This is a genomic window from Methyloversatilis sp. (assembly GCF_030698125.1).
GTDB lineage: Bacteria > Pseudomonadota > Gammaproteobacteria > Burkholderiales > Rhodocyclaceae > Methyloversatilis.
Window position 1 is genome coordinate 54819 of record NZ_JAUYNV010000016.1, and the last position, 56145, is coordinate 110963.

Below are 56145 nucleotides of genomic sequence, written 5' to 3' on the forward strand. Positions count from 1 at the left end.
CGTGGCGCGCGACGTCGCGGCCCAGCTTGCCTGCGGCGAAGAGCGCATTTTCGGCGTCATGGTCGAATCGCACCTGAAGGAAGGCCGTCAGGACCTGGTCGCCGGCAAGGAGCCGGAGTACGGCATGAGCATCACCGACGCCTGCCTCGGCTGGGAGAAAAGCGTGGAACTGCTGGACACGCTGGCCGAAGCCGTGCGCGCACGCCGCCGTGCCATCGCCGACCGCGACTGATCGGTGAGCCTGTTTTCCGCAACGGCGCCAGCCCACAACTGGCGCCGTTTCTACTTGGCAGCACTGCTGCTCACGCTGGTGTTCCGTGGCTGGCTGGGCGTAGCGCTGCCATTCACCGGCGACGAAGCGTACTTCTACTGGTGGGGCAGGATTCCCGCCGGCGGCTTCTATGACCACCCGCCCATGGTCGGCTGGTGGCTGGCCGGCCTGATTGCCGTGTCCGAAGCCGGGTGGTGGCTGCGTCTGCCGGCCATCCTGCAGCCGGCGCTGCTGTCCTTCATGTTGCTCGCCTTTCTGCGCGACGACCCGCATGCGACGCGCTGGGGTGTCGCCACACTGGTGCTGCTTGCGCCGGCCAGTGTGCTCGACGTGCTCATCACGACCGACATTCCGCTGGTGTATTTCAGCGTGGCGTCGGCTCTGGTTTTCCTGAGCGCCGTGCGTGGCCGCACCGGCTGGCTGTTCGCGTTGAGCGGCCTGCTGCTGGGCGGCGCTTTCCTGTCGAAGTACTTCGCCGTGCTGCTCGGCTTTGCCTACATCGCCTGGGCGCTGTGGCGACCGGCAGTCTGGAAATGGAAGGCGCTGGCGCTGGTCGTGTTGTGCGCGCTGCCGGCCGGGCTGTACAACGCCTGGTGGAACAGTCAGCACTGCTGGGCGAACGTGATGTTCAACGTGTTCAACCGCCATGGCAACGCCCACCTGTCGTGGGAAACGCCGCTGCTGTACGGCGCGATGATGGTGTGGCTGCTGACGCCGATGGTCGTGTGGGGTCTGCTGCGCACGCCCGGGGCCTGGCTGCGCCAGGCGGCGCTGCCCTGGCTGGTCGTCGTGCCGCTGTCCATCTTCGGCCTGCTGTCGCTGGTCAAGACGATCGGCCTGCACTGGGTATTTTCCTTCGTGCCGCTGGTGTTCCTGCTGTACGGCCGCAGCGTGTCCGACCTGACGCTGCAACGGACGGTCCGGTTCGCTGCCGTGATTGCTGCCGTGCATGTGGCCGCCGTGCTGGCCGTGGCCAGCCAGCCGGTCGAGCGCTGGGCTTCGTTGCTCAGCGAACGCAAGTATGCCGGTGTGGTGCAGACCGTGAAGGCGGACGAAGTGATCGCGGCACTCGGCGACGACGTGAACCGCTACGAACTGATGACCGACGGCTACTCGCCTTCGGTCACCGTCGGCTACAACCATCGCCGTTACTGGCCGGTGTTCGGCCCGGCGTCGAGCCATGCGCGCCACGACGACATGCTGACCGACTTCCGCCGCCTCGACGGCCGCGACGTGCTGGTGCTCAGCAAGGAAGCGCCGGTGCTGACCGGCTACACGCCGTACTTCCGCGATGTGCAGGTCGACCCGCTCACGGTGCGCGGCGCGAAGTTCTGGCGCATTCGCGGCCACGGCTTCGATTTCGCGGCCTATCATGCCGGCGTGCTCGAACCGGCGCGCCGCTACTGGTACGCGATTCCGGGCTGGTTGCCGCAGCAGGGCTGTTTTTTCGAAGAACGTTACTTCCGCTGAATGCCTGAAGGTTTGCCACCCGGCCGCCGACCATGATTGCCGCTGCGTTCAAGTTGCTGCGACCGCACCAGTGGGTGAAGAACGGTTTCGTGTTCTTCGGCCTGCTGTTCGGCCACGCCTGGCACAACAGCGCCACGGTGCAGGCGGCCATTCTTGCCTTCCTCGCCTTCTGCCTGATGTCGAGCGCGGTGTACGCGCTGAACGATCTGCGCGACATCGAGCAGGACAGGCTGCATCCGGCCAAGCGTATGCGCCCGCTGGCATCCGGTGCGCTGTCGCCGTCGGTTGCCATCGTGCTGATGTCCGCCTGCTCGATCGGGTCGCTGCTGCTGGCCTGGCAGGTCGGCGATACGCTGGTCTATCTGCTGTGCATTTACGGCCTGATCAACTTCGGCTACAGCTATGGCCTCAAGCGCGTGGTGGTGCTCGACGTATTCCTGATCAGCGCCGGCTTCATGCTGCGTCTGCTGGCCGGGACGACCGGTCTGGGCATTCCCCCGTCGAACTGGCTGCTGATGTGCGGCCTGCTGCTGACGCTGTTCCTCGGCTTTTCGAAGCGGCGCGCCGAACTGATGCTGATGGACGAGGCGGGTGGGGCGCACCGCAAGGTGCTCGACCTGTATTCGCCCGCGCTGCTCGACCAGTTCATCACCGTCACTGGCGCCTGTGCCGTGGTGGCGTACTCGCTGTACACGGTCGATGCGGACACGGTGCGCATCCATGGCACGGCAGATCTCATCTACACGCTGCCCTTCGTGCTGTACGGGCTGTTCCGCTACCTGTACATGCTGCACCGGCGCGGTGGCGGTGGTGATCCGTCACATGACCTGTTCCGCGACCCGCACCTGATCGTCGCAATGGGCGGCTGGCTGGCGGTTACGGTTTCCCTGCTGCGCTGATCGCACGGCGTCGGACGGCTGTTGCGACGCACGATCGCCGGCCTGTTCCCGGAATGTGGGACAACGTCCCGCATTCCGTCGGTCGAATCCCCCGACTTCTGAATGGCATATCCCCCTGACGTGCGATGACATCGCGCGGATAACGGTTTCTGGGCGGCTCACGCCCAACCTTGGCGCGCCGGATGCGGGGTGGAGACATCCTCCCCGCATCCGGCGCCACCCGGGGATACCTCTAAGAAAATCAAGGAGCCGATGTCATGAAGTCAAGCAAGTGGATGCCGCGCAGGGGCAAGATGTTCGCAATGTCGATGGCCTTTTCCATGGTGCTGCCCGTCGCCCCGAGTCTGGCGGCGGGCGCCGTGGATGATGCTGCGCTGAAGGACATGAAGCAGTCCGGAAACTGGTTGTCGTACGGACGCAACTACAGCATGCAACGCTACAGCCCGCTGGAGCAGATCAACGCCGGCAATGCCGGCAAGCTCGGGCTCGAATGGTCGATGGCATTGCCGGATGACCGCTCGCTGCTGGCCACGCCGCTGGTCGTCGATGGCGTCATGTATTTCACCGGCAGCTGGAGCAAGACGCGCGCGGTCGACGCGAAGACCGGAAAGCTGCTGTGGGAGTACGACCCGGAATCGATCAAGCATGCCGGCGATCGTCTGCGCATCATGTGGGACACGAGCCGCGGTCTCGCCTACTGGAAGGGCAAGCTGGTCATTTCGACCATAGACGGGCGCCTGATCGGACTCGACGCAAAGACAGGCAAGAAGCTGTGGAGCACGCAAACCTTCGATCCGAAGCAGGCGCTCTACATCTCGGGCTATCCGACCGCTTTCCGCGATCTGGTCATCATCGGCAACGGCGGTTCGGAATTCGGCGGTGGGCGCGGCTTCGTCAGTGCCTATCACATCGATACCGGCAAGCTGGCATGGAAGTTCTACGTCGTGCCCGGCAACCCGGCCGATGGCTTCGAGGACGAGACGCAGGCCATGGCGGCGAAGACCTGGAAGGGCGAGTGGTGGAAGAAGGGTGGCGGCGGCCAGACGTGGAACGGCTTCACCTACGACCCGGAATACGACCAGATCCTGATCGGTACCGGCAACGGTGGCCCGTGGAACCAGAAGGCGCGCAGCCCGGGCGGCGGCGACAACCTGTTCCTCTGTTCCATCGTTGCGCTGGACGCGAAGACCGGCAAGTACAAATGGCATTACCAGACCGTGCCGGGCGAGACCTGGGACTACAACTCCAGCATGGACATCGTACTGAGCGACCTGCAGCTCAAGGACAGCAAGGACACGCGCAAGGTGCTGCTGCATGCGCCGAAGAACGGCTTCTTCTACGTGATCGATCGCAAGGACGGCAAGCTGCTGTCGGCCGAGAAGTTCGCCGAGAAAGTGACCTGGGCCACCGGCATCGACATGAATACCGGTCGCCCGATCGAACGTGAAGGCGCCCGCTACGAAGATGGCGAGGAGTTGATCTGGCCGAGCGTGTTCGGTGCGCACAACTATCACGCCATGTCGTTCAACCCGAAGACCGGCCTGGTCTACATTCCGAAAACCGAACTGCCTTCACTGTTCAAGGATGGCAAGGTCAACGTGATCGACTGGACCAGGCCGGACTGGAAGCTTGATATGGCCGTCGACATGAGCCTGCACGGCGACATTCCGAAGGAGGCCGGCGTGGCGTCCCTGCTTGCCTGGGACCCGGTGAACCAGAAGAAAGTGTGGGAAATACCGCAGCCCAGCTACTGGAACCCGGGCACCGTAACCACGGCCGGCAATCTGGTGTTCCAGGGCCGGATCGACGGCAAGTTCGCGGCCTATGACGCGCTGTCCGGCAAGGAAGTTTGGTCGGTCAATGTGGGCTCCGGCATCAGCGCGCCGCCCATCACCTACTCGGTCGGCGGCAAGCAGTATGTATCGCTGCTGGTCGGCTGGGGCGGCGCCGGCGTATCGCTCGGCGGCGGCAGTTCGATGGCGCAGTACGGGTGGGGCTATCGAGGCCAGACGCGTCAGTTGCTCACCTTCGCGCTCGACGGCAAGGCCGCACTGCCCGATGTCGGCAAACCCTCCTTCGCGACACCGATCGTGCCGGCCGACTTCAAGCCGGATCCTGCAAAAGTCGAACGGGGCAGCGCGCTCTACACCAGCACCTGCGTGTGGTGCCACAGCGCGGGCGCGGTGTCGGGCGGCTATGCCCCCGATCTTCGCGCCTCGCAGCTCTTCCTGAAGAAAGACACGCTGCGCAAGGTGCTGGACGGCGCCCTGGTCAAGAACGGCATGCCGAAGTACGCGGAGCTGACCGATGCGGACCTCGACGCGCTGCAGCACTACGTGCGCAACCAGGCCATCGTGACCACCCAGCAGGCGAAGCCGTAGCGTCTCGATCGGAGAGGCCTCCTCCAGCGGTCGCGCGGTTGCTGTCCGACCGGCCGGTGGCGCAGGCCTCGCACACGACCTCCTCCTTCAAACCCGCTTCGGCGGGTCTTTTTTTGCCCGCTACCCGACGGGATCGGACCGGTTGCGGCCATCCGGAATCGGGACGGTCAGATTCCCATGCCCTTGGTGCCCAGATAGGCCGGTATCCAGGCCTGCAGCAATTCGAGAAAGGCTTCGGCCGCCCGCGACAGGCGACGTTGCTGCAGTCGGACCACTTGCCAGCGTGACATCAGCGGAAACCCCTCGACCTGAAGGATGACCACTTCATTTTCGAGCAGCGGGTCGCGATGCAGCGTGTGGCGCGAAAGTATGGACAAACCCATTCCGCCCGCCACCGCCTGCTTGATGGCTTCGTTGCTGCCCAGTTCCATCCGCACATTCAGCGTGGCGCCCTGCTGCGACAGGTAGTTCTCGATGGCGATGCGCGTGCCCGAGCCCTGCTCGCGCATGATGAAGCGCGCTTCCGCCAGATCCTGCAGCTTCAGCATCCCGGCATTGGCCAGCGGGTGCGACGCCGGCGCAATCGCGACCAGCGGATTGTCGAGGAATGAATCGCAGGTGAGATCCATGTCTTCGGGCGGCTTGGTCATGACGTACATATCGTCGAGATTGGCCTGCATGCGTTCGATCAGACGGTCCCGGTTTGCCACTTCAAGCTTCACGTCGATGCCCGGGTACTGTGCGCAGTAAGGGCCGAGCACGCGCGGCACGAAGTACTTCGCGGTACTGACCGCAGCCAGCCTGAGCGTGCCGCGGTGCAGGCTGCGCGTGGCCTGAAGGTTTTCCTCGAACTGCTGCCACTGCAGCTGTATGCCTTTCCATGCCGACAGCAGTTCTTCCCCGGCCGGGGTCAGGAAGGTGCGCCGGCCTATGGTGTCGAACAGGGGCTCGCCCACCGTTTCGGTCAGTTGCCGCACCTGCTGCGACACCGCCGGCTGGGTCAGGAAGAGCTGCTCCGACGCGCGTGTGAAGCTGCCGGTTTCAGCCACTTTGGCAAATACCTGCAACTGCCGAAGCGTTATGTTCATAACCTTTTGATTATCGAATCAAGAAAAAAATACTATTTGTTCTAATGGATCAAAGTTTTTAGCATCTCGCGTTGATCACTGCAACCCGAATCGTTCGTGCCAATCACCCTCGTGCCCAGCCCGTTTTCCTGCCCACCTGAGTCCGGATGGCGTAAGTCACGTCTGACGGCCCTGGAACACGCACGGATGATTGCGATTCTGTGCATGGACGATGCGGTGCGGCGCCGGCTTGTTCTGGCGGGCTTCGTGCCGGGCGCTGCGGGCAACGATGGCGCCCGCCGGGCATGGAGTCGGCATGACCCGTCACCGCTGCCGCACCCGTCAACCCTGCAACCCGAACTCCCGCTGCGGCTTACCGGTTGATGCCGTCCGCAGGGCTCCTCCGGGGCGGCTCACCGCCCCGACCACCGCTTCCCTTGGCCAACCCTTCGGTCTTACCCGCGCACCGGTCTGATTCCTCAACGGATCTGACAAGTGTGCGGGATTTTTTTATGCCGGCAACGGCGCAAGTTGCGCATCCGCCTGCCACAGTCTCTGCAGCACCCGCTCAGCGGTGTCCGAGGCAGCAGAGGACCAGAATCTTTCGCTTCCCGCCGCCTTTGCGCTGCGCAAAAGTCGGGCATCGTTCAGCCGTTGCGCCAGCTGGCGGGCCACCGAATCGCCGGTGTCGATCACCTGCACCGACGGTCCGGCCTGGTGCTCGATCCACCGGCGCAGGAAGGGGTAGTGCGTGCAGCCGAGCACGATCACGTCGGCACCGTCGGCCAGCAGCGGTTCGACATGCGACGCGATCAGCGCCTGCGTGGCAGGGGTGTCCAGTTCGCCGCGTTCGACCGCCTCGACCAGGCCGGTACCGGGCCGGGTGATGACGCGGACGTCGCGGCCAAAGGTGTCGAGCAGCGCAGCGAAGCGCGCGCTGGCCAGCGTACCCGTGGTGGCGAGTACGCCGACCACGCCGGACCGCGTGGCAGCAGCGGCGGGTTTGACCGCCGGTTCCATGCCGATTACCGGCACGCCCGGCCAGCGTTCGCGCAAGGCGTGGGCCGCGGCCGCTGTTGCCGTATTGCAGGCGATCAGCAGTGCCTTTGCGCCGTGGCCGATCAGGAATTCACCCAGCGTCAGGCTGCGCGCACGGATCCACTCGGCGCTGCGCTCGCCATACGGTGCATGCCCCGAATCGGCGACGTACAGGAAGTCTTCGGCAGGCAGGCGCGCCCGTGCGTGGCACAGCACCGACAGGCCGCCGAGGCCGGAATCGAAGACGCCTATCGGGGCGTCGCTCGTCGGGGTCACGACGGCGGTAGGGTCGCGGTTAGGCGCCGGAAAGCCGGAAGAACGCAGATTCATCGCGAGAAGGTGACTGTTCCGGGTCTATCCGCCTTGATCGGCATTTTCAGCGTTCATCCGCCGCACTGGATCTGTTCAGCCCGTCCCGCCGTCCTGTGCCCGGCCCCGTTGCCACAGCAGGTCGCCGCGGCCATCGAGCCGGTTGAAGGTGCGGCCGATGACGAACAGCAGGTCGGACAGTCGGTTGAGATACTGGCGGCTGGCGTCCGGCACCTGACCTTCGGCAGCGGCGGCGATCACGGCGCGTTCGGCGCGCCGGCAGATCGTGCGTGCAAGATGCGACAGTGCAGCCGCGCGCGTGCCGCCCGGCAGGATGAATTCCTTCAGTGGCTTGAGTTCGTCGTTCAGCCGTTCCAGTTCGGTTTCCAGCCGCGCCACCTGTTCGGGCTTGATCAGGTTGTAACCCGGGACGGCCAGTTCGCCACCGAGGTCGAACAGATCGTGCTGGATGTCGGTCAGCAGCGCGGCAAGATCGGGCGGCAGCGATTCGCACAGCAGCACGCCGAGCGCACTGTTGAGTTCGTCGACGTCGCCCAGCGCGTGCACGCGGGCGCTGTATTTCGACACCCGCGTACCATCGCCGAGGCCGGTTTCGCCACCGTCGCCGGTGCGTGTCGTGATCTTTGAAAGTCGGTTGGCCATGGCTGCTCGTGATGAGATGGATAAGAGCTATTGATTATAAGTCGGCTTATATATAAGGCCGTACCAGTTAGAATTCTCCATATATTCCCATGGTCACGCGCGCTGCGTGCTGACCGGATGCAACAAATGGAGCTCCCGCAAGCATGACCCAGACAATCGACCCGAAAGATTTCCTCCGCAAGCTGTTCCAGGCCGCGTTCGACGCCGCCAACCCGGATCTGTGCGTGCCGGCCAACCTGCCGCCGCCGCCCCGCGGACGTACGCTTGTGGTCGGTGCAGGCAAGGCCGCTGCGTCGATGGCGCTGGCGGTCGAGAAGAACTGGCCGGGTGACCTGTCCGGGCTGGTGGTGACGCGTTACGGTCATGGCGCCCCGTGCCGGCGCATCGAAGTGGTCGAGGCGTCGCACCCGGTACCGGATGCGGCCGGCCAGCAGGCGGCGAGGCGCATCCTGCAGTCGGTGCAGGGATTGACCGAAGACGATCTGGTGATCGCGCTGATTTCCGGCGGCGGTTCGGCGCTGCTGTCCGCGCCGGCCGAGGGACTTACGCTGGAGGACAAGCAGGCGGTCAACCGCGCGCTGCTGGCCAGCGGCGCCGCGATCCAGGAAATGAATTGCGTGCGCAAGCACCTGTCGTCGATGAAGGGCGGCCGGCTGGCGCAGGCCTGCTATCCGGCGCGCGTGTTCACGCTGGTCATTTCCGACGTGCCGGGCGACGACCCGGCGGTGGTCGCATCCGGCCCTACGGTGCCCGACACCACGACGCGTGAAGATGCGCTGGACATCATCCGTCGCTACAACATCGAAGTGCCGACCGCGGTGATGAACTGGCTGTCGAGTCCCGAATCCGAAACCCCGAAGTCGGACGACCCGCGTCTGGCGCGCTGCGAAACGCGCACCATTTCGACCGCCCAGGCCTCGCTGCTGGCCGCCGCCGAGGTGGCCCGCGCCCACGGTGTGACGCCGCTGGTGCTGGGCGACATGATCGAGGGCGAATCGGCCGACGCCGGCAAGGTGCTGGCCGGCATCGCCAAGGCGTGCGCCATCAACGGCACGCCGCTGGCGCCGCCCTGCGTGCTGCTGTCCGGCGGTGAGACCACGGTGACGCTGGGCCGGATCAAGCCGGGGCAGAAGCCGCGCGGCGGCCGCAATTCGGAGTTTCTTCTGTCGCTGGCCATCGCGCTCGACGGCATGCCCGGCATCCATGCGGTGTCGGGTGATACCGACGGCATCGACGGCAGCGAGGACAACGCGGGCGCCCTGGTCACCGACGACACGCTGGCCCGCGCGCGCGCTGCCGGCATCGACGCCCGCCACATGCTCGACGTGCACGACGCGTACGGCTTTTTCCATGGCATCGATGACCTCATCGTGACCGGGCCGACGCTGACCAATGTGAACGACTTCCGCGCCATCTACGTCGGGAAGAAGGTCTGAAGGGTATTCACAGGCGGCCGTAAGCGGCCGAAGGCGCGGCTGCTGTAGTGCGCCGACACGGCTGGCCCCGCATGGCCAGCCGGCATCGCGGGCGTCGAACAGTGCTCGCCGAAACGCCGCTCCACAGCACCGGCTCCCACAGCACCCGCGCTCCCACATTGGCGAGGCATGCGGTGCCAGCCGTCGTTCAAGTCGGCAAGTTTCGATGTGGCCGGGTCGCTTCGTTGCAACCGACCGCGATCGCGGATGTCTGCGGGTATCATCGATCGCCTGATTGCACCCGAAAACGAGCCATGAGCGCATCGCCGCAGGCGCACGCCAATACCGCCAATTCCCACTCGACTGCCGCTGCACCCACGGTGGTTTCCAGGGCCGCCCTGATCGCGGAACTGGCGCGCGTGCTGCCGGCTGACTGCCTCATCACCGACACCGGCCGCCTGCGTGCCTACGAGTGCGACGGCCTGATGCTGATGCGCGAAATGCCGCTTGCCGTCGCGCTGCCGACGACCGAGGCGCAGGTGGTCGCGGTGCTGCGCACCTGTCACCGGCTGGGTGTACCGGTCGTGCCACGAGGCGCCGGCACCGGCCTGTCCGGCGGCGCCACGCCGCACAAGAACGGCCTGGTGCTGTCGACGGCGCGCATGAACCGCATCGTGTCGGTCGACCGGCTGGCGCAGCAGGCGGTGGTGCAGCCGGGCGTGCGCAATCTTGCGGTGTCCGAAGCAGCCGCCCCGCATGGCCTGTACTACGCGCCGGATCCGTCGTCGCAGATCGCCTGCAGCATCGGCGGCAATGTGGCGGAAAACTCCGGCGGCGTGCATTGCCTGAAATACGGGCTGACCGTGCACAACGTGCTGCGCGTGCGCATGGTGAGCATGGCCGGCGACGTGATGGAGGTGGGCAGTGCCGCGCCGGACAGTCCGGGCTATGACCTGCTGGCTGTCACCATCGGCTCGGAAGGCCTGCTGGGCGTGGTTACCGAAGTGACCGTGAAGCTGATGCCCCGGCCGCGCGTGGCGCGCTGCGTGCTGGCTGCCTTCGACGACGTGCGCCGCGCGGGTCAGGCGGTGGCCGACATCATCGCAGCCGGCATCATCCCGGCAGGTCTGGAAATGATGGACCAGGCGACCACGGTGGCGGTCGAAGCGTTCGTACACGCGGGTTACCCGCTGGACGCCGCCGCCATCCTGCTGTGTGAGGCCGACGGCACGGCGGAAGAAGTGGAAGACGAGATTGCCCGCGTGCGTACGCTGCTCGACGCAGCCGGGGCCACCGAAATCCGCGTGTCAGACGGCGAAGCCGAACGGCTGCGTTTCTGGGCCGGCCGCAAGGCCGCTTTCCCGGCAGCCGGCCGCATCTCGCCCGATTACTACTGCATGGACGGCACCATTCCGCGCCGCAAGCTGGCCGACATGCTGGAGGCGATGAATGCGATGTCGGACAAGTACGGCCTGCGCTGTCTGAACGTGTTCCACGCCGGTGACGGCAATCTGCACCCGCTGATCCTGTTCGATTCGAACGATGCGGATTCGCTGCACCGCGCCGAGGCCTTCGGCGTCGAAATCCTCGAATTGTCGGTCGCGCTGGGTGGCACCATCACCGGCGAGCACGGCGTCGGGCTGGAAAAGATCAACCAGATGTGCGTGCAGTTCGCGCCCGACGAACTCGACCTGTTCCACCGCGTGAAGGCGGCTTTCGATCCTGCAGGCCTGATGAATCCGGGCAAGGCGGTGCCGACGCTGCATCGCTGCGCCGAAATGGGCCGCATGCACGTGCATCACGGCGAGTTGCCGCATCCCGACCTGCCGCGTTTCTGACCATGACCCATCCTTTCCATTCGACGCTGCGCGAGCTGGTGCTGGATGCATCCACGCGAGGCCGCACGCTGCGCCCGCACGGCAGCGGCTCGAAGGACTTCCTCGCGCAGCAGCTCGCCGGCGCGCCGCTCGACATGCGTGGTGCGCAGGGTGTCATCGCCTACGAGCCGTCCGAGCTCTACATCACGGCGCACGCCGGCACCCGCGTGGCCGACATCGAAACGCTGCTGGCCGGCCGACAGCAGATGCTGGCTTTCGAGCCGCCGCATTTCGGACCCGGCGTCACCGTGGGCGGCATGGTGGCGAGCGGCCTGTCCGGCCCGCGCCGCATGGCCGCCGGCAGCCTGCGCGACTTCGTGCTCGGCGTCACCGTGATGGACGGCCAGGGCCGCGTGCTGCAGTTCGGCGGCCAGGTGATGAAGAATGTTGCGGGTTTTGACGTATCGCGCCTGATCGCCGGCAGTTTCGGCACGCTGGGCCTCATTCTCGACGTGACCTTGAAGGTGCTGCCGTTGCCCCAGGCCGAACAGACGCGCATGCTCGAACTCGACGACGCGCTGGCGCTGCTGCGCCTGCGCGAGTGGGGTGCCCAGCCGCTGCCGATTTCCGCGACTTGCTGGCATGGCGGCCGGCTGCACGTCAGGCTGTCGGGCGCGCAGGTCGCGCTCGACGCCGCGGCACCGCTGATCGGCGGCGAGGCGGTTGACGCCGTCGAAGCGGCAGCGCTGTGGCGCTCGGTACGCAATCACACACATGCCTTCTTCGATGGCGATGCGCCGCTGTGGCGCGTCGCGCTGCCGCCGACGGCGCCGCATCTGGCGCTCGATGGCGACTGCCTGACCGAATGGAACGGCCTGCAGCGCTGGCTGCGCAGCGACACCGACGCGGACGCGCTGCGTCACGTGGTCGGCGCGCTGGGCGGCCATGCCACCCTGTTCCGCGGCGGCCGGACGGTGGACCGGGCGCTCGGCGTGTTCGAACCGCTCAAGCCCGAAGTCATGGCAGTCAGCCAGCGCCTGAAGCAGGCTTTCGACCCGTCCGGCGTTTTCAGCCCCGGACGGCTGTACCCCGAACTTTAAGAGCGATCCCGATGCAGACCGGACTGGCCGATTTCATCCGCAGCACGCCTGAGGGCGACGCTGCCGAGGCGGTGCTGCGCAAGTGTGTGCATTGCGGCTTCTGCAACGCCACCTGCCCGACCTATCAGTTGCTGGGCGACGAACTCGACGGCCCGCGCGGCCGTATCTATCTGATGAAGCAGATGTTCGAGGGCACGGTGCCGGCCGAAACGGTGCTGCCCCACCTGGACCGCTGCCTGACCTGCCGCAACTGCGAAACCACCTGTCCGTCCGGCGTGCGCTACAGCGAGTTGGTCGATATCGGCCGTGCCGTGGCCGAGCGTCGCACGCAACGGCCGCTGGCCGCACGCGCGGCGCGCTGGGTGCTGCGGGAAGGGCTGTCGCGACCGGGGGTGTTCAACACCGCTCTGGCGCTGGGCCGGCTGGTCAGGCCTTTGATGCCGGCTTCGCTGGCCGCCAAGGTGGCGCCGCGGCGCGACGCCGGCAGCTGGCCGCCGGTGCGTCACGCTCGCCGCATGCTGGTGCTGGCAGGCTGCGTGCAGCCGGCGTTGATGCCGGACGTGAATGCCGCCGCCGCGCGCGTGCTCGATCTGGTGGGCATTTCGCTGGTCGAGGCGGCGCGCGCCGGTTGTTGTGGCGCCTTGCGCTTTCACCTGAATGACCAGGACGGCGGACGGCGCGACATGCGGGCGCTGATCGACGCCTGGTGGCCGGCCATCGACAGCGGCGAGATCGAAGCCATCGTGATGACCGCGTCCGGCTGCGGCACCACGGTGCGCGAATACGGTCATCTGCTGGCCGATGACCCGCAGTACGCACAGCGCGCCGCACGCGTCGGCGCGATGACGAAGGACCTGTCGGAAATCCTGCACGCCGAACGGGTGCAGATCGAAGGCCTGTTCGCGGCGCAGCCGCCGGCGCCGGCGCCGCTTGCGTATCACCCGCCCTGTTCGCTGCAGCACGGCCAGCAGGTGCGCGGTCTGGCCGAAGGCCTTCTGCGTGCCGCCGGCTATGAGCTTGCGCCGGTCACCGACAGCCACCTTTGCTGTGGCTCGGCCGGCAGCTATTCGCTGTTGCAGCCGCACCTGTCGCGCACGTTGCGCGACAACAAGCTGCATGCGCTGCAAGCCGCGCCGGTGAAGGGGATTGCCAGTGCCAATGTTGGTTGCATCGCGCACCTGCAGACCGGGACCGGAACGCCGGTACGTCACTGGATCGAATGGGTGGAGGAAGCGCTGAAAGCCACTGCATGAGCGCATCGCTTCCGGTTCAAGTTGCGGCAATTCCTGCCGTTACCTGACGTAACCCGCAATAGCTCCGGAAGAACCCCGACCATGCAAAAAGCGCGCAACAAGATTCCCGACACCGCAGAAGCCCTGCTCGATTCCACCGCCGTGTTGCTGCCGGCCAAGCCGCATCTGCTGATGGAGATCGACAACCTGATGCGCACGCCGGATTTCGAGGTGGGTGATCTGGCTGAATCCATATCGCGCGATCCCGGTGTGCTGTCGGCCCTGTTCAAACTGTGCCGGTCGCCGGCCTACAGCCGCGGCCGCGCGCCGAGCAACGCCGAGCAGATGTTGATGCTGGTCGGTCTGTCGCAGACCGTGAATCTCGTACGTGGCATTTCGATCCGTCAGGTGGCGAGCGGAGCGGGTCCGCAGATGACGCACTTCTGGGCGCGTTGTGACGAGATCGCCGCGATCGCCTCGCAGATCGCCAGCGAACGTGTGGCAGTGTGCAATGTGTTCCCTGATCAGGCCTATCTGGCGGCGATGTTCCACGACTGTGGCGTGCCGCTGCTGTGCACCCGCTTTCCGGAATACTGGAAGCGGCTCAATCTCGATGACGACTCCGCCTGGGTCGATCTCGCACTCGAAAACACGAGTTATCGACTTGATCACGCCACGGTCGGTTACTGGGTTGCCCGCAACTGGGGTCTGCCGGAACTGATCGTGCAGGCGATCCAGCACCATCACGCCATGCCGGACGACGATACCTTCGGGCTGCGCAGCACGATAGGCATCGTCGCGCTCGCCACCCACATCTATCTGCGCAACAAGGGACTCGGCGACCCGTCCTGGGCAATCCGCGGGCCGGAAATCCTGTCCGAACTGGGCATCCACGCCGCGGCGCTTGACGAGTACATCGATGAAATCAATGAACGGCACGTCAGTGTCGCGATGTGAATATTCGTCACAATCTTCCGGCGTTTGTGAAGCCGGGTGACGCGGGGCGCAGCGGACCCGCCTGCACGGCTAGAATCAGGGGACGTACCCGGAAACCTTCATGGCACTAAAACTAGACAGCTGCGTTGCGCAGCACATCGGTGACCGCAAGGAACAGCAGGACCGCGCCGCAGTCTTTCCGCACAGCCGCCACAAGGGCATGCTGATGGCAGTGCTCGCCGACGGCATGGGCGGGCACAGCGGCGGGGCGATGGCGGCCGAGCAGGTGGTCATGAAGGCGCGTGACAACTTCGAGGCCTACGCGCCCGCGGTCGAAACACCGATAGACCTCCTGCGCAGCGTGGTCGAGGAAGCGCACGTGGTGATCAAGCTCACCCGCTTCACGACCGAACAGGACCCGCACTCGACTGCCTGCGTGCTGTTGATGCATTCGGGTCGCGTCGACTGGGCGCACTGCGGCGATTCGCGCATCTACCATTTCCGCCACGACAAGCGTGTGGCCATCAGTCAGGACCACTCTCTGGTTGGCGAACTGATCCGGCAGGGCAAGCTCGACGAGGAAGGCGCCAGGACGCACCCGCAGCGCAATCTGCTGCTGCACTGCCTTGGGGCGCAGAAGGAGCCGATGATCGACTACGGTGGCGCCACCGACCTGGCCGACGGCGACAGCTTCCTGATCTGTTCGGACGGTCTCTGGGCCTACTTTTCCGACGAGGAAATCGGCGGCGTGCTGTCCGTCTTTTCCGCCCGCGAGGCGGCGGAAACGCTGATCAAGCGTGCGCGAGACCGGGGGCGGCCGACCGGCGACAATGTGTCGCTCATCCTGATCAAGCTGATCGATGCCGAAGCGCGCGAGAAGGCCGAACGCGAACGGCTGGAATCTGCCCGGCGCAAGCTGGGCAGCATGAAGGACTGAGCGCGGCCGTCGGGCCGCAACGGCTCAATCCAGCCAGTGCCGGCGCCAGAACAGCATGCCGAGCAGCGCCGCGATGCCGGCCATCAGCGCCAGCGCAATCAGAAAGCCATCGGGTGAGTCCAGCCAGGGCATCTGGCGAAAATTCATGCCGAACACGCCGGCCACCAGCGCAGCAGGCATGAACAGCGTGGTGATCACGGTCAGGATGCGCACCTCCTGATTCACCCGCTGGCTCATCGCCGACAGGTACACATCCAGCAGGCCGGACAGCGTTTCGCGCATCGCATCGACCGATTCGATCAGGAAGGTCAGGTGGTCCTGCACATCGCGCAGATAGACGCGCGTTTCCGGCGTCACCAGCGGATGATCGCCGCGCTGCAGGCTGCTGATCACTTCGCGCAAGGGCCATAGCGCGCGGCGCAGTGCCATGGTGTCGCGCCTCGCCTCGTGAAGCGTGGCGATCTGCGCACTCGCCGGGCGTTCGAACAGCGCTTCTTCCAGCCGATCCAGTCGATCGTCGATGCGCTCGATCACGCCGAAATAGTTGTCCACCACGGCGTCGATCAGACTGTAGGCCAGCAGATCGATGCCGCTGCTGCGCACGCTGCCGAGTGATTTGCGCAGGCGCTCACGTACCGGTTCGAAACTGCCGGTCGGACGTTCCTGGAAACTGAGCAGGAAGTCCCCGCCAAGCACCAGACTGAACTGTTCCGACGACAGCGTGTGACCGTCGTCGGACAGCTGCAGCACGCGGGCGACGATGAACAGCTGGTCGCCGTAGTCCTCCACCTTGGGCCGCTGTTCGGTATTGGCGATGTCTTCCAGCACTAGCGGATGCAGCCCGAAACGCTGGCCGATTTCGGCCAGTACGCTCGTGTCGTGTACGCCATGGACATTCAGCCAGCGCAACGGCAGCGTCGCCTCGTGCAGGCGCGACTGTTCGAGCGACGTGAAGCGGGTTTCCCGCAAGGCGTCCGGACCGTACTCGATCAGCGAAATGCCGGCGGCCTGTTCGCGCGCCGCGCCGATGAACACCACCGACCCCGGCGCCAGGCCGCGTTTGCTGGAGCGGCGGGATGTGCCGCGCGCGCGTTTCGGAGTGGTTTGTCGATTCATAAGTAAACCTTTATTTTGGTATACCCCCCTGCGCGTCGCGCTGCCTGGGGATAGTATGCGAAGCCGGCCGGGGGCAGCTTTCAGCGACCGCCCGGGCATCCAGAAACATCGGCACCGCCGCGCCTCCAGGGAGGCGGCCGGGCAGCACGATGTTCAGCGCAGGACGTTCATCACGGGGGGAGGGTACATGGCAGTCACCATTGGTGTGCCGAAGGAGTCGGCCGAGGGCGAACAGCGCGTGGCGCTGACGCCCGAAGTGGTCAAGAAGTTTGCCGCACTGGGCGCCGCGATTCAGGTACAGACCGGCGCGGGCGCAAACAGCCATTACAGCGACGAGGACTACGTCGCTGCCGGCGCGACCATCCTGGACAGCAGCGAAGCGATCCACACGCAGTCCGACATCGTGCTGCGGGTCGGCGTACCGACCAATATGCAGATCGAGTCGCTGAAGCCAGGCGCGGTATTGACCGGCTTTCTGCAACCCTATGCCGACCGCGCGCGTGCCGTGCGGCTGGCTGAACGCAACATCACGAGTTTCGCGGTCGAACTGGTGCCGCGCATTTCGCGCGCCCAGAGCATGGACGCGTTGTCGTCGCAGGCGGCGGTGGCGGGCTATCAGTGCGTGCTGATCGCCGCCGGCCAGTGCCCGAAGTTCTTTCCGATGCTGACCTATGCGGCCGGCACGATCCGCCCGGCCAGAGCGCTGGTGATCGGTGCCGGCGTGGCCGGCCTGCAGGCCATCGCCACGGCAAAGCGGCTCGGCGCCATCGTCGAGGCCTATGACGTGCGGCCGGAAACCAAGGAGCAGATCGAGTCGCTGGGGGCCAAGTTCGTCGATACCGGCGTGTCGGCGGCCGGTGCCGGCGGCTACGCGCGCGAATTGACCGAAGAGGAAAAGGCGCAGCAGGCGGTGAAGCTGGGCAAGGCCGTCGCCAACGCCGACGTGCTCATCACGACCGCGGCCATCCCGGGCAAGCGCGCGCCGCGCATCATCACGCTCGACATGGTGCAGGGCATGAAGGCCGGCGCCATCGTGGTCGACATGGCGTGCGAATCCGGCGGCAACGTCGATGGCACGATCGCCGGCCAGTCGGTGCATGTCGGCAACGCCCTGATCATCGGGCCGACCCACATCACGTCGCGCATGCCGGTGCATTCGTCCGACATGTATGCCAAGAATCTTTTCAACCTGCTGTCACCTTTCGTCAAGGACGGCCAGTTCGTGCCGGACTGGGAAGACGATGTGATCTCCGGTACCGCGCTGACCCACGGTGGCGAGGTGCGTCACACGATGGTGAAGAAGGTGTTCGGCCTCTGAGCCAGCCCAAAAAAGAAAGGATCGAATGATGGAAGCGCTCTATATCTTCATGCTCGCCGCCTTCACCGGTTATGAGGTGATCGCCCGTGTGCCGGTCATCCTGCACACCCCCCTGATGTCGGGTTCCAACTTCGTGCACGGCGTCGTGCTCGTCGGTGCCATGGTCGTGCTCGGCCATGCCGATCCGGAAGATCCGCTGCAACTCGCCATCGGCTTCATCGCCGTGGTGCTGGGTGCTGCGAATGCGGCCGGCGGCTATGTCGTGACCGAGCGCATGCTCGCCATGTTCACCAAGAAGAACTGAGGGAGCCGACAACGTGACTGCAAAACTCCTGGTCGACGCATCCTATTTCGTCGTTGCCGTACTGTTCATCCTTGGCCTGAAGGCCATGGCCTCGCCGGTCACCGCGCGCAAGGGCATCGTGTGGGCGGGCATCGGCATGGTAGTGGCCACCCTGGTCACCTTCTTCACGCCCGGCATGCAGAACTTCGGGCTCATCATCCTCGCCATCGCCATCGGCGGCATCGCGGCCTGGTGGTCGGGCAAGGTGGTGAAGATGACCGACATGCCGCAGATGGTCGCCATCTACAACGGCATGGGCGGCGGTGCCGCCGCAGCGATCGCCGCGCTCGAATTTGCGCGCGGCGGCGTGCATGGCGTGGTGTTCACGACGCTTGCCACGCTCGGCGCGTTGATCGGCGCCGTGTCGTTCTCGGGTTCCTGCGTGGCGTTCGCCAAGCTGCAGGGTCTGATGAACAAGGCCTGGCGACTGCCGGCGCAGAACGCCGTCAACATCGTGCTGGCCCTGGTCACCATTCTGGTGGGCGTCGGCATCGTGGTCAGCGGTGACCCGACGCCGACCCAGATCATCACGTTCTTCGTGCTGTCGCTGGTGCTGGGCGTCATCATCACGCTGCCGATCGGTGGCGCCGACATGCCGGTGGTCATTTCGCTGTTCAATGCCTTCACCGGTCTGGCCGTGGGCTTCGAAGGCTATGTGCTGGGCATTCCGGCGCTGATCATCGCGGGCATCGTGGTGGGGGCAGCCGGTACGCTGCTGACGCAGCTGATGGCCAAGGCGATGAATCGCCCGATCACCAACATCCTGTTCTCGCCGATCACCGGCGAAGCGCAGGCCGGCTCGGGCCCGACCGGCACGATGAAGGAATGCTCGGCGATGGACGCCGCGTCGATGATGCGCTATGCGCAGAAGGTCATCATCGTGCCTGGCTACGGCATGGCGGTGGCCGGCGCGCAGCACAAGGTGTATGAAATGACCAAGCTGCTGGAAGAGGCGGGTGTCGAGGTCAAGTTCGCCATCCATCCGGTGGCCGGTCGCATGCCGGGTCACATGAACGTGCTGCTGGCCGAAGCGGGCGTGCCCTACGAGCAGATCTTCGACCTGGAAGAAATCAACGGAGAGTTCTCGCAGGCCGACGTGGCGCTCGTCATCGGCGCCAACGACGTCGTGAATCCGGTGGCCCGCACCGACAAGTCGAGTCCGATCTACGGCATGCCCATCCTGAACGCAGACAAGGCGCAGAACGTCATCGTGATCAAGCGCGGCAAGGGTGCCGGCTATTCCGGCATCGAGAACGCGCTGTTCTTCGAAGAGAACTGCCGCCTGTGCTACGGCTCGGCGCAGGGTGTCGTGTCGGAAATGATCGGCCACGTGAAGTCGCTCAGCTGATCGGTCCGCACCCCATGTAACCGCGTGTCCGCGCAAGCGGCACGCGGTTTTTTGTGCACCGGTTGATGTAAGCGTGTGGGCCCCTGCGGCCGTTGTGGACTACGCGGCTGGCGTCGGTCCTGACCCGGAAGCCGACCTTGAACACCCGCGAGTTGTCACCCGAACGGATAAGCGCTATACGCATGTTGGCCGGCGGTGCGGGGCGTTTTGCTTCGCGTCGCCTGCAGCGGTGTTCCGTGCAACGCGACAGGCCTTCCAATCGCGTTGTTTTCGTTACGTCTCCACACTTCAGACCAACCTGGAAGGGACAGTTCATGTCGAAAAAGGATGCCGAAAGTGCATCGCCGCCCGACCCGACAGAGAACCGGATACTGGCGTCGCTGCCCGACAAGGATCTCGCTCGCCTGCTGCCCGATCTTGAACTCGTCGACATGCCGATCGGCTGGACCCTGTCGGAGTCCGGCGATCACGTGAATTTCCTGCATTTCCCGGTTTCCGGCATCGTGTCGCTGCTCTATTCGCTGGAGGACGGTTCCTCCAGCGAAACCGCGCTGGTTGGCAAGGAGGGCATGGTCGGCATTTCGATCTTCATGGGTGGCGAAAGCATGCCGACCAGCACCGAAGTGCAGAGCGCCGGGCAGGCCTACCGTCTGAGCCGCAAGGTGATGCAGAACGAGTTCGGGCTGGGCGGTCATCTGCAGGCCCTGTCACTGCTGTTCACGCAGGCGATGATCTGCCAGACGGCGCAGAACGCGGTGTGCAACCAGCACCATGAACTGGCCCAGCAGATGTGCCGGTGGCTGCTGATGAGCATCGACCGGCTGGACGGCTGCAAACTGCCCGTCACACAGGAGCGGGTCGCCAAGCTGCTCGGTGTGCGGCGCGAGAGCGTGACGCAAACGCTCGGGTTGTTGGAGAAGGAAGGCCTGATCGCGCGCTCGCGCGGCCTCATCACCGTCATCAAGCGCTCGAAGATGGAAAAGCGTGTGTGCGAGTGCTATGGCGTCGTGAAGGAAGAGTATGACCGGCTGTTGCCGGCGCGCAAGCGCAGGAACTGAAACCGCGTCCCGGTCCGGTCGATCTCCGCCATGCGCATGCCCTACACCCTGTTGCCCGACGACATCGAATTCACCGCCATTCGTGCCCAGGGTGCTGGCGGGCAGAACGTCAACAAGGTGTCGAGCGCAGCGCATCTGCGTTTCGACATCGGCGCCTCGTCACTGCCGGACGAGTTGAAGGTGCGACTGCTTGCGCTCGGAGACCAGCGCATCAGCAAGGATGGCGTCGTGGTGATCAAGGCGCAGACCTTCCGCAGCCTGGAAAAAAACCGTGCGGAGGCACTGCACCGGCTGGACGAACTGATCGCCGCAGCCGCCCATGTCGCGAAAACCCGCCGTCCGACGCGACCCGGTCGCGCCGCGGTCGAGCGCCGACTGGCCGGCAAGACGCACCGTTCGGCAATCAAGGCCAGTCGCCGCGGCGGTGGCGAATGAGCGGTCGCGCGCCGGCTGAGAGCGCGACCTAGTCAAGCGTTTGCCGCGAGCACCGCCCGACGCGCAGCGACAGCGGCCAGCTCACCGTCCGCGTCTGCGCCGGGTCGCCCCAGGCTGCGAGCAGCGGGACCGACAGCCGTTCGACCGGGTCGAAGCCGTTCGCGGCCATGAAGCGTGCGGTGGCCGACCAGCTGCGCAGGTAGCCGAGCAGGTGCGTCGGCGTCCACTGCGCAGACAGCGCGAAGTCCGGCGCAGGCAGCGGGGGGAACGGGAAGGGCAGATCGCGATATCCCGTTTCGACATGATGGCGTTCGGCCGGCCACCAGGGGCCGACCTCATCGCGATAGAAGTGCTGCACGAGACGGTCCACCGCGTCGCCTTCGTCGCCGACGTGCAGTACGCCGTAACACCACGCCGCGATCACGCCGCCCGGTTTCAGCACGCGCCGCGCTTCAGGGTAGAAGCGGTCAAGATCGAACCAGTGCAGCGCCTGGGCGACGACGACCAGATCGACCGATGCATCGTCCAGCCCCGACGCCTCGGCCGGTGCGACCCGGTAGTCGATGCGCGCGCTCGGGGTCGCTTCGGCGATCTGCGCGGCGCTGGCGTCGGTCGCGATGACCTGTGCGAACACGCGGCTCAGATCGACGGCTGCCTGGCCGGTACCGGTGCCGCAGTCCCACACGCAGTCGCGCGCAGCGCACCGACTGGCCAGCCAGTCGAACAGTTCCGGCGGATAGGTCGGGCGGCTGCTCGCATAGTGGCTGGCGAGCGGGGAGAAGTGATCGGCGAAGGCTTTGGTCACGGCTTGATCATGACCTGGCGGGTCCGCCGCCGATGTCGAGGCACAGATACTTGATGTCGAGATAGTCCTCGATGCCGTGTTTCGACCCTTCGCGCCCGAAGCCGGACTGCTTGATACCACCGAACGGGGCGACTTCGTTCGATATGCGTCCGGTGTTCAGGCCGACCATGCCGAAGTCCAGTGCTTCGGCGACGCGCCAGCCGCGGCCGATATCGCGTGTATACAGATAGGCGGCGAGTCCGGATTCGGTGTCGTTGGCCAGCGCGATGGCTTGCGCTTCGGAATCGAAGCGGAATACCGGCGCCACCGGGCCGAATACTTCTTCGCGGGCGATGCGCATCGCCGGTGTCGCATCGGCCAGCACGGTCGGTTCGAAGAAGGTGCCGCCGAGCGCATGGCGGTGTCCGCCGCACAGCACCCGGGCACCTTTCGCCTTCGCATCGGCGATCAGCGCCTCGACCTTTTCGAGGCCTGCCATGTTGATCAGCGGCCCCTGTTCGACACCCGGATCGGCGCCATCGCCGATGACCAGCCGCGCCGACGCGTCGGCCAGGCCGGCGACGAAGGCTTCATGCACGCCGGACTGCACGATGAAGCGGTTGGCGCACACGCAGGTCTGGCCGCTGTTGCGGTACTTGGCCGCCAGCGCGCCCTGAACTGCGGCATCGACATCGGCGTCGTCGAACACGATGAAGGGTGCGTTGCCGCCCAGTTCGAGCGACAGCCGCTTCAGGGTCGGTGCGCACTGCGCCATCAGCCGCCGGCCGACCGCCGTAGAGCCGGTGAAGGACAGCTTGCGCACCGCCGGATCGGCGCACAGCGTATCGCCGATGTGTGCCGGATCACCGGTGATCACGTTGAGCACGCCCGGTGGCACGCCGGCGTGCATGGCCAGGTCAGCCAGCGCGAACGCCGTCAGCGGCGTCAGTTCCGACGGCTTCACGACGACCGTGCAGCCGGCCGCCAGCGCCGGCGCAACCTTGCGCGTGATCATCGCCAGCGGAAAATTCCACGGCGTGATGGCGGCGCACACGCCGACCGGCTGGCGCAGCGTCAGCAGCCGGGTGTCGGACGCCGGCGACGGAATGGTGTCGCCATAGACGCGCTTGCCTTCTTCGGCAAACCACTCGACGAAGGACGCACCATACTTGACCTCGCCGCGCGCCTCGGTGAGCGGCTTGCCGCCCTCGGCCGTGATCAGTGCCGCGAGATCCTTCTCGTGCAACAGAATCAGTGCACACCAGTCGCGCAGCACCCCGGCGCGGGCTGCCGCGGTCAGTGCGCGCCAGCCGGGCAGGGCGCGTGCTGCCGCGTCGATCGCCCGGGCGGTTTCCGCAGCGCCACAGCGGGGCACGTCGGCCAGCCATTCGCCGGTCGCCGGATTGCGTACGGTGAGCGTGGCGCCGTCGTTGGCAGCGATCCATTGGCCGTCGATGAAATTGGCGCTGCGCAACAGGGCGGATACAGGATTCAAGATACAAGACTCGATTCAGGTGTGGCGATGACAGGCGCTGCTGCAGGCGCTTTCAGCTTGAATCCTGCAGCGTGCCCCCGATTCCAGCCGCACAGACTGGCCGCGGCGCGCGAAGTCGATCCGCAACTGAAGGTGCGCGGGCATTCCCCGTACTGCCCGTATTGCGCGACGACTGTCGGTGATTTTTACATCTTCGCGACAGCGGGAACACCGCCGGTGTGTCGACCCGTGCGGCACTGGTCCTTCATTTACATTTGAAAAGTGCTGTTGAATCAGATTGCTGAGTGCAGTATTCATTCTTCGACGCAGCAAGCGAGCGCACGATCTACCGCGTCTGTGAGACGCGAGCACTGATTTTGCTTGAAATCCGGCAACGTGCGACATGGCCGACATTCCGAGGAGACACGACATGAGTGCATCAAGAGGCATGAATCCAATCCACCTGATGGTAGCCATCGGCGCACTTCTTGTTTCTGCGGCGTCACCGGCCAGAACGCTTTCATTCGATAACGTTGCGACATCGACGGCGTGGACCTACTCTTGGTCGAGCGCGGAACGCTACGCCATCGTGCTTGAAAGACGGGCGGTTGATTCGCCGCCCTGCGGCGCCTCGAGCGACTGGTGCTGGGAAGAGGTCTATCCGGATCAGTGGGAACAGTCATCGTCTTCGCTCGCCAACGTGGTCGTCCAGGACAGCGTCTCCGGCTCGCCCTTGCTGAGGGTTGATACGGCGTGGGCATCGGCCCGGGCGAATACGAGTCTCGGTTCGAACAAGGCCTATGCGATTGCCCGCGACAGTTCGGAATTCGCCTTCGAACTGCTCGACCACGGTGGTAACGTGACCTACGCGAGCACCGGATCATCCTGGTCGCGAGCGCGCGCGGAAAGCTCGTACAACGAGCCGTTCGTCGCATCCGGATCGGGTGAGGCGACATTTCAGTTCGCAGTTGAACGGCACGCTGTGGCGTGGGGCCCGGATGGATTGATCAGCTTCAGTGACCCGGTCAAATCCTTCACCTACTACAGATCGCTTTTCGGGGACGCCAACGCCGAGGGCGCGCTGGACGTGCTGCTGTACAGGCTGGATGGCGCCGCGCCGCTTCTGGTCAGCCAGGAGACTTTCGACATCGGTGTCGACAGCGGGGTCGAAAACTTTTCGTTCGCTGCGCAGCTCGAGGACGGACTGCAGTACGCGTTCATCGTGTCGCTAAGTGCTTTCGCGATCTGGGACGGCGCAATGGATCTTTACGGCACCGCGACGCTGACCGGCATCCAGGTGCAGGCAGGCCAGTCGCTCGCCTTCAGTTCCGGCAGCCAGTACAGCGTGACCGCGGTACCCGAACCGGAAACGTGGACCCTGCTGATTGCGGGCCTCGTGCTGTGCGCCGGTCTTGCAAGGCGTCATCGCCAGACGAAGGATTAAAGGTTAAAGATTCAAGACTGAAGTGGGTGGCTGCCACGACAGGAAGGGCCTTACCCACTTTCAACTTGAATCCTGAACCTTGCATCTGACTTCAACCGAACAACCCGAGCGCCATCAGCAGCGGCAGCGACAGCCAGAACAGCAGCGTACTCCAGCCGATCAGCAGTGCCGACGCGGCGGCATCGATCTTGAAGCGCTCGGCCAGCAGCAGCGAGGTCATGAAGGTCGGGGTGGCGCATTCGACCAGCGAGGCGCGCTGCGCTTCGGTCGGCGCATCGGACCACAGCAGCACGATGGCCCAGATCAGCAGCGGGGCGACCAGCAGCTTGACCGACGCGGCGACCAGCACTTCGGTGCGCGGCACCAGACGGCGCCACGGTATGGTCATGCCGAGTACGAACATGATGACCGGGATGGCCGCCTGACCGATGAAGCGCGCGGCTTCGATCAGCGGCGGATAGGCCAGCCCGCTGTACTGCGCACCCAGTCCGAGCGCGAAGGCCCAGATCGGCGGCATCATCAGCACGGTGCGCAATACGTCCGGGCGCTCGCCGTCGGCGTGCGAACCGAGCCGGGTGGCGATCCATACGCCCAGCGTCCACACGACCGGCATGGTCATGAACATGTCGTTGAAGATGGCGTAGCGCATGGCGCCATCGCCAAAGAAGAATTCCAGCACCGGCGCGCCGACGTTGAAGGTGTTGCCGAACATGCCGCCGAGCATCAGCGAGGCGCGCGTCGTGTCGTGCAGCCCGGCGCCCAGCCGCGTCTTCCACAGCAACACATAGAGCAGCGCGCCATTGGCCAGCGTGCCGATGCCGACCAGCAGCGGCACCGTGAGCAGTTCGAAACTGATCGGCGTGCTGGCCGCGACCGCGAACAGGATGGCCGGATAGAACAGGTAGAGCACCAGCCTGTTCAGCTGCGCGCGCAGCACGCCCGCGTCGTGACCCTCGCCCATGCGGGCCGCCCACCAGCCACCGGCCGCGACCAGCAGCGACAGCGGCAGCATGACCTGCACCATCAGCCCGAGCAGATTGCTGCCCAGCGTCACGTCTGCACCTCGGTCAGATTGCGTCCGCGCGTTTCGGTCACCAGGGCCGCACCGGCCAGACCGATCAGCGCCGCGACGACGAACACCGACATGCCGGTGGCCATGGCTGCGGCGGTCGGTTCGCCCGGTCCGCCGATTTCGCGTTCGATCACCCAGCCGACCAGCGGCTGCTGGATGGCGGCGCCGAGAAAGCAGCCGACATTGACCACGCTGGTGGCCATGCCCGACAGCGCCGGCGGATTCACCTCTTTTGCGCTGGCCCAGCTCAGCGTGAAGGCGGCGGCCGACATGCCGAGCAGCGCGAACAGCGCGTGACTGGCCAGCAGCGTGAGCGGCATGCCCTGGGTCAGCGGCTGCCAGCACAGCAGATAGACGGTGCCGACCACCAGCATGACGCTCTTGCGCCGACGCAGCCGGTCGGACAGCCGTCCGATGAACAGTGCGCCGAAGGCAAAGGCGACCAGCATCAGGGTGGCGTGCTGCGCGGCCAGCGCGCGATCCATGCCCTGGACCTTCATCAGCCAGGGGATGCACCACAGGCCGGCGAACGAAAAGAAGCTGCCGGCGATGCCCAGATTGACGAACAGCCCGGGCCAGGTCGAGCGGTTGCCGGCCACGCGGCGCAGTCCGGCTTTCCAGTCATCGGCCAGCGGCGCATGAGCGGGTTTGCCGGACAATTCGCGCAGCGACGGCAGGCCGGCGTCTTCCGGGCGGTCGCGCACGTGCAGCCAGGTCAGCACCGCCAGCAGCATCGACAGCAGGCCCAGCGCCACGAATACCGAGCGCCACGACACCACGCCGACCAGCAAGGCCAGCGGCGTGGCAGCGACGGCCGCACCGAGGTTGCCGATGAACTGGGTCAGTCCGCTCATGGTGGCGAAGCGGCTTTCCGGAAACCAGGCGGCGTTGATCTTGAGCAGCGCGAGAAACGGGAAGGACACGCCCAGGCCGACGAGCGCACGGCCGACCACCGCCACGATCAGCGAATCCGCCTGCGCGAAGATGATTGCCCCGATGCCGGCGATGACGCCGCCGAAGGCCACGATGCGCCGTGGCCCCAGCGTGTCCATCAGCACGCCGGTCGGGATCTGCATCACCGTGTAGATCCAGAAGTAGCTGGCCGCGAGGATGCCCAGCGAGGCCGGGCCGACCGCAAAGTCGCGCGTCAGCTCGCCGGCAATGGCAGCAGGCGCGGTGCGGTGGAAAAACACCAGCACATAGGAGCAGGCGAGCAGCAGGAAGGCGGTCCAGCGCAGGCGGACCAGCAGGCGGTTCTGTTCGGCGGGAGCCATGGGCCGGATTCTACGTTGCGCCACAACGACGCGGAGGCGCGACGGCCCCTCCGCGTCCGGCCATGACGCTCACCTCAGTTGTACAGATAGTTCGGCAGCCACAGGCCGATGCCGGGGAACAGGTAGAGCAGTATCAGCATGATCACCTGGATGCCCATGAACGGCAGCATGCCGGCGAAGATCTGGTTCAGCGTTACGTGCGACGGCGCCACGCCCTTCAGGTAGAAGGCCGACATCGCCACCGGCGGCGACAGGAACGCGGTCTGCAGGTTGATCGCCACCAGCAGTCCGAAGAACAGCGGATCGATGTTGAAGTGCGCCAGCAGCGGCACGAAGATCGGCATGAAGATGACGATGATTTCGGTCCATTCCAGCGGCCAGCCGAGGATGAAGATGATGCACTGCGCGAGGATCATGAACTGGATCGGTGTCAGATCCATCGACAGCACGAAGTTCTCCACCAGCTCCTGTCCGCCCAGCAGCGCGAACGCGGCCGAGAAGATGGCGCTGCCGACGAACAGCCAGCACACCATGGCCGAGGTCTTGGCGGTCAGGAACACCGATTCCTTGATGACGCCAAAATTCAGCTGGCCGTAGGCGGCCGCCAGCAGCGCGCCGCCGAAGGCGCCGATCGCCGCCGCCTCGGTCGGCGTCGCCAGTCCGAATACGATGGAGCCGAGCACCGCCAGGATGAGCACCGCCAGCGGAAAGAAGGACGACAGCAGCATCTTGAATATTTCCAGCCGCTCGAAGCTGAGGATGGCGTAGAACGCGATCAGCAGCACGGCGCAGATGGCACTGGCGACCCAGAAGCTCGAGGGGGCGGTCGGCGCCGCGGGTGCCTCAACGGCAGCAGGCGCTTCGGCGCCGGGCTCGGCCAGCGAGGGTGAAGGCGTTTCGGCAGCCATCGGCGCCGCACCCGGCGGTTCCGCGAGGCCTGCTTCCTGCGGGGGCTCGCTCAAACCGCCATCGGCCGGCGGCTCCGCCAGCCCGCCATCGCTGTCCGGCTCGGCCAGCGATGAAGACGAATAGCTGCTTTCGAACGATTCGAGCCCGGCCGGCACTTCGTCGATCACCTTGACCGCCGTCATCGAGCCGTGGATGGCGTACAGCGACAGCGCCACTGCGATCAGCGGCAGCAGCGCGAGCCCGAGCTGGCCGAGCAGATTGCCCATCGGCACATCGGCGTTGCGCGGCCCTTTCAGCGCGGCCAGCAGCGAGGGCAGGGCACGCGAACCGTACTGGCGCGCCACTTGCGTTGCCAGTGCCGGCAGCGGAACGTGCCGTTCGGCCTCCGGCAGCGGCGGCGCCCAGTCGGGGCGCAGCTTCGCCATGATGATGACGTAAACAATGTACAGGCCGGCCAGCATCAGCCCGGGGAAGAAGGCGCCGGCATACAGCTTGACCACCGACACGCCGGCCGTCGCCCCATAGACGATGAGCATGACCGACGGCGGAATCAGGATGCCCAGGCAGCCACCGGCCGTAATGACGCCCGCCGACAGACGCACGTCGTAGCCGGCGCGCAGCATGGCCGGCAGCGCCAGCAGACCCATCAGCGTGACCACTGCACCGACGATGCCGGTGGCGGTCGCGAAGATGGCGCAGGTCACCAGCGTGGCGATGGCCAGCGAGCCGGGCAGGCGCGACATCGCCAGATGCAGGCTCTTGAACAGCTTTTCGATCAGGTTGGCGCGCTCGACCAGATAGCCCATGAAAACGAACAGCGGGATCGATATCAGCACGTCGTTGGTCATGACCGAAAACGCGCGCTGCACCATCAGGTCCAGCGTCTGCTGGGTCGCGATACCGGGGTTGTGGGAGCGGTAGGCCAGCCAGGCGAAGATGACGCCCATGCCCATCAGCGTGAAGGCGGTCGGAAAGCCCAGCATGATGGCGACCACGACCAGTGCCAGCATCAGCAGGCCCAGGTGACCGCTCGTCCACTCCCACGGCGCGGGCATCAGGATGGCCGTGGCGGCGATGATGATCGCCATCAGGCCGAAGCCGAAACGCAGTTCCTTCCTCATTTCGTGCTCCCGGCCGGCGCCTGTTCGGGCAGATCGGCGTGCACCATGTGGCGCAGCTTTTCGACGTCGACCTCCTCCACGTCGCGCACGCGCGACGGCCATTCACCCTGGCGGATGCAGATGATGCAGCGCAGGATTTCCACCACGCCCTGCAGCATCAGCGAGGCACCGGCCAGCGGAATGATGGCCTTGAACGGATAGATCGGCGGGCCGTCGGCCGACACCGAAGAATGTTCGTTGATCACCCACGATTCGGACGCGAAGTCCCAGCCGGCCCAGCACAGCGCCAGCACGCCCGGAATGAAGAACACGAAGTACAGGATGAGGTCCAGCGTGGCCTGGGTGCGTGGCTTGAAGAAGCCGTACAGCACGTCGCCACGCACGTGACCGCTCGCTGCCAGCGTGTAGGCGCCGGCCATCATGAACAGTGTGCCGTACAGCATGTAGGTGGCATCGAACACCCAGGCGTGCGGTGAATTCAGCACGTAGCGCGAAAAGACTTCCCAGGTGATGAGCAGCGTGAGCAGCACCACGGTCCACGCAAAGGCGTGTCCGACCAGGGTGTTGAATCGGTCTATGCGCAGCAGCAGTTCTTGCATGGCGGTTCCCTGATCCGGCAGGCACGCGCATCGATGCCTGCAATGAAAAAACCGGCGCCCCGTTCCGCAGCGCCGGTCTGTCACCAACCGAGCGGGCTCAGCCCTTCTTCGAGAAGAAGTGGTCGTAGGCCATGCGGAAATTGACGGTGGTGTCGTTCTGCCATGCAGCGGCGCGCTTCGCGAACGTGCGCTGCGATTCGAGCACCTTGGCGAACAGCGGGTTTTCGGATGCCTTCTTGTCGGTCACCTTGTCCCATGCAGCCAGTTGCGCCTTCAGGATCGGGTCCGGCGTCTTGTAGAACTTCACGCCCTGCTTGTCGCGCATTTCCATGTAGGCCGTGGAGTAGCGGTCGATCGCCTTCCAGGACATTTCGGCCGAAGCAGCCGGAACGGCAGACGCGATGATGGCGCGCAGGTCCGGTGCGAGGGCATCGAGGCGCTTCTTGTTGAACAGGATTTCGAACTGTTCCGACGCCTGGTGGAAGCTCTGCAGCATGCACACCTTGGACACGTCGGGGAAGCCGAGCACCTGATCGCTCGACGCGTTGTTGAACTCGGCTGCGTCGAGCAGGCCGCGGTCCATTGCCGGCACGATTTCGCCGCCGGGCAGGGCATTGACCGACACGCCCATGTCGGTGAACACGTCGATCGACAGGCCGACGGTGCGGAACTTCAGGCCCTTCATGTCTTCCGCCTTCGACACCGGCTTCTTGAACCAGCCGAGCGGCTGGGTCGGCATCGGGCCGTACATGTACGACACGACGTCCATGTTGAGACTCTTGTAGATTTCTTCCAGCAGCGCCTTGCCGCCGCCGAATTCGTGCCACGCCAGCACCATGTTGGCGTCCATGCCGAAAGCCGGACCGGAGCCCCACAGCGCCAGCGCGGAATTCTTGCCGTACCAGTAGGCGATCACGCCGTGGCCGCCATCGAGCGTGCCCTTGTTGACCGCATCCAGCAGGTCGAAGGCCTTCACCACCGAGCCGGCGGGCAGCACATCGATCTTCAGCCGGCCACCCGACATGTCATTGACCCGCTTGGCGTAGTCCTGGGCGAATTCGTGAAAGATGTCTTTCGCCGGCCAGGTGGACTGGAAACGCAGGGAGATCGGCGACTGGGCGACCGAAATGCCCGGAAAGGCCACTGCCGCAGTACCCGCTGCGGTGCCGGCGGCTCTGGCCAGAAAGTTTCTGCGGGCTGCCTGGGGTTTGTTCTGTTCGGACATGTGGTGCTCTCCTCATCGTCGTTGTTGTGACCGCATCGTGCTGTGCGGTGCAATGATCGCCGTGTGCCATACAGATACGACGCGTGACGATGCTAACCCCGCCGTACCGGCCACGACAAGGCGCACTGCAGCGTCGCCGCAGGAGGGCGCACCGTATATTTTCTGCCTTACGGTTTCCTTACTTCACCAGGCCCCAGTTCTGCAGTCGCTGAAAGGCAAATTGCGCCTGCGCGTCCTTGTTGCCGCTGCGGATATAGGCCGCGTAATGCTGACTGGCGTTGCGCTTGTCCTGCATCGTTTCGTAGGCCACACCCTTCAGGAACAGTGTGGACGGGTTGCCCGGCAGGATGCGGTCGTAGGCATTGAACGATGCCAGTGCCTCCTGCGGCCGGTTCAGCGCCAGCCTGGACACGCCGCGCTGGTACAGCGCCTGGCCTTCGCCGGGATAAATTTCTGCCGCGCGCGCGAAGTGACGATCCGCGTCGCCATACTGTTTCTGTGCAATCAGGCACTTGCCCATCAGCACATTGCCGCAGTAGTCGTCCGGCGCCACCTTCAGCGCCTTCGCGAAGTTGCCTTCCGCCTCTTCGATCGATTTCTTCGCCATCAGCGATTCGCCGTCCTGCTGCGCCTTGATGGCGGGCGCGATGCGACGCAGCGACGCCGTGTTGTCCATGTAGCGTTCGCGCGACATCTTCTTGTTGCGCAGCGACCCATAAGTGCCCTGCGCCTCGCGCTCTGCCGTGGCGTAACGCTCGTCGGACATCGGGTGCGACGAGAACATGGTCTGCAGCAGACTGGGCTTGGCCTTGTTCTGGCTGCGCAGCATGTCCATCAGATTCACCATCCCGTCCGGGTTATAGCCGGCCTTGGTCATGTATTCCAGGCCCAGCGCATCGGCCTGGCGCTCGTCGCTGCGCGAGTATCCAGCGAGCAGCGCACTGGCGCCGACCTGGGTCGCGATATTGGCCAGCGGTGCGGCGCCCCGGTAGTCGGACATCGCCACCGCGACATTCACCGCCGTGGCGCCGACCTGGGCCATCATCGTGCGGCCGGCCTGCTTGGCGCTGTGGCGCGCATTGACGTGTCCCGTTTCATGGCCGAGCAGACCGGCCAGTTCGTCTTCGCTGTCCATGTCAAGCATGATGCCGCGCGTGACCGCCATGCTGCCGCCGGGGAAGGTGTAGGCGTTGATGTAATTGGCATTGACGACGCGTGCGTTGTAAGGCACCTCCGGCCGATGCGTGTTCTTCGCCAGCGACAGTTCGAGGTTGTTCACGTAGCGGTTCAGCGCGTTGTCCTGCACCGCACCGTAGTCAGCCGAGAACTGCTTGGGCGAATGCTGGCGGTCGATGCCCAGCTCACTTTCCTCGGACATACCGACGACGACCTGCTTGCCGGTGATCGGGTCGGTCGCACAGCCGGTCAGCTGAGGCAGCGTCACCGCTGCGCCGGCAATGCCGGACAGCCAGAGGAAGTCGCGGCGTGACATTTCGCGGCGGAAGTAGCGGTCATGTGACATGTGGTCGGTCCTTTAGAAGATTCCGGGTGCGGCCTGCGAATACCTCGCCTGCGGGCGCTACTCCGCAGGCGATTTGCAAACTTTGATCAGACGCCGGCGTGCATTTCGAGGCCGGATCGCCTGCAGGGCAGGCTCCTACGAAAGACGAGACCTTCGTGAGAGCTTCGTTGGCCGGTACATCGCTCACGCTGGCTCTGCGTGTTCCACCATCAACTGTATGCGCCGTACGCCCTGGTACTCATTGACGTCCAGCCGGTAGGCCGCGTTGACATGGGCCGGCAGCGGCTCGGCGCGGTTGAACCAGATGGCGTCGAAGCTTGCGCCGTCCTTCACCAGCGCGAGCTTGAGGTGCTTGTCCTTCAGCAGGCGCTGGTTGCGTACCTCGAAGCGATCGGAAAACACCGGCGCCGGAAAGCCCTGGCCCCAGGTTTCAGCTTCGATCATCGTTGCCGCATTGAGGTTCATCAGTGAAGCTTCCAGCGCACCGTCCGTTTCTATGGTGCGGGTCAGCGCCGAAGGTTCGACCATGTCGGCGACCGCCTGTTCGAAGGCGGCCCGAAAGCGCTCGAGGTCGTGTTCGGGCAGCGTCAGGCCGGCCGCCATGGCATGGCCGCCGAAACGGATGATCAGGCCGGGTTCGCGCTTGGACACCAGATCAAGGGCATCGCGCAGGTGCAGGCCGGGAATCGAGCGGCCCGAGCCCTTGATTTCACCCTCGTGGCCACGCGCGAAGGCGATGGTCGGGCGGTGCGCCCGCTCCTTGATGCGCGAGGCGACGATGCCGATGACGCCTTGGTGCCAGTCCGGGTGAAACAGCGACAGCGACTTCGATTCGCCGATGTCGATGCCGGCCAGCTGCGCCTCGGCGTCTTCCTGCATGCCCTGTTCGATTTCGCGCCGCTCGCGGTTGATCGCGTCGAGCTGCTGCGCCAGACCGAGCGCGCGGGCAAAATCGTCGGTGATCAGGCATTCGATGCCGAGCGACATGTCCGACAGCCGGCCGGCCGCGTTCAGCCGCGGCCCGAGCGCAAAGCCCAGGTCGAAGGACTGTGCCTGCGAGGGCTCGCGCCCTGCCGCGGCGAACAGCGCGCGCAGCCCGGGCACCATGTTGCCGGCGCGGATGCGTTGCATGCCCTGGGTGACCAGGATGCGGTTGTTGTGATCCAGCTTCACCACGTCGGCCACGGTGCCGAGCGCCACCAGATCGAGCAGATTGCCCAGATTCGGCGCTTCCCGGCCGTCGAAGGCGCCGCGGCTGCGCAGTTCGGCGCGCAGCGCCAGCATGACGTAGAACATGACGCCGCAGCCGGCGATGGCCTTGCTCGGGAAGTCGCAGCCCGGCTGATTCGGATTGACGATGACGTCGGCCGCCGGCAATTCGTCGCCCGGCAGGTGGTGGTCGGTCACCAGTACCGACATGCCCAGTTCGTTCGCCCGCGCCACGCCCTCGACGCTGGCGATGCCGTTGTCCACGGTGATCAGCATGTCCGGTGCGGCATGCGCGGCCAGATCGACGATTTCCGGCGTCAGGCCGTAGCCGTATTCGAAGCGGTTCGGCACCAGATAGCTCACGTTGGCACCCATGGCGCGCAACGCACGGATGCCGATGGCGCACGCGGTGGCGCCATCGCAGTCATAGTCGGCGACGATCAGCAGGCGCGCGTCGGCTTCGATTGCATCGGCCAGCATGACCGCCGCGTCGGCCAGCCCGCGCATCGAATCGGGTGGCAACAGCGCCTTGAGCGAATAGTCGATCTGGCTGCGGTCGTGCACGCCGCGCGCGGCGTACAGGCGGGCCAGCAGAGGGTGCACGCCCTGCTGGGCGAGCATTTCGCTGCTGCGCAGCGGGACGGGGCGGTTCTTGATGCAGGTCATCGGAATTCCGGCAGGCAGGGGCCGCGCGTCAGGGCGACGGAACGACGGAAAAGGGACGGCGCCAGAATTTCATCAGGTCGCGCCGCTGTACGGTGACATCGACGCGGCCGTCGTCGCCGCTCAGCGTCAGCGTGAGCGTCTGCACATCGCCACACTTGAGTCTGGCCAGTGCTGGCGCGATCCATTGTGCGTCCAGCGCGGTCGCGGCCTGTGCCCAGGCTTCGGCGTCGAGGTAGAGCGAGGGCGCCAGCGCGCTGTCGAGCACCACGAGATTGTCCGGCAGCAGCGCCACGCCGACCTGGGCCGGCAGCGGCGCGGTGCGCACGCCGGCGGCCAGCGCCATGCCGCGCGCCAGCGCGTTGTCGGACCACACCTGGATCGGTCGCGCCTGGGCACGCGCGACCGCCACGCCCGCGCCCCAGAACCACAGGCTGTTGATGGCCGGACGCCCGGCTTCTTCACGCGCGGCATTCACCGGATGGCTGTGAAACAGCATCTGCGTTTCGTTCATCCACTGGCGCACCCTGGTCCCGTCCGGACCGGATGGCAGGCGCACGTCGATCTTGCGCCCGAGCGCACCGCCAGGCGGCGTGGTGTCGACCGAAATGGCCTCATGCAGCGCCAGATGGCCGTGACCACCCGCGCCCATGTAGAGCCAGCCGACATTGGCGAAATGCGCGTTCCAAGACGCGCACAGCGCGGCGGCTTCTTCGGCGTCCGGCGCCACATCGGGCGCATCGGTCAGCAGCAGGGCGTCGCGCGCGAAGCGCAGGTGCACGGCATCGGCGGCCAGCCAGTGCCGGCTGTTTACGGCCTCGCCCTGACCGGCACGACGCAGCGCGCCGAACGGAGCCCGTTCATCCAGTCCGAACAGTGACGCCAGCAGGTATTCGGCCGCCAGCGCCGGCCGCTGCAGGGTGCTGCCGCAACCGGCCAGACGCGACAGTGCCGGCGTCTTCAGCGACTGCAGGGCAGGTGGATGCTGCGGGGAGGGCGGCCAAAGCAGGCCGGGCAGAACGATGTGCAGGGACATCATGCAAGTGTACCCCGCCGGCCGGCCGGACTTCGTGGTCTGCATGGACCGGGGCAGTGGCCCGGTCGGAGGGGATCCCTTGGGAGCGGCCTCCATGGGCGCGGCGACCCACGGCTGGCTCTGCATGGCCAGCCGGCTCTGCGGGCGGCGAGCAGTGCTCGCCGAAACCCCCGCTCCGCCATCGCCGCGATACGCACTCTGCACAGCGACGGTCGCGACACTGATCGCGGCGGGGACGCCGCACCACAGTTACCGCTTCCACAGGTTTCGCTTCCAAGAAGAGCCCTTATCGCCCTCCGCCTCCGGAGACTGCGTCGGCGTGCAGCACCCGGCTCATGGGAGCACAAAAGAAAAGCCCCGCTCTGGGCGGGGCTTTCCGGTACGACGCGATGGAACGGCTTACTTCACGCGATTCTTGTACTCGCCGGTACGGGTGTCGATTTCGATCTTGTCGCCGATTTCGCAGAACAGCGGCACCGACACTTCGAACCCGGTGTTGATCCTGGCCGGCTTGAGCACCTTGCCCGAGGTGTCGCCCTTGACGCCCGGTTCGGTGTAGGTGATTTCGCGCACCACCGAGTTCGGCAGTTCGACCGAAATCGCGCGGCCTTCGTAGAACACCACTTCGCAGGCCATGCCGTCTTCGACGTAATTCAGCGCGTCGCCCATGTTCTCGGCGTCGACTTCATACTGGTTGTAGTCGCCATCCATGAAGGTGTACATCGGATCGGCGAAATACGAATAGGTGACTTCCCGGCGCTCGAGGATGACCACGTCGAACTTGTCATCGGCTTTATAGACAGTCTCCTGACCGGAGCCGGTCAGCAGGTTCTTCATCTTCAGCTTGACGACAGCCGAGTTGCGGCCGGATTTGTTGTAGTCGGCCTTGAGTACGACCATCGCTTCGTTGCCGATTTTCACGACGTTGCCGGCGCGCAGTTCCTGAGCGGTTTTCATGCAGGGTTCGTTCCTGTGGGGAGGGGTGTGATTGAAAGCCGCCGATGTACAGCTCGAACCTTTGCAACCCCTGTTGCAACGCCCGCTGCGGCAAACCCGGCATTATATAGGTGGTTGATTAAACATCACAAGCTGTGTCGCGAGGTCGTCCTGGGACGCCAGCGCGACCGCCCGCTGGCGTGCGTGCGACGCCAGATGCGGCAGGTCACCGAGCAGGGCCTGCCAGTCATGCACCGACACCGCAGCTGAGCTGTTCCAGCCGCGATGAAGCGCCCGCAGGCGTGCCGCCACTTCTTCGGGCAGCCCCTCCGCATGGCGATCGAGGAAGGCGTCGAGCTTGATCAGGTGGGCGCCCTCGTCCTGCGGGTAGATGTGCCATAGCAGGGGCCGGGCGGCCCACTGGGCGCGCACGAATGAATCTTCGCCACGGACGATGTTCAGGTCGCACTGCCACAGCAGCCGGTCGTAATCGTCCTGGTCCATGAAGGCCAGCGCGTGCAGCGCGAGCACACCGCGCTGCACGACGTCACCGGCGCGCAGCGGCCGACCGAGCGCCTCGCCGGCCACGCTCAGCGACCGGCCCTCCGGAACCCACAGCTGCACCGGGCGCGCATGCGCCGCCAGTGCCTCGATCAGCGTCGCGATCGATGGGCTTTCGTAGCCGAACAGCGAAAGCTGCAGCGCGCCGGTATCGACCGTCATGCCGAGCCGCGTCAGATCGCGTCCCCGGGCAGCGGCATCGGCCAGCCAGGCGTCGCGCTGCGCCGTCAGGTCGCGCTCGCGCAGCAGGCCACCGGTGCGCGCGGTGAAACCGGGAAAGAAGAAGTGCTTGGTCAGCCCGCTCGCCGCGTCGTGCGACGGCAGACCATGGCAGCCCTCGACCCAGTCTTCGGCACTGAGGTATTCCAGATTGATCCAGCGTGGCGGCGGATGCTGCGCCGCCATCGCCGTTACGAAGGCCGGCGGCAGGTCGCAGGCGAAGGCTTCGATGACGCAGCCGGCAGGCACGCAGGTCGGGGTGTCGTCGGTCCATTGCAGGACTTCGATACCCGGTTCCGCGGTGCCATGCGGCTTGATGCGCCTCAGCGCTTCCGGCGCATCGACCCACAGTCTGACCTGCCGGCCATGGTCCCGCGCCAGGCAGCGCGCCAGCCGCCAGCACACGGCGATATCTCCGAAATTGTCGATGACGCGGCAGAACAGGTCGGCGTCAGGTCGGGCCAGCGACAGCTTCCGTGATGAATCTTGCGTGACAGGGTGCGACATGCCTTCAAGTCCTGAATCCGGTCGTCGTAAAGGACAAGGTATTCGACATCATCCGTCATTACCTGCCCGCTCAAGGAGTCCAGTCATGCCCATGCAGCGTCCGACGTCCGAAGCTCTCGGTTTTCGCCACACCCGCCGCACCCTGCAGGCCGGCGAAGACATTCCGCCGATGCCGAGCCTGCTCGACCAGATCGCCCAGATCAACGCGATGGCGCTGGTTGCCGAGGCCGATGGCGAGGCCGACAATGACGACTGGGCCGGCGACGCGGCAATCGACGACGACGAGGACTGAACCACGCCTCGCCACCACCATTCAGCCGGCGAGCGTCCCGGCCGTAAACAGGTCATCTGAACGAAGGACCTGAATCATGCGTGATGTTTCTATCGCCACCCTTGACGGCTGGGTGGCGTACATGGGCGACAAGCCCCTGCCGGTTCTCGCACGTACCGTGCGCGAACTGGCCGTATTGCGCGAGAAAGAGCACTCGGTCAGCGCACGCAGCATCGCCCAGGTCGTGCTGCACGACCCGCTGATGACCTTGCGGGTGCTCGCCTTCATCGAATCACGCAATCGGCACAGCCAGCATCACGACATCACGACCATCGAACGGGCGCTGATGATGATCGGCATCACGCCCTTCTTCAATCATTTCGACGGACTGCCCACGCTGGAAGACCATCTGCACGGGCATCCGCAGGCGCTGCTGGGTGTCATGCGCGTCATTGCTCGTGCCCACCGCGCCACCAGTTGGGCCCGTGAATGGGCGCACATGCGGCACGACATGGACGTCGACGAAATCACCGTTGCCACATTGCTGCACGACGTCGCGGAAGTACTGTGCTGGGTGTTTGCGCCCAAGCTGTCGCTCGACCTGCGCGACCTGCTGCGCGCCAACCCGGGCATGCGCACGGCGGCCGCGCAGCAGGCGGTGTTCAACGTCACCGCGCATGAACTCCAGCTCGCACTGGTGCGCGCCTGGAAGCTGCCGTCACTGCTGGTCGAACTGATGGACGGCCGCCATGCGGCCACGCCGCGCACCCGCAACGTGTCGCTGGCCATCGATCTGGCGCGCCACAGCGCCAAGGGCTGGGATGATCCGGCGCTGCCCGACGACTTCGCGGCGATCGAGGCACTGCTGCGCGTCAGTCACGAAACCCTGCTCGGCCGGCTCGGCCTGCCGATGGACGGTTCGCCTCCGCCGGTGTTGCCCGACGAGCCCGAATAGTCCTGAGTTTCGGGCTCGGAGTTAGATTCAGCGGCGCGCCTCCAGCGCCTCCCAGCGCACCATCGCCTGATCGATCAGCGTGGCCAGTTCGCCCAGGCGCGCCGATACCTTGCCCGCATCGCCCCCCGCACCGGCCGACAGGCGGCCGGTCAGCGTCGCCTGTTCCGCTTCCAGCGTGGCGATCAGGTCAGGCAGTCCGTCCAGTTCCTTCTGTTCCTTGAAACTGAGCTTCGACTTCGCAGCGGCGGCCACCGGCTTGTCGCCTTTCACAGCCGGCGCGCTGGCGACTTTCGCTGCCGCACTGGCTGCGGCCTGCACCGTGGCGCGCTGCGCCACCCAGTCGGTGTAGCCGCCGATGTATTCGCGCCAGCGTCCGTCGCCTTCGTAGGCAACGGTCTGCGTGACCACGGCGTCGAGGAAGGCGCGGTCGTGCGACACCAGCAGCACGGTGCCGTCGTAGTCCTGCAGCAGCTGTTCGAGCAGATCCAGCGTTTCCATGTCGAGGTCGTTGGTCGGCTCGTCGAGCACCAGCACATTGGCCGGGCGGGCGAACAGCCGCGCCAGCAGCAAGCGGTTGCGCTCGCCGCCGGACAGCGACTCGACCTTGGCGCGCGCGCGCTGCGGCGGGAACAGGAAGTCGCCCAGATAGCCGATCACATGCGTGCGCTTGCCGGCGATCTCGACGAAGTCCGAGCCCGGACTGATGACTTCGGCCAGTGTGGCCGAATCGTCGAGCTGGCTGCGGAACTGGTCGAAATAGGCCACTTCGATGCGCGTGCCGTTGCGCACCACACCACTGTCGGCCTCCAGCTGACCGAGGATGAGCTTGAGCAGCGTGGTCTTGCCGGCACCGTTCGGCCCGATGAAGCCGACCTTGTCGCCGCGCACGATGCGCGCCGAAAAGTTGCGCACGACCACCTTGTCGCCGAAGCACTTGCTGACGTCTTCCAGTTCGGCCACCAGCTGGCCCGACGCTTCGCCGCGATCGACCTCGATGCGTGCCCGGCCCATCTGGTCCCGGCGCGCCTCGCGCCGGGCGCGCAGTTCGTCGAGCCGCTTGACGCGGAACTGCGCCCGCGTGCGCCGTGCCTCGACGCCCTTGCGTATCCACACCTCTTCCTGCGCCAGCAACTTGTCGGCGCGCGCCGATTCGAGCGCCTCGGCCGACAGTTCGTCGGCCTTGCGCGCCACGTATTCGGCATAGCGGCCGGGGTAGCTGCGCAACTGGCCGCGATCCAGTTCGAGGATGCGGCTGGCGAAGCTGTCGAGAAAGCGCCGGTCGTGGGTAATCACCAGACTGGCGCCGCGGAAGTCGTTCAGCAGCGACTCCAGCCAGGCGATGCCGTCGAGGTCGAGGTGGTTGGTCGGCTCGTCGAGCAGCAGCATGTCCGGCTCGGCGACCAGCGCGCGGGCCAGCGCGACACGCTTCAACATGCCGCCGGACAGCGACTCGACATGCGCGTCGCCCGGCAGCGCGAGCCGCTCCAGCGCCTGTTCAATGCGCTGTTCGAACCGCCAGGCCTGGTGATGCTCGAGCGCGTCCTGCAGTTCGGACATGCGGTCGAACACGGTTTCGTCGCCGTGCGCCATGGCTTCGGCCACGTCGTGGTAATCGATCAGAAGTTGCGCCAGCTCGCCCAGCCCCTGCGCGATCGCGTCGAACACGCGCGCACCGGGCTCGAACCTGGGTTCCTGTGACACATAGGCCAGCTTCATGCCGGGCTGGCGCCAGAATGTGCCGTCGTCGAGCGCGGCGTCGCCGGCCAGTATTTTCAGCAGGCTGGATTTGCCGGTGCCATTGCGCCCGATCAGCGCCAGCCGCTCGCCGGGTTCGACCACCAGTGCGGTGTGGTCAAGCAGCGGCACGTCGCCGAAAGCAAGGCAGGCGTTATCGAGGGTAATCAGTGGCATGGGGAACACGGGAAGTGGAGCGGCGCCGCAGTATATCGCCGCACCGCAGCAAGCCGGTCACCCGGGTACAATCGCGGCCGCCGGCTCCATAGTTGAATGGATACAACAACCCCCTCCTAAGGGGTAGGTACAGGTTCGATTCCTGTTGGGGCCACCAAGAGGGCATCCAAGGAAGTCCAAGCAAGTCCAACCAAGTACAGAAGCAAGCCGTTTCAGAGCGAAAAGCAGTCCAGATTAGTCCGAAGTGCTTCATTGACAGCCGGGGGCATGTGGGGGCAGCATCAGGGGCATCGTTAAACATGCCTTGAAAAGGTGCCCCCAATGGCTGCAACAAACAAGCTTACAGACCGCGCGATCATCAACGCCAAGCCCAAAGCGAAGCCCTATAAGCTTTCAGACGGCGAAGGCATGTATCTGGAGGTCGCGCCCAATGGGGGCAAGCTGTGGCGGATCAAGTACCGCTTTGGGGGCAAGGAGAAGCGCCTGTCGCTGGGTGTGTATGGCGACGTGACCCTTACGATGGCGCGCGAGCGGCGCACAGCGGCACGCACGCTGCTGGCGCAAGGCATCGACCCGAGCACGCAGCGCAAGGCAGACAAGGCCGCAGAGGCCACCAAGCACGCAAACTCGTTTCAGGCGGTGGCGACCGAGTGGTTCGCCAAGAAGTCGCCAGCATGGGCACCTTCACACGCCGACCGGCTGCTGCGCCGTCTTGAGCGCGACATCTTCCCGGTCATCGGCGCAATGCCGATATCCGACATCACCCCGCCGATCCTGCTGGAAGCAATCCGGAAGATCGAAGCGCGCGGTGTAGGCGAAACAGCGCACCGCGCAATGCGCGATTGCAGCCAGATATGCCGGTACGCCATCGCGACAGGCCGGCTGTCGAGTGATCCGGCGCGCGATCTTCGCGGCGCGTTGTCCTCCGTCAAGGCTGTGCATTTCCCCGCTGTTACCGAGCCCCGACAAGCCGCGCCCCTGATCCGTGCAATCTACGGCTATGAAGGCTCGTTGATCGTGCGCAGCGCGCTACGCCTTGCCCCGCTCGTTTTCGTCCGTCCGGGCGAGCTGCGCACCGCTAAGTGGGCAGACATCGACCTGGAGGCGGCGGAATGGCGTTTCCTTGTCACCAAGACCGACACGCAGCACGTCGTGCCCCTCGCGACGCAGGCCGTCGAAATCCTGCGCGCGATCAAACCCGTGACGGGCGACGGGCAATACGTTTTCCCGAGCGCGCGCGCTGGTAATCGCCCGATGTCGGATAACGCGATTCTGGTGGCGCTGCGCACGCTGGGTATCGGCAAGGAAGTAATGACCGGGCACGGCTTCCGGGCGATGGCGCGCACGATGCTGGACGAAATCCTAGGCGAGCGTCCCGATCTGATCGAGCACCAGCTGGCGCACGCAGTGCGCGACGCAAATGGTCGTGCGTACAACCGGACCGCGCACCTGTCGGAGCGGCGGCGGATGATGCAGCGATGGGCAGACTATTTGGACAGCCTACGGACGGGGGCGGATGTCATCGCGTTTCGGGCGGCCTGAGCCCGGCGCAACAAGGCGCGCATTGATGATGAACGAGTGGGCGAAGTTCTGCGCACGGGTGCGTTCAGATGCTGATGTCGTGGCGCTCATCGGTCGCGCTGCTACTTGACTAGATCGATTCGGACACTACAATCCTTTTCATCGGTAGTACTTCAGCGTATCGATCCCGCCCGGAGCGCGGACAGACTCCGGTACCGCACAGGTTGCCAAGGCTTTCCCCTTCCTTGGGTCCTGTGAAGCACGGTAGGCATGTAAGCCCTTAAAAACGGTGGGCCAAAGGTGGGCGCTTTGTTGCGCTCGCCTTTTTTCGTTTACGGCGGCGCGACCCAATTGGAGTCCATCATGCACGCTGGTTTTTTACGCCTTCCCCACATCATCGGGGATACCGAGAAGCGCATATCGCCGCTCATCCCTGTGAGTCGATCGACGTGGTACGCAGGCGTCGCCAGCGGTCGTTACCCGAAACCAATCAAGCTGTCCGAGGGTGTGACCGTCTGGCGCGCGTCCGATATCGACGCACTCTGTGCCCAGATCGAGCAGCAAGCGGAGGTGACGATATGAGCACCGCACCCCAAGACATCGCCGATCCGCTGGACGACTATGCACTCGGCCTTGAAGGTCTGAGCCCAGATGAAAAACGCACCCTGTGCGAACTGGCCGAGTGCCTGATATGGGCCGACCGGGTTCCTTTCGTGCGTGCACTGATCGAAGTCTTTCAGGAACATGGCCCAGACCTTACCGATGACCGTGGCTGGTCTGACCTTCAAGGGTGGAAAGGCTGGGTGCTTGGCGAGCAGCTGGCCCGGGCAGCAGGATTGCCCCATAACCTGAGCGACCCGAACCTGCACTGCTGCCAACCCGAGCAGATGGAGTTTCTGCTGCGCCGCTTATCTGGTGCCCATTCGTTCCACTGCGAGACAGTCGAAGAGACCGCCTTCACCAGGATGCTGTACCTGCTGATCGCTTGCAGGCTCTTTGAACTGTTCAGAACGCTGCCCTTTGCGAAAGCCTTGGATGAAGCATGGATCATCGGCATCCAGTGCATCCATCACTACGGGTTTACCAAATCACAGCAGCGGTGGCGACTCGAAGCACTCCGGGACCTGATCGCATGGTTTCGCGACACAGACGGGTTTCACCGACCCGACGGGAGCATCGACAGCGAAGCGGCGGCCATGCGTGCCTACCTGCGGGGAGATTTTGAATGAACCCCATCGAACCTCAATTCGAACCCCTGGACCCCGTCCAGATCCGAGCAGTGACCCAAGAATTCGAGGATCGGCGATACAACCGGATCGCGGAGCGACTCGGTGCCCAGCGAATACCCGTCACGCTCGCACCTGCTCAACCTGAGCAGCGCTACAAGCTGCGCAGCGCAGACGAATTGCTCCACGCCAAGCCCATCGCATGGCGCGTCAAGGGGGTGCTACCCGAACAAGGCATCGGGGCGATCTTCGGGCCGTCCGGCTGTGGGAAATCGTTTTTGGCCATCGACCTGGCGATGCGCATCGCGAAGGGCGGCGACTGGTTCGGGCATAAGGTGAAACGCTACCCGGTGCTCTATATCTGTCTCGAAGGTGAAGCGGGCCTGTCGGTGCGCGTCAAAGCCTACAGCGCAGTGAACGGACCCATCCCGCGCGGCATTGACTTCATCGACCAGCCCCTGAACCTGCTGAGCTCGACCGATGTGCGCGATCTGGTCGCCGTCATTACGGACCGGGCTGTGCCTCACGGTGTGGTCATCATCGACACCCTCAACCGGGCGACACCGGGGGCAGACGAGAACAGTTCCGTCGACATGGGGCAGGCGGTGGCAGCGGCGAAGGCTGTGCAGACCGCTATCGGCGGAATGGTGCTACTGGTTCACCACACCGGCAAGGACGCATCCAAAGGCTTGCGGGGTCACTCCAGCCTACATGCAGCGCTCGATGCGGCCATTGAGGTGACTCGCGCAGGTGACTCGCGCGAATGGTCTGTCGCGAAGTCGAAGGACGGTGCGGACGGTCTGGGCCACCAGTTCAAACTGGAGGTGGTCGACCTGGGACTCGACGGGGATGGTGACGTGATCACCTCCTGCGTGGTCAAAGCCGGACCAGCTGGCCTGAAGGTCAAACCCTTGACCGCGCCCCAGCAGGTCGGCATGCACGCTTTCACAGAAGCGGCCCTGCACAACGCCCCCACCCCCGACGATCAGCGGGTGCGCGCCAGCCTGGACGAGTGGAGGGAGGCCTTTTATCGGCGCAGCGTGGCGACCCCCGAGAACAAGCAGAGGGCGTTTCACCGAGCGCGGACGGACCTCCTGGCTCTTGGAAAAGTTCGAGAGGTTGACGGCTTTTTCGTGTTGGTCAACGAACCGGAAGAACCCAGCGGGTTTGACGGGTTCCCTGATCTCACATAGCCCAATGGGGCGGACAGACCAGACAAAGCCAGACATTGTCCGGTTTGTCTGGGCAGGACAACCAGACGGACACGGACACGACTCTAACGAGTGTCCGTGTCCGTCCGCTCTTTTCTGTCCGCTGTCCTGATTCACTGAAACAGTTTAGGAGTACCCAATGGGCAGACCAGTTACGTACGACAAATCAAAAATCTGGCCCGAGATCACCAGACGAATCGCGAACGGCGAAAGTCTCGCTTCAGCACTTCGCCATCCTGGCATGCCGAGCTACGAACTCGCACGGAACCAGATTCGCGAGTTCCCCGAGATCAAAGCGGCTTACGAGGCCGCTGTGGAAGATCGAGGGGCGATGTTGGCCGAGGAACTGATCGATCTAGCCGATACTCCGATACCTGAGGACCTCGACCCCGCCAGCCGGTCCGCGTGGGTGCAGCACCTACGGGTTCGACTGGACACCCGAAAATGGATCGCGTCGCGGGTCTACCGCAAGGTCTACGGCGACAAGGTCGAGGTGTCGGTATCGGCCCCGGTGGACCTTGTCGCGGCGATGGAGGAGGGGCGGCGACGGGTGGAGGCTAATCGAGCCCGAACCATCGACATGGGGGACGTCGAGCGCGCGTGAGAAGGTATTAACAGGGCTGGGGGTCTTTCGGGCTTGTTGCGCAGACCACCGACCCCAGCGCCCCCAGCGCAGCCCCTGCCATCACGCCATGCTCTCCTTTAGTTCCTTGTTCCGTGTCGCCAGCACCGCCACCCTCGCACTGGTGCTGTCCGCCCCAATAGGCGCCCACGCATCAACCATCGTGGGCCGTGTGGTCGGTGTGGCCGATGGGGACACGGTGACGGTGCTCGATTCCGACCGGGTACAGCACAGAATTCGACTCGCTGGCATCGATGCACCCGAGAAGGCGCAGGCATTCGGCAACCGGTCGAAGGAGAGCTTGTCGGAGTTGGTGTTCTCCAAGGCCGTGACCGTGGAGACCGACAAGGTGGACCGCTTCGGGCGAGCAGTCGGCAAGGTGCTGGTCGATGGCAGAGACGCGAACCTGATTCAGGTCGAGAGGGGCTTCGCGTGGCACTTCAAAGCCTATGAGTCCGAGCAGTCACCTAGTGACCGGCTGCTGTACGACGCGGCTAGTTCGTTTTGAAGCCGGCAAAGGCCCATGCCAGCAGCTTGAATATCATGATCAAGACCAGCAACAGGGCAGCCGGGACGGCAAGAACCAGGATTACGGCTAGCTCGACGCTCGCCTTCGCCTTCTCTGGATCAACCACCTTCTCCGCGTCCGGGAACTGCTCCCAAAAAGCCCGGTCTTGGCATTCTTTAGTCGTGCAGTCTTTGTTCTTCCTCTGGAATTCTTCCTTTTGCCGTTGCACAACCTTCTCGACGCTCCAGTGCGTCGAACCGAGATACGTCATCACTTCACGGAGGCTACCGACAAGCGACGCAATCGCAAGCAGCATCCAAAATACCAGATAAAGCCGAAGCAGTCCCTTACCAATATTGAGCTTTCCAAATAGCATCATTCAGGTCCATGGTGAGGCGGCGGCATCGCATAGACACCACTCCCAAATTTCCGAAATTTTCCAAAATTTTTTCGCAGTGTCCCCGCTACCTCCCCGGACAACATTCCCGTGGAGACGTGGGGCGTCCCCCCCCCTCCGGTCGCGAAAGCCGGGGAACATCACTCGAAATGGATTCTAGCGCCCTAGATGCAGACCGAGTGCTTGAGGGTCTGCCTGACTGAAGAGATACGCGATGGCGTAACGAGGGAGACTACTTCGTTCGACCAGTGCGGGGGCATCTTTGGGGGCATGTCGGAGCAGTCCGAGCAGCCGCCCCTGGCCCGCAAGCCGTTGTGCGCAATCCTTCGGTAGATGTTGGGCCACCAGCACCGTCCACTTCCCGCTTCCTCCGGACTTTCGCGTCTGCCGTTGAAGCCGGTGAGGCGAGCAGCGCGACGGCGTGTCGCGGGTGACCCAGCGGCGAGGTGATGTCGCGCTGCTGGCCGACGAAGGTGATGAGCCTGAATGCGGTCAACCAGACCGCAATGTCGACCGGCGAGGTCGAGCTTTTCTGAGCGAAGGGGACCTGCCCTTGGGGGCAGGAGTGGGGCCGGCGGCTCAGCCGCGCCGCGCCTCGACCACGCCGTCGACATCGCGCAGCAGCGTCAAAATTTTCTGGATCTGGCCGACGCTCGATATTTCGACCGTGAAGCTCATGCGCGCCATGTCTGCCTTCGAGATGGTGCTCACGGCTGTCACGTTGATGCGCTCTCGCGACAGCAGTTCTGAAATGTCGCGCAGCAAACCCTGCCGGTCGTGCGCCTCGACGAGCAGGTCAGCGGCGAAGCGCGATTCCGGATCCTGGCTGGCAATTTCACCCCACTGCGCGTCGACCACCCGTTCCGGGTTGCGCGCCACCATGTTTATATAGTTGGGGCAGTCGCTGCGATGGACCGCGACGCCGCGCCCGCGCGTGACGAAGCCTGAAATCGGGTCCGGCGGAGCCGGCTTGCAGCAGCGGCCGAGCTGGGTCAGCAGCTTGCCGACACCTTCCACCAGCACGCCGCGCTCGCCCACGGCGCGCGGTGCGCGCGGCTTGATCAGCGGTTCTTCCGGCAGTGGCTCTTCACCCTTGAGCGCGACATGAATCGCGCGCGGTCCGACCTCGCCGTGCGCGCACGCGATCAGCATGGCGTCGACGCTGTTGTAGCCCAGCTTCTGCGCCAGTTCGTCCAGATTGGTCTGCGTCGCCCCTTCGCGTGACAGCTCGCGCGCGAGCCAGGTGCGGCCCTGCGCCAGCGTTTCGCCTTCCTCGATCTGCGCGAACCAGCGCCGTACCTTCACGCGCGCCTGATGGGTCGCGATATAGCTCTGCTGCGGATTCAGCCAGTCGCGCGACGGACCCCCCTGCTTGGCGGCGATGATTTCCACCCGCTGGCCGTTGTCGAGCGGCGTATTGAGCGGCACCAGTTGACCATTGACGCGCGCACCCCGGCAGCGGTGGCCCAGATCGGTGTGCAGCCGGTAGGCGAAGTCGATCGGCGTTGCCCCCTGCGGCAGGTCGATCACCTTGCCCTGCGGCGTCAGCACGTACAGCGTGTCGTCGAGTGCGGCACGCTTGAACTGTTCCACCCATTCAGAATGGTCGGCGATTTCATCACGCCACGACAGCAGCTGGCGCAGCCAGGCGATCTTGTCGTCGTAGTCCTTGTCCTGGCCCGAACCTTCCTTGTAACGCCAGTGCGCCGCCACGCCCATCTCGGCGTGCTGGTGCATCTCGCGCGTGCGGATCTGCACCTCGAGCGAGCGGCCGTCCGGCGCCACGACGGCGGTGTGCAGCGAGCGGTAGTTGTTGCCCTTCGGGTGCGCGATGTAGTCGTCGAATTCACGCGGCAGCGGTTGCCACAACTGGTGCACCACGCCCAGCGCGGCGTAGCAGTCGCGCACCTCGTCGACCAGCACGCGCAGCGCGCGCACGTCGTACACCTCGGCGAACTCGATGCGCTTGGCGCGCATCTTGTTCCAGATGCTGTAGATGTGCTTCGGCCGGCCCTGGATTTCCGCCTTGATGCCGGCGCCGGCCAGTTCGGCCCGCAGCCGCGCCATCGAATCGGCGATGAAGGCTTCACGTTCGACGCGCTTCTCATCGAGCTGCCTGGCGATGCGCTTGTAGGTTTCCGGTTCGAGAAAGCGGAAGGACAGGTCTTCCAGCTCCCATTTCAGCTGCCACACGCCGAGCCGGTTGGCGAGCGGCGCATAGATGTCGAGCGATTCGCGCGCCATGTCGATGCGCTGCTCGTTCGGATTGACCGTGAGCCAGCGCAGGCTCTGCACGCGCGACGCCAGTCGCAGCATGACGACACGTACGTCCGCCACCATGGCCAGCACCATCTTGCGCAGCACTTCGGCCTGGTTTCCGATCTCTGCACCGGTCGTGCTCTTGGTGGCATGCGACCGGGTGATCAGGCGCAGATGATCGAGCCGCTGCAGGCCGGACACCAACTCGCTGACCGACTGGCCGTACTGTTCGGCAATCTGCTGATCGGCGTCGTCGATGACTTCGTGCAGCGGAAACAGCAACGCCGCCAGTCGGGTTTCGAGGTCGAGCCGCAGCGAGGCGCAGATCAGCGCCTGACCCACCACATGTTCGTGCATCGGTTCGCCGGTGCCGAGCGTGCGGCCGGCGTACAGCGTCGCCACGCGGTCGTGGGCGGCCCGCAATGTGGCGGCCTCGGCGTCACCCAGACCGTCGGCCAGCAGTTCGAGTGTGTTGCGGGCAGTGTCTGCGCTGACGAGGGAATGGACGACGGAAACCATGTTCGGGATTATCGCTGATCAGGGACGCGGGGGCTTGCGGCGAAGCAGCATGGGCGGATGCTGCGCAGACTTCAGGAAGCGCAACAAAAAGGGGCGACCGATCGCTCGGCCGCCCCGCAGACACCTGTCTCACGACAGTTGTCCGAATCAGGTCTTCGGCTTGTCCGGTTGGGAGCTCTGGGGTTTGGCGTCGCCGTGCTTGTCGCCCGGGCATGCAATGACAACGCTGGACGACGCAAACATCGCCAGCCCCAACAGGATCGCGAGACGTTTCATCACGGATCACCTCCTTTCATGGTTGCGGAGCCAGTACGATAGGCGCGCCCCCGACCTTACGCAAGCAAGGACCATTGCCAAATGTTTCACTGGCTCAGACGCGCGCTTGCGCCGGCCGACGCCGACCTGCCCGAGGTGACGCCGGACACCTGGACGCGCATCGAGGCGCGGCTGCCCTTTCTCGACTATCTTGAACCGGCCGACCGGCCGGCGCTGCGCGAACTGGCGCGCCAGTTCATCGCCAGCCGGCAGTTCCACGGCGCGCACGACATGGCGCTGCACGACGACCAGCTGGTCGAGATCGCACTCCAGGCCTGCCTGCCCATCCTGAAGCTGGGCCTGGACTGGTACGACGACTGGGTGGGTGTGGTGCTCTATCCGGGCGACTTCCTGGTGCCGCGGCAAAGCGTGGACGACGCCGGTGTGGTGCATGAGTACAAGGAGCCGCTGATCGGCGAAGCCTGGGCCGGCGGGCCGGTGCTGCTGTCCTGGCAGCCGGACGATCACGCGGCCGACGGCGTGAATGTGGTCATCCACGAATTCGCACACAAGCTCGACATGCGCAACGGCGACGCCGACGGCCTGCCGCCGCTGCACGAGGGCATGAGCGTGGCGCGCTGGGCCCGGGTGTGGTCGGACGCGTACCGGCGCTTCTGTGCCGACATCGAAGCCGGTGTCGAAACCGGTATCGACGACTACGCCGCGGAAAGCCCGGCCGAGTTCTTTGCCGTCATGTCGGAATGCTTCTTCGAAATTCCGGATCTGATCCAGGACGTGTGGCCGGATCTTTACGCGCAGCTTGCGCTGTTCTACCGGCAGGATCCGGCGCCGCGCGCCCGTGCGCTGAACGCACCCGGGGGCAATGCTCTCCCGTGATCGCCGAACTGTTTGCGTGGTGGCGCATCGACTGCCTGCCCGCTGCCCGGCGCATGGGTTACCGGCGGGAAGCGGCGGCGCTCGTCGTGCGCCACCGGCGCCTGCGCCGGCACTGGGCCGATCACCTGGCCCGCACGCGCGCCGCGCTGCTGGCATCGGCACGGCAGGCGACCTGCGCACGCGACGCACCGAAACGTGCGTGGATCATGGGCGCCGGGCTGCTGCACGACGTGCCGCTGGCCGAACTGCTCGAGTGCTTCGAACGCATCGATCTGGTCGATGTAGCTTTCGCGCCAGCGGCGCGTGACGCGGCTCGCAGGCACCCGGGGCGCGTCGCCTGCGTGACGCAGGACGTGACCGGACTGATTGCCGACCCCGCGCGCGACCCGCGCGATGCAATGCCGCCGCTGCCCGATGATGCATGGTGCGCGTCGGTCAACCTGCTCAGCCAGTTGCCGCTGCTGCCCTGCAGCGTATGGTTGCAGCAGGGCATGGCGGAATCCGGGGTCGAGCGGCGTGGCCGTACCATCCAGCAGGCCCATGTCGATGCGCTGCAACAGGCAGCACACGCCTGCCTGATCATCGAATGCGCGCAGACGCATCCGCCGCCCGGACCGGCCGACATTGACCTGCTTCCCGGATTGCCGGAACGCCTTGCCGCGTCTGGCTGGCTGCCGCTCGACAGCTGGCACTGGCCACTGAATCCGCCCGGCGAAACCGAGTTGCCGGAAGGTCGCGCGATGCAGGCCTGGTCGCGCTGATCCGCCCGCACAAAGGTTGCGGAGCGGACCCTGTCCGCGATCCGGACGTGAATCACGCGACATCGCATGATCGAAGACCGCATCGCCTGCGGGGCAGGCTCCTACGAAAACAGCGACGGTTTTGCCTTTCGTAGGAGCGGACCCCGTCCGCGATTGGCACGTCGACCACGCGATGCCGCGTCAATCCAGCCTGAACACCACCGGCAGCAGCAACTCGCGTGCGCCGCCCGCGTCGATGCGGCCGATCTGGCGTGCGGCGTCGAGCGCCGCGCGATCCAGAATTGCGTGACCGCTGCCGGCCAGCACGGCGGCGTCGATGACCCTGCCCGACGCATCGAGCAGCAGGCGCAGCGTCACTTCCCCTTCCAGTTCCCGCTCGATCGCCTCCGGCGGGTAGAACACATGACGGTTCAGCTTCTGCTGCGCCTGCTCGCGCGCCTCGGCGGTGGCCGTCGTGCTCCGCGGCGCGCGGACGACCGCTGGCGGACGCGGTGCCGGTTCGGTCCGTTCGCTGCGCGTGTCCTTCAGCAGCGGTTCAGCCGGCTCGGGCTCCGCTGCGCGCGAGGCTGGGGCCGCAGGCGCACTCTGCAGCCGGGCCTGCAGTAACGGCGCCGGCTCGGGTCGCGGCGCTTCGGCCGTGCGTTCGGGCCACAGCAGGAACAGGGCGTGCGTCAGCGCGGACAGTGCAAGTGCGAAATGAAGTTTCAGGCGGGACAAACCGGCGGACGGGATCGTTAGACTGGCGACCTCTATTGTGCCCGACCCACCGGGCCGCCTTGACGGGGACGCACTTGATCCAGACTTTCCGATGTCTTGCCGCGCTGCTGCTGGCGCTCTGCCTGATCCCGCCCGCGTTGGCGCAACTGCCTGATCCGGCGCGTTTCGGGCGCGCGATGGAGATGGGCGACATCCGCTCGGCAACGCGCTGGCTGGACGAAGGCCTGCCGCCGGATTTCGAAGCCGACACGGTGGGCAGCGGCATGATGATCGCGGCCTGGGACGGCAACATCGAACTGATGCAGCTGTTTCTCGAGCGCGGTGCCAACATCGATTACATCAGCCGCATCGGCGAACAGGCGATCGCGCTGGCGGCGTGGCGCGGCCATCAGAAGGCGGTCGAATGGCTGATCGAGCGCGGTGCGTCGCTCGACCCGCCGGACAAGACCTGGGGCGCGCTGCATTACGCCGCGTTCGCCGGTCACCGGCGCATCGCCGACCTGCTGATCGCGCGTGGCGCGAAGCTCGACGCGCGCGCGCCCAATCTGTCGACGCCATTGATGATGGCGGTGCGCGAAGGCCATGAAACCATCGTGCGCGCGCTGGTCGAGGCCGGCGCCAGCACGAATGCGGTGTCCGACCGCGGTGAAAATGCGCTGGCCTGGGCGCTGCGCTACAACCGGCTGCGCATCGCCGGGCTGGTCGCGCCCTCGGAAGAGGTGGCGGCGGCGGTGAAGGCGCAGCCGGTGCCGCCCGCCCCGCCGCCGCAGGCATCGGTGCCGGCGCCGCCCGATGTGGCGGCGCTGCTGAAGAAGCTGCGTGAGGCCGAGACGCGGGGCCAACCGACGGCCGCGCTGCGCAAGCAGTTCATGGCCGCGGTCGACAGCCATCGCAACAGCGCGACCCGGCAGACGGTGAAGGCCGCGCCGTCGGCGCTGGTCATTTCCGCCAAGCGTGGCAAGCCGGGTGCCGAGCGGGCCGAACTGGTGTCCGGCGCCGCGACGCCGGCGACGCAGACGCTCGCGGCCGACGCCGGTGCGCTGGACATCCTGCGCGCGATCGAGGCGGCGCAGGCGGCCGGTCAGCCGACCGAAGAACTGCGCAAGCGCTTCAGGGCGGCGGTCGAGCAGATCCGCGCGCAGTGAGCGTCGTGACCGCTTCGTGATGTGACAGGAACACCCGGCCGCCGAGCTGCGCCAGCAGATCGGTGCGCTCGAGCTTGTCCATCACCGGCCCCTTCACCTCCGACAGGTGCAGCAGCACACCCATGTCGCGCAGCCGGTGCGCCACGCTTTCCAGCATTTCGAGCGCGCTGGCATCGATGTCATTCACCGCCGAACACTGCAGCACCACGTGCTGCGCGGCAGGCTGGGCGGCGACCAGCGCGAGCATGCGGTCCTCGACCTGACGCGCATTCATGAAGTTCAGGCCTTCGTCCACCCGCAGCCCGATCAGCGACGGATCGGTTTCGACCCGGTGACGGTCCACATTCCGGTAGTGCTCGGTTCCCGGTACGCGCCCGACCACCGCCATGTGCGGCCGGCTGGCATGCCACAGCAGCGTGAGCAGCGTAAGCAGCACGCCGGCACCGACTCCGGCTTCGACGCCCGCCAGCAAGGTGACGACCAGCGTGGTGACCACGGCCGCGAAATCGGTGCGCGAACTGCGCCAGGTACGGCGCAGCGTGTCGGTGTCGACCAGCGTCATGATGGCCACGACGATGGTCGCCGCCAGCGTGGCCTGCGGCAGGTAGTGCAGCAGTGGCGTCAGCGCCAGCGCGGCCAGCGCGATGCCGACCGCGGTGAAGGCGCCGGCCGCGGGGGTCGCGGCGCCGGCGTCGAAATTCACTACCGAACGCGAAAAGCCGCCGGTCACCGGGTAGCCGCCGGTGAATGCGGCCGCGAGGTTGGACGCGCCAAGACCGACCAGTTCCTGGTCCGGCTCGATGCGCAGCCGGCGCTTGGCGGCGAAGGTCTGCGCCACCGATACCGACTCGACGAAGCCGATGATGCTGATCAGCAGCGCCGGCAGCAGCAGTTGCGACAGCAGCACGGGGTCGAAGGAGGGCAGCGTCAGCGGCGGCAGTCCGGCCGGAATGTCGCCCACCTTGCGCACGCCGATCTGGTCGAGCCGCAAGGCCCACACCAGCGCGGTGCTGCCGAGCACGGCCACCACCGGCCCGGCCTTGGCGCAGGTGTCGGCTGCGCGGGCCGACAGTCCGAGCCGGATCAACAGTGGCTTGAGCCGGCTGCGTGTCCAGTACAGGAAGATCAGCACGCCGGCACCCAGTGCCGCGGTGGGCAGGTGGGTGTCGGGAAGGTGGGCGATCAGGCCGGGCAGCAGATCGGGCAGCGTGTCGCCGCTGGCCTGAATGCCGAGCAGATGCTTGAGCTGGCTCAGCGCGATCAGCAGCGACGACGCGGTAACGAAGCCGGACACCACCGGGTGACTGAGGAAGCTGGCAAGAAAGCCCAGCCGGAGCGCGCCCATGAGGGTGAGCATGACACCGGACACGAAAGCCAGCGTCAGCGCCGCCTGCAGTCGCGCCGCCTCATCCGCCAGGCCGAGTGAACCGACCGCGGCGGCGGTCATCAGCGACACGACGGCCACCGGCCCGACCGACAGCGCGTGGCTGCTGCCGAAGATCGCGTAGGCGAACAGCGGCGCGATGCTGGCATACAGCCCGACCTGCGGCGGCAGCCCGGCCAGCTGGGCGTAGGCCAGGCTCTGCGGGATCAGCATCAGCGTGACGATGAGCGCGGCCAGCAGGTCGGCGCCGAAGGTCGGCCGGTCATAGCGCGGCGCCCAGCCGAGCACCGGCAGCCAGCGCGCCCACGCGCCGGACGTCGAGACCGGATGCGTCGGCCGGCTCACAGCACGTCGAGCGGAATCTTGAGGTAACGCGTGCCGTTGGCTTCCGGCTCGGGCAGGTGGCCGGCGCGCATGTTGACCTGCACCGACGGCAGGATCAGCACCGGCATGTCGAGCGTGGCGTCGCGCGCCGTACGCATGGCGACGAATTCGTCTTCGGCGATGCCGTCATGCACGTGGATGTTGTGCGCGCGCTGTTCGGCCACCGTGCTTTCCCACGCGGGGGCGCGGCCGCCCGGCGGGTAGTCGTGGCACATGAACAGCCGCGTGGCCGGCGGCAGCGACAGCAGCCGGCGCACCGAGCGGTACAGCGTGCGTGCGTCGCCGCCGGGGAAGTCGCAGCGTGCGGTGCCGTAGTCGGGCATGAACAGCGTGTCGCCGACGAACACCGCGTCCTCGATCACATAACTCATGCAGGCCGGCGTGTGACCCGGCGTGTGCAGCGCGCGCGCGGTCAGCGAGCCGATGGTGAAGCTGTCGCCGTCGGCGAACAGCCGGTCGAACTGGCGGCCGTCGCGCGCGAAGTCGTCACCGGCGTTGAACAGGCTGCCGAACACCTTCTGCACGGTAACGATGTGGGCACCGATGCCCAGCTGTCCGCCGAGCTGTTCGCGCAGATGCGGCGCAGCCGACAGGTGGTCGGCATGCACATGGGTTTCCAGTATCCATTCGAGTCGGGCGCCCAGTTCGCGCACGCGCGCAATCAGGCGGTCGGCGGACTGTGTCGAGGTGCGACCTGCCTTGGGATCGTAGTCGAGCACGCTGTCGACGATGGCGCAGGCTTGCGTGCTGCGGTCGAGCACGAGGTAGCTGACCGTGCTGGTGGCTTCATCGAAGAAGGCTTCGATCTGCATCGAACTGCTGGACATGAATGCTCCCTTGAATCGGATGGGAACACCTTATAACGCCTGCTGCGCCGCGTCAGTAACTGCAGTCACCGTGTCCGGCGGGGCCACCAACGAAAAACGGCGGGAGTGCCCGCCGTTTTTTCCTGCCTGTACTGCCGCGCCGTTCAGCGGTTGGCGATGTACATCGTGATTTCAAAGCCAAAACGCAGGTCGGTCGCCTTCGGGGTTTGCCAGTTCATGTCAGTCTCCTTGGTGGGTGCTGCGTACTGCATCGACGTCTGCCGTGCATGGATTGAATGATGGACGCCGCCACATCGGCACACCTGATGATGCGCACGAAAGAAGGCCCATGATTTTCATGATCGCGGCCGATTGACGCTGCCACCGGCCGGCCGCCATACTCCGCGCGCAAAATAACGGACAACCCGAACATGACGCAGGAAAACCTGTTCTGCGCACTGCGCGCAGCCTTCCCGGACGATGTCGATGCAATCGCCATCGAAACCGCCGACACGCCCGATCCGCTGTACTACACCTGGCGCGATCTCGAACGCGGTACGGCCATGCTGGCCAACCTGATCGATTCGCTCGCGCTGCCGCCGGAAAGCCGCATCGCGGTGCAGACGGAGAAGAGCGTCGAGGCGCTGATGCTCTACCTCGCCGTGCTGCGCGCGGGCCACATCTACCT

Annotated in this window: 53 protein-coding genes and 1 tRNA gene (2 of these 54 running past the window's edge); 29 read left to right on the forward strand and 25 right to left on the reverse strand. The window is 65.5% G+C overall.

The window, feature by feature from the left end; all coding sequences use genetic code 11:
* The 4 genes from aroG to Q8Q80_RS06705 form a co-directional block, all read left to right on the forward strand.
* Positions 1 to 232 carry the 3' end of a 3-deoxy-7-phosphoheptulonate synthase AroG gene (aroG, locus tag Q8Q80_RS06690; RefSeq protein WP_305632176.1) on the forward strand. 839 nt of this gene lie to the left of the window's left edge, so 232 of the gene's 1071 nt are visible here — the last part of the coding sequence; its start codon lies beyond the left edge, outside the window; its stop codon occupies positions 230 to 232.
* Between the two features lie 3 nt (positions 233 to 235).
* Entirely contained in the window at positions 236 to 1741 is a 1506-nt protein-coding gene (locus tag Q8Q80_RS06695; RefSeq protein ID WP_305632177.1) for a glycosyltransferase family 39 protein, read from the forward strand.
* Positions 1742 to 1773: 32 nt separating this feature from the next.
* Positions 1774 to 2640, forward strand: coding sequence for a decaprenyl-phosphate phosphoribosyltransferase (locus Q8Q80_RS06700; protein ID WP_305632178.1), 867 nt, complete (start codon positions 1774 to 1776; stop codon positions 2638 to 2640).
* 257 nt (positions 2641 to 2897) lie between these two features.
* The gene (locus tag Q8Q80_RS06705) at positions 2898 to 5021 is read left to right on the forward strand and encodes a PQQ-dependent dehydrogenase, methanol/ethanol family (RefSeq protein WP_305632179.1); all 2124 of its coding nucleotides are present in this window, start codon (positions 2898 to 2900) and stop codon (positions 5019 to 5021) included.
* Positions 5022 to 5188: 167 nt separating this feature from the next.
* Here Q8Q80_RS06705 and Q8Q80_RS06710 read toward each other — a convergent pair whose 3' ends face one another.
* The 4 genes from Q8Q80_RS06710 to Q8Q80_RS06725 all read right to left on the reverse strand — a co-directional run bounded on the left by Q8Q80_RS06710 (position 5189) and on the right by Q8Q80_RS06725 (position 8098).
* Positions 5189 to 6109, reverse strand: coding sequence for a LysR family transcriptional regulator (locus tag Q8Q80_RS06710; RefSeq protein WP_305632180.1), 921 nt, complete (start codon positions 6107 to 6109; stop codon positions 5189 to 5191).
* A 156-nt stretch (positions 6110 to 6265) separates the two neighbouring features.
* Entirely contained in the window at positions 6266 to 6406 is a 141-nt protein-coding gene (locus Q8Q80_RS06715) for a hypothetical protein (RefSeq protein WP_305632181.1), read from the reverse strand.
* Between the two features lie 192 nt (positions 6407 to 6598).
* Positions 6599 to 7402 carry a glutamate racemase gene (gene murI / locus Q8Q80_RS06720; protein ID WP_305632270.1) on the reverse strand — a complete coding sequence of 268 codons (804 nt, stop codon included), beginning with the start codon at positions 7400 to 7402 and terminating at the stop codon, positions 6599 to 6601.
* Positions 7403 to 7531: 129 nt separating this feature from the next.
* Positions 7532 to 8098 carry a cob(I)yrinic acid a,c-diamide adenosyltransferase gene (locus Q8Q80_RS06725; RefSeq protein ID WP_305632182.1) on the reverse strand — a complete coding sequence of 189 codons (567 nt, stop codon included), beginning with the start codon at positions 8096 to 8098 and terminating at the stop codon, positions 7532 to 7534.
* Between the two features lie 143 nt (positions 8099 to 8241).
* On the opposite strand from Q8Q80_RS06725, the gene Q8Q80_RS06730 reads away from it, so the two are divergent.
* The 6 genes from Q8Q80_RS06730 to Q8Q80_RS06755 all read left to right on the forward strand — a co-directional run bounded on the left by Q8Q80_RS06730 (position 8242) and on the right by Q8Q80_RS06755 (position 15535).
* Positions 8242 to 9534, forward strand: coding sequence for a glycerate kinase (locus tag Q8Q80_RS06730; RefSeq protein ID WP_305632183.1), 1293 nt, complete (start codon positions 8242 to 8244; stop codon positions 9532 to 9534).
* A gap of 293 nt (positions 9535 to 9827) precedes the next feature.
* Positions 9828 to 11351, forward strand: coding sequence for an FAD-linked oxidase C-terminal domain-containing protein (locus Q8Q80_RS06735; RefSeq protein ID WP_305632184.1), 1524 nt, complete (start codon positions 9828 to 9830; stop codon positions 11349 to 11351).
* A 2-nt stretch (positions 11352 to 11353) separates the two neighbouring features.
* Positions 11354 to 12430: a glycolate oxidase subunit GlcE gene (gene glcE / locus Q8Q80_RS06740; protein ID WP_305632185.1), complete on the forward strand. Its 1077-nt coding sequence runs from the start codon at positions 11354 to 11356 to the stop codon at positions 12428 to 12430.
* Positions 12431 to 12441: 11 nt separating this feature from the next.
* Positions 12442 to 13683 (forward strand): glycolate oxidase subunit GlcF, encoded by a 1242-nt coding sequence (gene glcF / locus Q8Q80_RS06745; RefSeq protein WP_305632186.1) that lies wholly within the window; start codon positions 12442 to 12444, stop codon positions 13681 to 13683.
* An 81-nt stretch (positions 13684 to 13764) separates the two neighbouring features.
* Entirely contained in the window at positions 13765 to 14619 is an 855-nt protein-coding gene (locus tag Q8Q80_RS06750) for an HDOD domain-containing protein (RefSeq protein ID WP_305632187.1), read from the forward strand.
* A gap of 100 nt (positions 14620 to 14719) precedes the next feature.
* Positions 14720 to 15535 carry a PP2C family serine/threonine-protein phosphatase gene (locus tag Q8Q80_RS06755; protein WP_305632188.1) on the forward strand — a complete coding sequence of 272 codons (816 nt, stop codon included), beginning with the start codon at positions 14720 to 14722 and terminating at the stop codon, positions 15533 to 15535.
* 24 nt (positions 15536 to 15559) lie between these two features.
* On the opposite strand, the gene corA is transcribed toward Q8Q80_RS06755, so the two are convergent.
* On the reverse strand, positions 15560 to 16651 hold the full coding sequence (gene corA / locus Q8Q80_RS06760; RefSeq protein WP_305632189.1) for a magnesium/cobalt transporter CorA: 1092 nt from the start codon (positions 16649 to 16651) through the stop codon (positions 15560 to 15562).
* A 187-nt stretch (positions 16652 to 16838) separates the two neighbouring features.
* On the opposite strand from corA, the gene Q8Q80_RS06765 reads away from it, so the two are divergent.
* The 5 genes from Q8Q80_RS06765 to arfB all read left to right on the forward strand — a co-directional run bounded on the left by Q8Q80_RS06765 (position 16839) and on the right by arfB (position 21153).
* Positions 16839 to 17969 carry a Re/Si-specific NAD(P)(+) transhydrogenase subunit alpha gene (locus Q8Q80_RS06765; protein ID WP_305632190.1) on the forward strand — a complete coding sequence of 377 codons (1131 nt, stop codon included), beginning with the start codon at positions 16839 to 16841 and terminating at the stop codon, positions 17967 to 17969.
* A gap of 28 nt (positions 17970 to 17997) precedes the next feature.
* Entirely contained in the window at positions 17998 to 18273 is a 276-nt protein-coding gene (locus Q8Q80_RS06770; RefSeq protein WP_069040710.1) for an NAD(P) transhydrogenase subunit alpha, read from the forward strand.
* Between the two features lie 13 nt (positions 18274 to 18286).
* Entirely contained in the window at positions 18287 to 19660 is a 1374-nt protein-coding gene (locus Q8Q80_RS06775; protein ID WP_305632191.1) for an NAD(P)(+) transhydrogenase (Re/Si-specific) subunit beta, read from the forward strand.
* A 314-nt stretch (positions 19661 to 19974) separates the two neighbouring features.
* On the forward strand, positions 19975 to 20718 hold the full coding sequence (locus Q8Q80_RS06780; RefSeq protein WP_305632192.1) for a Crp/Fnr family transcriptional regulator: 744 nt from the start codon (positions 19975 to 19977) through the stop codon (positions 20716 to 20718).
* A 36-nt stretch (positions 20719 to 20754) separates the two neighbouring features.
* The gene (gene arfB, locus Q8Q80_RS06785; RefSeq protein WP_305632193.1) at positions 20755 to 21153 is read left to right on the forward strand and encodes an alternative ribosome rescue aminoacyl-tRNA hydrolase ArfB; all 399 of its coding nucleotides are present in this window, start codon (positions 20755 to 20757) and stop codon (positions 21151 to 21153) included.
* Between the two features lie 28 nt (positions 21154 to 21181).
* Here arfB and Q8Q80_RS06790 read toward each other — a convergent pair whose 3' ends face one another.
* Together Q8Q80_RS06790 and Q8Q80_RS06795 are read right to left on the reverse strand one after the other, a co-directional pair.
* Entirely contained in the window at positions 21182 to 21958 is a 777-nt protein-coding gene (locus tag Q8Q80_RS06790; RefSeq protein WP_305632194.1) for a class I SAM-dependent methyltransferase, read from the reverse strand.
* Positions 21959 to 21965: 7 nt separating this feature from the next.
* Positions 21966 to 23414 carry an NAD-dependent succinate-semialdehyde dehydrogenase gene (locus Q8Q80_RS06795; RefSeq protein WP_371132717.1) on the reverse strand — a complete coding sequence of 483 codons (1449 nt, stop codon included), beginning with the start codon at positions 23412 to 23414 and terminating at the stop codon, positions 21966 to 21968.
* Positions 23415 to 23841: 427 nt separating this feature from the next.
* Between Q8Q80_RS06795 and Q8Q80_RS06800 the strand changes: the two genes are divergently transcribed.
* Positions 23842 to 24855 carry a PEP-CTERM sorting domain-containing protein gene (locus tag Q8Q80_RS06800; protein WP_305632196.1) on the forward strand — a complete coding sequence of 338 codons (1014 nt, stop codon included), beginning with the start codon at positions 23842 to 23844 and terminating at the stop codon, positions 24853 to 24855.
* A gap of 91 nt (positions 24856 to 24946) precedes the next feature.
* Here the strand turns inward: Q8Q80_RS06800 and Q8Q80_RS06805 are convergent, their stop codons facing one another.
* The 10 genes from Q8Q80_RS06805 to earP all read right to left on the reverse strand — a co-directional run bounded on the left by Q8Q80_RS06805 (position 24947) and on the right by earP (position 37708).
* On the reverse strand, positions 24947 to 25909 hold the full coding sequence (locus tag Q8Q80_RS06805; RefSeq protein WP_305632197.1) for an AEC family transporter: 963 nt from the start codon (positions 25907 to 25909) through the stop codon (positions 24947 to 24949).
* The gene (locus Q8Q80_RS06810; protein WP_305632198.1) at positions 25906 to 27201 is read right to left on the reverse strand and encodes an MFS transporter; all 1296 of its coding nucleotides are present in this window, start codon (positions 27199 to 27201) and stop codon (positions 25906 to 25908) included. Before Q8Q80_RS06810 ends, Q8Q80_RS06805 begins: the two co-directional genes overlap by 4 nt.
* Before the next feature lie 74 nt (positions 27202 to 27275).
* Positions 27276 to 29231 carry a TRAP transporter large permease subunit gene (locus Q8Q80_RS06815; RefSeq protein WP_305632199.1) on the reverse strand — a complete coding sequence of 652 codons (1956 nt, stop codon included), beginning with the start codon at positions 29229 to 29231 and terminating at the stop codon, positions 27276 to 27278.
* On the reverse strand, positions 29228 to 29830 hold the full coding sequence (locus Q8Q80_RS06820; protein ID WP_305632200.1) for a TRAP transporter small permease subunit: 603 nt from the start codon (positions 29828 to 29830) through the stop codon (positions 29228 to 29230). Before Q8Q80_RS06820 ends, Q8Q80_RS06815 begins: the two co-directional genes overlap by 4 nt.
* Before the next feature lie 97 nt (positions 29831 to 29927).
* On the reverse strand, positions 29928 to 31055 hold the full coding sequence (locus Q8Q80_RS06825; protein WP_305632201.1) for a TRAP transporter substrate-binding protein: 1128 nt from the start codon (positions 31053 to 31055) through the stop codon (positions 29928 to 29930).
* Between the two features lie 178 nt (positions 31056 to 31233).
* Positions 31234 to 32577, reverse strand: a complete 1344-nt coding sequence (locus Q8Q80_RS06830; protein WP_305632202.1) for a M48 family metalloprotease — start codon at positions 32575 to 32577, stop codon at positions 31234 to 31236.
* 183 nt (positions 32578 to 32760) lie between these two features.
* The gene (recJ, locus tag Q8Q80_RS06835; protein WP_305632203.1) at positions 32761 to 34452 is read right to left on the reverse strand and encodes a single-stranded-DNA-specific exonuclease RecJ; all 1692 of its coding nucleotides are present in this window, start codon (positions 34450 to 34452) and stop codon (positions 32761 to 32763) included.
* Positions 34453 to 34480: 28 nt separating this feature from the next.
* Positions 34481 to 35485, reverse strand: coding sequence for a hypothetical protein (locus Q8Q80_RS06840; protein ID WP_305632204.1), 1005 nt, complete (start codon positions 35483 to 35485; stop codon positions 34481 to 34483).
* A 399-nt stretch (positions 35486 to 35884) separates the two neighbouring features.
* Positions 35885 to 36442 carry an elongation factor P gene (gene efp, locus Q8Q80_RS06845; RefSeq protein WP_305632205.1) on the reverse strand — a complete coding sequence of 186 codons (558 nt, stop codon included), beginning with the start codon at positions 36440 to 36442 and terminating at the stop codon, positions 35885 to 35887.
* Positions 36443 to 36544: 102 nt separating this feature from the next.
* Positions 36545 to 37708, reverse strand: coding sequence for an elongation factor P maturation arginine rhamnosyltransferase EarP (gene earP, locus Q8Q80_RS06850; protein ID WP_305632206.1), 1164 nt, complete (start codon positions 37706 to 37708; stop codon positions 36545 to 36547).
* Between the two features lie 85 nt (positions 37709 to 37793).
* On the opposite strand from earP, the gene Q8Q80_RS06855 reads away from it, so the two are divergent.
* On the forward strand, positions 37794 to 38000 hold the full coding sequence (locus Q8Q80_RS06855; RefSeq protein ID WP_305632207.1) for a hypothetical protein: 207 nt from the start codon (positions 37794 to 37796) through the stop codon (positions 37998 to 38000).
* A 76-nt stretch (positions 38001 to 38076) separates the two neighbouring features.
* Positions 38077 to 38934: an HDOD domain-containing protein gene (locus Q8Q80_RS06860; RefSeq protein WP_305632208.1), complete on the forward strand. Its 858-nt coding sequence runs from the start codon at positions 38077 to 38079 to the stop codon at positions 38932 to 38934.
* Between the two features lie 27 nt (positions 38935 to 38961).
* Here the strand turns inward: Q8Q80_RS06860 and Q8Q80_RS06865 are convergent, their stop codons facing one another.
* Positions 38962 to 40845 carry an ATP-binding cassette domain-containing protein gene (locus tag Q8Q80_RS06865; protein WP_305632209.1) on the reverse strand — a complete coding sequence of 628 codons (1884 nt, stop codon included), beginning with the start codon at positions 40843 to 40845 and terminating at the stop codon, positions 38962 to 38964.
* A gap of 82 nt (positions 40846 to 40927) precedes the next feature.
* On the opposite strand from Q8Q80_RS06865, the gene Q8Q80_RS06870 reads away from it, so the two are divergent.
* The 7 genes from Q8Q80_RS06870 to Q8Q80_RS06900 all read left to right on the forward strand — a co-directional run bounded on the left by Q8Q80_RS06870 (position 40928) and on the right by Q8Q80_RS06900 (position 45933).
* Positions 40928 to 41002: transfer RNA gene (locus Q8Q80_RS06870), tRNA-Arg, on the forward strand.
* A gap of 164 nt (positions 41003 to 41166) precedes the next feature.
* Positions 41167 to 42387 carry an integrase arm-type DNA-binding domain-containing protein gene (locus tag Q8Q80_RS06875; protein ID WP_305632210.1) on the forward strand — a complete coding sequence of 407 codons (1221 nt, stop codon included), beginning with the start codon at positions 41167 to 41169 and terminating at the stop codon, positions 42385 to 42387.
* A gap of 342 nt (positions 42388 to 42729) precedes the next feature.
* Complete coding sequence (locus Q8Q80_RS06880; protein ID WP_305632211.1) at positions 42730 to 42948, forward strand: AlpA family transcriptional regulator; 219 nt, start codon at positions 42730 to 42732, stop codon at positions 42946 to 42948.
* Positions 42945 to 43595, forward strand: a complete 651-nt coding sequence (locus Q8Q80_RS06885) for a hypothetical protein (RefSeq protein ID WP_305632212.1) — start codon at positions 42945 to 42947, stop codon at positions 43593 to 43595. Before Q8Q80_RS06880 ends, Q8Q80_RS06885 begins: the two co-directional genes overlap by 4 nt.
* Positions 43592 to 44785, forward strand: coding sequence for an AAA family ATPase (locus tag Q8Q80_RS06890; protein WP_305632213.1), 1194 nt, complete (start codon positions 43592 to 43594; stop codon positions 44783 to 44785). Before Q8Q80_RS06885 ends, Q8Q80_RS06890 begins: the two co-directional genes overlap by 4 nt.
* A 157-nt stretch (positions 44786 to 44942) precedes the next feature.
* Positions 44943 to 45407, forward strand: a complete 465-nt coding sequence (locus Q8Q80_RS06895) for a hypothetical protein (RefSeq protein WP_305632214.1) — start codon at positions 44943 to 44945, stop codon at positions 45405 to 45407.
* An 88-nt stretch (positions 45408 to 45495) separates the two neighbouring features.
* Positions 45496 to 45933, forward strand: coding sequence for a thermonuclease family protein (locus tag Q8Q80_RS06900; protein ID WP_305632215.1), 438 nt, complete (start codon positions 45496 to 45498; stop codon positions 45931 to 45933).
* Here Q8Q80_RS06900 and Q8Q80_RS06905 read toward each other — a convergent pair.
* From Q8Q80_RS06905 to Q8Q80_RS06915, 3 genes are all read right to left on the reverse strand, one after another.
* The gene (locus Q8Q80_RS06905; protein ID WP_305632216.1) at positions 45920 to 46309 is read right to left on the reverse strand and encodes a hypothetical protein; all 390 of its coding nucleotides are present in this window, start codon (positions 46307 to 46309) and stop codon (positions 45920 to 45922) included. The two genes, Q8Q80_RS06900 and Q8Q80_RS06905, sit on opposite strands and share 14 nt — an antisense overlap.
* A gap of 600 nt (positions 46310 to 46909) precedes the next feature.
* The gene (locus Q8Q80_RS06910; protein ID WP_305632217.1) at positions 46910 to 49108 is read right to left on the reverse strand and encodes a bifunctional (p)ppGpp synthetase/guanosine-3',5'-bis(diphosphate) 3'-pyrophosphohydrolase; all 2199 of its coding nucleotides are present in this window, start codon (positions 49106 to 49108) and stop codon (positions 46910 to 46912) included.
* A 147-nt stretch (positions 49109 to 49255) separates the two neighbouring features.
* Entirely contained in the window at positions 49256 to 49384 is a 129-nt protein-coding gene (locus Q8Q80_RS06915; RefSeq protein ID WP_305614341.1) for a hypothetical protein, read from the reverse strand.
* Positions 49385 to 49465: 81 nt separating this feature from the next.
* Here Q8Q80_RS06915 and Q8Q80_RS06920 point away from each other — a divergent pair, with 81 nt between their 5' ends.
* Both Q8Q80_RS06920 and Q8Q80_RS06925 read left to right on the forward strand, forming a co-directional pair.
* Positions 49466 to 50260: a zinc-dependent peptidase gene (locus tag Q8Q80_RS06920; RefSeq protein WP_305632218.1), complete on the forward strand. Its 795-nt coding sequence runs from the start codon at positions 49466 to 49468 to the stop codon at positions 50258 to 50260.
* Positions 50257 to 51021, forward strand: a complete 765-nt coding sequence (locus tag Q8Q80_RS06925; protein WP_305632219.1) for a hypothetical protein — start codon at positions 50257 to 50259, stop codon at positions 51019 to 51021. The genes Q8Q80_RS06920 and Q8Q80_RS06925 overlap by 4 nt, the downstream gene beginning before the upstream one ends.
* Before the next feature lie 180 nt (positions 51022 to 51201).
* Here the strand turns inward: Q8Q80_RS06925 and Q8Q80_RS06930 are convergent, their stop codons facing one another.
* Positions 51202 to 51738: an energy transducer TonB gene (locus Q8Q80_RS06930; RefSeq protein WP_305632220.1), complete on the reverse strand. Its 537-nt coding sequence runs from the start codon at positions 51736 to 51738 to the stop codon at positions 51202 to 51204.
* A gap of 74 nt (positions 51739 to 51812) precedes the next feature.
* Between Q8Q80_RS06930 and Q8Q80_RS06935 the strand changes: the two genes are divergently transcribed.
* Positions 51813 to 52883, forward strand: a complete 1071-nt coding sequence (locus Q8Q80_RS06935) for an ankyrin repeat domain-containing protein (RefSeq protein WP_305632221.1) — start codon at positions 51813 to 51815, stop codon at positions 52881 to 52883.
* On the opposite strand, the gene Q8Q80_RS06940 is transcribed toward Q8Q80_RS06935, so the two are convergent.
* The 3 genes from Q8Q80_RS06940 to pqqA form a co-directional block, all read right to left on the reverse strand.
* Entirely contained in the window at positions 52849 to 54612 is a 1764-nt protein-coding gene (locus Q8Q80_RS06940) for a SulP family inorganic anion transporter (protein WP_305632222.1), read from the reverse strand. The two genes, Q8Q80_RS06935 and Q8Q80_RS06940, sit on opposite strands and share 35 nt — an antisense overlap.
* Positions 54609 to 55478 (reverse strand): MBL fold metallo-hydrolase, encoded by an 870-nt coding sequence (locus Q8Q80_RS06945; protein WP_305632223.1) that lies wholly within the window; start codon positions 55476 to 55478, stop codon positions 54609 to 54611. The genes Q8Q80_RS06940 and Q8Q80_RS06945 overlap by 4 nt, the downstream gene beginning before the upstream one ends.
* Positions 55479 to 55621: 143 nt before the next feature.
* Entirely contained in the window at positions 55622 to 55696 is a 75-nt protein-coding gene (gene pqqA / locus Q8Q80_RS06950; RefSeq protein WP_083224124.1) for a pyrroloquinoline quinone precursor peptide PqqA, read from the reverse strand.
* Positions 55697 to 55888: 192 nt separating this feature from the next.
* On the opposite strand from pqqA, the gene Q8Q80_RS06955 reads away from it, so the two are divergent.
* Positions 55889 to 56145, forward strand: partial view of a malonyl-CoA synthase gene (locus Q8Q80_RS06955; RefSeq protein WP_305632224.1) — the 5' portion only. It continues 1279 nt past the right edge of the window; 257 of the gene's 1536 nt are visible here — the first part of the coding sequence; it begins with the start codon at positions 55889 to 55891; the stop codon falls past the right edge of the window.

Bases quoted from the DNA above. Each gene is read 5' to 3' on its own strand.
- Q8Q80_RS06875 (WP_305632210.1), top strand. From the start codon at position 41,167: ATGGCTGCAACAAACAAGCTTACAGACCGCGCGATCATCAACGCCAAG.
- Q8Q80_RS06735 (WP_305632184.1), top strand. From the start codon at position 9,828: ATGAGCGCATCGCCGCAGGCGCACGCCAATACCGCCAATTCCCACTCG.
- Q8Q80_RS06915 (WP_305614341.1), bottom strand. From the start codon at position 49,384: ATGAAACGTCTCGCGATCCTGTTGGGGCTGGCGATGTTTGCGTCGTCC.
- Q8Q80_RS06750 (WP_305632187.1), top strand. From the start codon at position 13,765: ATGCAAAAAGCGCGCAACAAGATTCCCGACACCGCAGAAGCCCTGCTC.
- glcF (WP_305632186.1), top strand. From the start codon at position 12,442: ATGCAGACCGGACTGGCCGATTTCATCCGCAGCACGCCTGAGGGCGAC.
- Q8Q80_RS06705 (WP_305632179.1), top strand. From the start codon at position 2,898: ATGAAGTCAAGCAAGTGGATGCCGCGCAGGGGCAAGATGTTCGCAATG.
- Q8Q80_RS06885 (WP_305632212.1), top strand. From the start codon at position 42,945: ATGAGCACCGCACCCCAAGACATCGCCGATCCGCTGGACGACTATGCA.
- Q8Q80_RS06905 (WP_305632216.1), bottom strand. From the start codon at position 46,309: ATGCTATTTGGAAAGCTCAATATTGGTAAGGGACTGCTTCGGCTTTAT.
- Q8Q80_RS06920 (WP_305632218.1), top strand. From the start codon at position 49,466: ATGTTTCACTGGCTCAGACGCGCGCTTGCGCCGGCCGACGCCGACCTG.
- arfB (WP_305632193.1), top strand. From the start codon at position 20,755: ATGCCCTACACCCTGTTGCCCGACGACATCGAATTCACCGCCATTCGT.
- corA (WP_305632189.1), bottom strand. From the start codon at position 16,651: ATGAATCGACAAACCACTCCGAAACGCGCGCGCGGCACATCCCGCCGC.
- Q8Q80_RS06900 (WP_305632215.1), top strand. From the start codon at position 45,496: ATGCTCTCCTTTAGTTCCTTGTTCCGTGTCGCCAGCACCGCCACCCTC.
- Q8Q80_RS06825 (WP_305632201.1), bottom strand. From the start codon at position 31,055: ATGTCCGAACAGAACAAACCCCAGGCAGCCCGCAGAAACTTTCTGGCC.
- Q8Q80_RS06860 (WP_305632208.1), top strand. From the start codon at position 38,077: ATGCGTGATGTTTCTATCGCCACCCTTGACGGCTGGGTGGCGTACATG.
- Q8Q80_RS06755 (WP_305632188.1), top strand. From the start codon at position 14,720: ATGGCACTAAAACTAGACAGCTGCGTTGCGCAGCACATCGGTGACCGC.
- Q8Q80_RS06710 (WP_305632180.1), bottom strand. From the start codon at position 6,109: ATGAACATAACGCTTCGGCAGTTGCAGGTATTTGCCAAAGTGGCTGAA.
- Q8Q80_RS06815 (WP_305632199.1), bottom strand. From the start codon at position 29,231: ATGAGGAAGGAACTGCGTTTCGGCTTCGGCCTGATGGCGATCATCATC.
- Q8Q80_RS06765 (WP_305632190.1), top strand. From the start codon at position 16,839: ATGGCAGTCACCATTGGTGTGCCGAAGGAGTCGGCCGAGGGCGAACAG.
- Q8Q80_RS06865 (WP_305632209.1), bottom strand. From the start codon at position 40,845: ATGCCACTGATTACCCTCGATAACGCCTGCCTTGCTTTCGGCGACGTG.
- efp (WP_305632205.1), bottom strand. From the start codon at position 36,442: ATGAAAACCGCTCAGGAACTGCGCGCCGGCAACGTCGTGAAAATCGGC.
- Q8Q80_RS06820 (WP_305632200.1), bottom strand. From the start codon at position 29,830: ATGCAAGAACTGCTGCTGCGCATAGACCGATTCAACACCCTGGTCGGA.
- Q8Q80_RS06770 (WP_069040710.1), top strand. From the start codon at position 17,998: ATGGAAGCGCTCTATATCTTCATGCTCGCCGCCTTCACCGGTTATGAG.
- earP (WP_305632206.1), bottom strand. From the start codon at position 37,708: ATGTCGCACCCTGTCACGCAAGATTCATCACGGAAGCTGTCGCTGGCC.
- glcE (WP_305632185.1), top strand. From the start codon at position 11,354: ATGACCCATCCTTTCCATTCGACGCTGCGCGAGCTGGTGCTGGATGCA.
- Q8Q80_RS06800 (WP_305632196.1), top strand. From the start codon at position 23,842: ATGAGTGCATCAAGAGGCATGAATCCAATCCACCTGATGGTAGCCATC.
- Q8Q80_RS06880 (WP_305632211.1), top strand. From the start codon at position 42,730: ATGCACGCTGGTTTTTTACGCCTTCCCCACATCATCGGGGATACCGAG.
- Q8Q80_RS06725 (WP_305632182.1), bottom strand. From the start codon at position 8,098: ATGGCCAACCGACTTTCAAAGATCACGACACGCACCGGCGACGGTGGC.
- Q8Q80_RS06910 (WP_305632217.1), bottom strand. From the start codon at position 49,108: ATGGTTTCCGTCGTCCATTCCCTCGTCAGCGCAGACACTGCCCGCAAC.
- Q8Q80_RS06810 (WP_305632198.1), bottom strand. From the start codon at position 27,201: ATGGCTCCCGCCGAACAGAACCGCCTGCTGGTCCGCCTGCGCTGGACC.
- Q8Q80_RS06830 (WP_305632202.1), bottom strand. From the start codon at position 32,577: ATGTCACATGACCGCTACTTCCGCCGCGAAATGTCACGCCGCGACTTC.
- Q8Q80_RS06890 (WP_305632213.1), top strand. From the start codon at position 43,592: ATGAACCCCATCGAACCTCAATTCGAACCCCTGGACCCCGTCCAGATC.
- Q8Q80_RS06895 (WP_305632214.1), top strand. From the start codon at position 44,943: ATGGGCAGACCAGTTACGTACGACAAATCAAAAATCTGGCCCGAGATC.
- Q8Q80_RS06945 (WP_305632223.1), bottom strand. From the start codon at position 55,478: ATGTCCAGCAGTTCGATGCAGATCGAAGCCTTCTTCGATGAAGCCACC.
- Q8Q80_RS06700 (WP_305632178.1), top strand. From the start codon at position 1,774: ATGATTGCCGCTGCGTTCAAGTTGCTGCGACCGCACCAGTGGGTGAAG.
- Q8Q80_RS06715 (WP_305632181.1), bottom strand. From the start codon at position 6,406: ATGCCGACTCCATGCCCGGCGGGCGCCATCGTTGCCCGCAGCGCCCGG.
- Q8Q80_RS06780 (WP_305632192.1), top strand. From the start codon at position 19,975: ATGTCGAAAAAGGATGCCGAAAGTGCATCGCCGCCCGACCCGACAGAG.
- Q8Q80_RS06840 (WP_305632204.1), bottom strand. From the start codon at position 35,485: ATGTCCCTGCACATCGTTCTGCCCGGCCTGCTTTGGCCGCCCTCCCCG.
- Q8Q80_RS06855 (WP_305632207.1), top strand. From the start codon at position 37,794: ATGCCCATGCAGCGTCCGACGTCCGAAGCTCTCGGTTTTCGCCACACC.
- Q8Q80_RS06730 (WP_305632183.1), top strand. From the start codon at position 8,242: ATGACCCAGACAATCGACCCGAAAGATTTCCTCCGCAAGCTGTTCCAG.
- recJ (WP_305632203.1), bottom strand. From the start codon at position 34,452: ATGACCTGCATCAAGAACCGCCCCGTCCCGCTGCGCAGCAGCGAAATG.